The sequence below is a fragment of the Bacillus mexicanus genome (assembly GCF_050445615.1).
In the GTDB taxonomy this organism is placed as follows: Bacteria; Bacillota; Bacilli; order Bacillales; family Bacillaceae; genus Bacillus; species Bacillus mexicanus.
In genome coordinates this window covers 111,365-163,575 of record NZ_JBCEYV010000003.1, presented here as the reverse complement: position 1 = coordinate 163,575, position 52,211 = coordinate 111,365, and the positions used below count along the sequence as shown (strand labels likewise).

Sequence of the window (52,211 nt, the reverse complement as noted above, 5' to 3'; positions counted from 1 at the left end):
TTATAATTTGACATTACGTTAGGAGGAATGCGTATGAAAGAGTCAGAAAAACGTATCTGTACTTGCGATGACAAGAAAAATGCAAAAATTATTCATATTGATACACTAGTTGATGAAAACCAAGAACTTGGTTCATATAATGGGTACTATTGTATAGACTGCAATTCGTTCTGGAGAGAACCATAATTTTATTTAGACTTGGCCAACAAGCTGAGTCTTTTTCGATCCTTGTTTTATAGTAAGAGAAATGAGAAGTCCTGAACTATTTGGATTACATAAATGTAAATATTATTCTTGAAGGGTGATTGAATGGGGAAAATAGGAAAAAACGGCGGAATTAGCGTTGGAAAAAGAGAACAAAAAATTTTCGATAATATTAATTTACAAGAAAAGAAAAAAGAAATATTGATCCAAAAATTAAAAAAACAGAGAGAAGCTGAAGCACAAAAGGATAAAGAAGTTGTTAAGAAAAATTCATCGGAAAAAGAGGGGGACGGTGAACTTGTTAAGAGTTTGAAGAAAAAAATAAAAGAGTTAGAGAAACATAGCAAAAAACTTGAAGAACGAATTAAAGACAAAACGATTGAAAATGTCGAAATTCAAAAAAAAGTTACCAAACTAAAAAATGATTTATTTCAAAAGGACAAAGATTTAATATCATATAAAAATAGAGAGGATTCTCAAAACAAACAAAAAATTGAATTGACTAGAAAAACAAATATGTTAGAACAAAAATTGAATTTAGCTCAAGAAACCACACCAAATCAAAGAAAGTTAATAAAAATAATTGAAAGTTTGCGCAAGGATAACAAATCACTTTTAAAGAAAAACTTTAACTTAAAAAAGCATAATGACAACATATTAAGCAGAAATAAAAACATAGAATACATCAGAAGAGAAGAATACTTAAATACGAATCGCGGATTGAATAAACATTTAATGGCCAAAGAAAGAAAAATATCTGAATTGAAAAGTAAAATGTCTGAATTGGAAAGTAAAATCAATGAACTGAAGGATGGGGTATCTCTTAATAGTGCGATAGAGATAATTAAAAATCGTATGAATGAATTAAACATATTAAATGCAACAACTCTTGGCAATATTGTTGCAGAATTTTACACATCAAAAAATCGAAAAAAGAATTTGCAAGAAGATGGTGTGAAAATTCCCGAAGAAGTTTTTGAAAACACTGATTTTGGCTACCTAATTCAAAGGGACGATTCTTGGTGGTTTATTAATTTAGATAATGAGAAATATCCAATTAAGAATACAACAGAAACATTGGAAAACGATGCGCCGGTTAAGGTAATAATAGATGAGAACAACCAAGCGAATGTTTTTAACACCTATCCGATTGACCATCAGATCACTAATATTAGAGAATACCGATATAAAAAACGTTACTATCATAAAAAAAATAAAAAGACGAATCAAGATACTCGCGAAATAGCTCCAATGGTTAACTTCACTGTTTTATTGATTGGATCCAGAAATATGACAGATTATCGAGATCATCTTGCTAAAATTGGTTTGAAGGTGGATCTTTTTAATCCTTATGAGGAAAATCTAAAATTAATTGAGGGGAAATACTTAGCAGCTGATGTTGTTATTGTCTGTACAAGTCATACTTCTCATTCTGCGTTAGATCATATTGATAAAGATGATAAAAAAGTTGAGTTAATTGAAAGAGACAATAAAGAAACGATAGAAGCTAGAGCTCGTTTTGCAGCTATTAATTTAGGGATACAGAAACAAGAAAACTACGGGTAAAAGAACAAGATCATTTCTTGTTCTTTTTTTGTTTATAAAGAGGGGGAGGAAGATCATAAAACCGAATATATGTTTGTTTTTGGGGAAATAGTGTATGATAAAGGTGTTCGGCCTAATATTAAATTAGAAGTGTGATAGAGTAACTTTTTATTTGCAAAAGCAAAGGAGGAGGTAAAACTAAAGAAATTTTGAAAAAATAATATTTCATAAAACGCAGATAAATAAGTGTTCTTAGGGGGTTGGTTTAATGTTTAAAATATTAAAGAAAAAAACACAGAAAGAACGACATCTATCTTTGGAAGAACTAAAAAAAGCTATAGAAGAAGCTGGCCTTGCTATTGATTGGATAAGATATCAGCGATACGGAAAACACAAGGCTACTTACATAGGATTTAAGGATCAATATATTCGTCACATTACATTTGTGGAAGGTGTTAAGGATATGGTGGTGAACGCTTTTTGTGAGGATTTCATAAAGAAAAATATAAAGTTTATTTCATATGAGAAATTGGTTATAGACTTAAAAAAAGTAAATCAGCAAAATAAATAAATTTATAAAAATTTCAACATAAAATTTAAAAGAAGCGGATGATCTGAATGATCTCTGCTTCTTTTTGTGAAGAAACAGAACGGGTAAGTTTACCTGTTCTAAACTGTTACAATGATCCTTATTATTTGCCATTTTATGAACTTTTTTAGGAAATTGTCCCAAAACAGATTGCGTAAAAAAAGAACAAATGGTATGGTTTTATTAGAAGAAACTTGCTCTGTAAAGATCATCATTTGTTATACTTCGGTGTATCTCCTTCATAATACTCAATTACTGGCTCATTCGTTTTCAGGTTGTAATGATTGAATATGGATCCAACAGTAAAAAACACCACAGATGCAATAATTGAACAAATAAGCGTCAAAACAATAACTCTAATATCACTTTTATTCATTCTTCACCACTCCTTAATGGAATTTAACACATTATAACACGTTTTCAATTTCAATTTACATAGGAGGAAATATTTGTGAAAAAGAGTATTTTGGCACTTTCTTTATCTGTCAGTTTGTTGTTTGGATTAGGGACGAGTTTGTTTTCCTCTCCTGCGAAGGCGTTAGAAGTCGATGGCGAAGATAATCCGACACCTAAGAACGTAAAAATCGAATATTTAGATAAACCTATTCCGTTTATTAAGCCGGCAGGATCCGGAGAATGGGATTTCATTGGAGAGGAAAAGTGGACACGTAAAAGCAGTGTCGTATACTCTGGTGGGGGAGACCTGTACATTGAGTTTAAAGGCGGCAAAAACATTACTGGTAACTATAGCTTGTGGGAAGATGATCCTAACTTTGACGATGTTGTGAGCACGAATTTCAATATTCCTAAGCCAGGTATGGCTGTCATTTTTAGAGATATTGGCGGTTGGGTAGACGGAGATAACAAAAAAGCTGAATTTTATTTGAGAATGATGAGTGGTCCAACTGGATATGTGACTACTTTATGGCTAGATTAAAAAAATATCTTAGGGGGCTGACTTTCTTGGCTCCCTTTCTTATTGATATTTATAAATTTATCCTTACAAAAAAGACCTCTATTTGGAATAGAAGTCTTCGAAAAACATTAAGAATTAATGGTTTTGCTTCTTGTTTCTTTGTTTCATTTTAGAAATGAGATAGCCAACCCCGATTGCAATAACAGTAAGAGCGGCCGGAATTAAAAAATGAAAATCGTGCGGAAAAACTGAGTCTAATTTTGGTTCTGACACGATCATTTCTCCAGCTGTCCAAGCAAGGATTCCAGAACCAACATAAGAGATGATAGGGAACTTCTCCATCGCTTTCAAAATCAATTGGCTGCAAAAAACAATGATTGGAATGCTCACTAAAACGCCTACAATGATAGCAAATAAATTGCCGTGCGCAACTCCGGCTAATGCGACTACATTATCTATGCTCATAATAGCATCTGCGATTATAATTGTTTTAACAGCTGACCAAACAGTTATTCCGCCTTCTTTGTGATCTCCTTCGCCGTTTGTAAGGAGATTTATTGCAATCCAAACTAATAAAATTCCCCCGATAAAGTGAATGAAGGGTAAATCCAGTAATGTGACGATGAGAGCGGCAAATACTAAACGTAGAACAATTGCGCCTGATGTGCCCCAAAAGATTGCTTTCTTTTGAAGATCTTTCGGTACATTTCTTGAGGCCATTGCAATGACCACAGCATTATCACCACTTAATACAATATCCACTAATATCAATTTCAATAAAACTAATATAGATAAACCGAAAATCTCCAAACAGTATCACCTCTGTATTAAATAACTTAGATATTATAGATGATTTATCTTTTAAAAAAATAGAATCTAGATGATTTTTTGAGGTTTTATAAAAAAATCGACCTTGGAAAACCAAGGTCTTTAACGTATTACTAACTATTATTTTGTTTTGTTAAACATAACAAACTCAATTGATGGCTTAATTATCGATCTCTTTTATCTCATAATCTGTCGCACCATATAATTCTTTTCCTTTAATAGCAACATCTTCTGCTTCTCCGTATGTTGGTAATTCAACACTTTCTATTTCTTTCACTTTATTATTCGTGAATTTCAAAACAACTTTATAATTCACTTTTTCATCTCCTTTTGCATCATTTTTTTTGTCCTTCCCGAGTATTATATACGGATAAATTGTGAATTGTTTAAATATATTTTTTTCGAAACAGCCTTTTAAAAAAGAGTTTAGGTGTTTTCGAAGCTTTTAAAAGAGGCTAGGGAAGCCTCTTTTAAATATCCTTTGGTTTGTTTTTCATAACTACTGATAACACGATCGGATAATAAAAAGGAATAAGAACAGATAAGACGGTATGAAGTACAGGTTTTTCTGAATACTTTTTAAACAGCCAGTAAGTAATAACAATGCTAAAAATCGTAAAGATAAGAGCAAAAATACCGGCAATAATATCTGATTGGATAGATATAGCTACAATATACACGATAGTAGCTAAAACAACTTTCCATCCTGCATTCTTCCCTAGTTTTTGACTGATTAATTCCCCAAAAATCCACATATTGCCGATAGGGATCCAAGATAACCAAGCGTGCTTAACTCCCGCTTTTTGGGCCATAACCATAAAGGCGTAAGAAGATAAAACATAGGCAGCAAGAGATAAAATAAAAAGAAGAAAATAAATAAGTACTAAAGCTTCCAAAATAACACCTCCTTTATTATCTTGATTATGTTATAACTATTGTTAGCCTTTAAAAAAATATTTTTTTAAAAAAAGAGGTATAAAATCATAATTCTTTTACCAGAATGTTATTAAAAAAACGGAGGTAATGATTATGGGAGAAAAAAGATTAAGTGAAGCGGCGGAACTTTTTAAAAGAGTGAGATTGGAAAACAAACTTTCTCAAAAAGAGTTGGCCCAGCGTATTAACGCTAATGGAGCATATTTATCAATGATAGAGACTGGGCGAAAGGAACCTGGTAAAAATATTCTTAGACGATTCGCAGAAGAATTTTCTTTAGATCTAGATGAGGTTTTAAAAAGTAAGTCCCACAAAGTGAAAGTAAATGAAGTCATAAAAGAAAACAAAAAAGACAAGAATGTAATTGATTTAGAAGAGAGAAAAAGCAAACATAAAGAAAGGGAAGAAATCGATTTAGAGGGAATTTCAAATATATATGTATTATTTGCTTCAGCTCGGAAGGCGTATGGTTATACGCTAGCAAAAATGGCAAAAGAACTTGAAGTATCGGCTTCAACTTTATCTAACATAGAAAACGGAAAGAAGATCCCCAACAAATCATTGATTCTAAAGTTTTCAAATTTGTTTGAGTTGCCGATGAAAGATTGTTTTAAAATAGCGGGTTACAAAAATTCAGAAACAGAACAAAACAAAGAAGAGAATCCGGAAATTAAGATCATTGTTGATCCCCAAGTGCAAGAAAAAGGACGGGAATTAAATTCAAATGAAACATCAGATGAGGTAACTGCTGAAGATGATAAGTCTTTAAAGATTCAAAAACAAGAATCATCTATTTCCGACCGATTGAAAATGACATTCTTCAATAAAACAGTTGGTAAATCTAATGTAGATATGACCGATGGGAAGTCTCGTTTCTGTGATCTGAAACCACTTACTGAATGTATTGAGAATGAAAATGTAGAATTTGAGCTTTCTTTTATGATTGATAAAAAGGAAAATAAAAAAATGAATGTAACTTTTTCAGGTAATCGTGTTGTATTTGAACTGAATAAAGCTTGATTAATACAAAAGATCTTTCAGTAGAAAGGTCTTTTTATGTTTTGAACAGAAGGTAATAGTAAAGTAAGATATATGTTAATAATTATGTTTTGCTGTTTCCGTATGGATGCCTATTTGATTAAATGTTAAACACACTGGTATAATGCCGTTTATGTTAGAGGAGTGTTCGGGTATGTGTTGGCACGTAAGACAACAGCTTTTGTCCTGTCCTAACCAATTGTTCGACGATAGAAGCGGTTAGAACCATAGTAAAAAGTCGCCATTAAAAGCGACTTAGCTCTATAATAATGTGTTTATTCATTTCCAACGTGGTAAAGATTAACCGTTTCAGTGGTATCAGCAAATATTGCATCATTTATGATTACCTGGTGCCATATCAATAACTTTATAATTGCCTCTACCGTACTCAATGTGCTTATCAATAATCGTTTTTATCTTGTTTGCAGTCATAATATCCACTCCTAATTTTCTTTTTACACTATTTCTCATATAACATATTTTTTTTTAAGTCTTAAAAATGTTTTGATTAGCAAAATCTTTACGTAAACAATGTCATATTTAAAAACTTATGGGGAGATGTGAAACTTGAGCATTAATAATTTCAAAAAAATAATAGAAGACATTTCAGAGGGAACCAGCAAAAACTTCAGGAATATTGCTTTTGGAAAAGGAATAGTGAAGATTAGATACTTCAAATTAATTGAGATGAAAAACGAAGATGATAAGGAAAAATACTTTAAGTCAATAGAAGAAAAAACTCCATATCGAGAATGGGCATTTGAGATTCTCAAAAATAAGTTTAATTATAAAGATACCACTAGAATTGATTTAAACGATACCAAATTTTTAAATGATGCTTTGATGCAAGTGGAATATTCAACAGCTGTGAAAGTAGTTGAAGAGCGAGAATTTGATAATAAGAAAGAAGAAAACACTCTACAATATCTTAAAATCATTTCTAAAGAAGATCCACGAAAAGAATTTAAATATGAATTCAAGGATAATCCCTTCAGTTATTCAAATGGAAAACGATACTCATTAGATAAATTAGATGAGGTTCGACATATCGCATCTATTCATAATGGCGAAGTGGTGAAGGTAACAGAAACATTTGTAGACAGAAACGAGTTATATTGATTTTTTAACAAATGAAGAAATTATCTATGCTATAATCTAAAAAATTATTGAGCCCTATAGAGGATCGTGAACCTCCCCACCTAAATGGGTATGCACCCATTATAGATGGGGCATCTTCTCGGGTAATCGAACCTAATGGTTCGAAATGGACCGAGCTATAACCTGGGTTCCGACGGCTTATGATATATATATATATATATATATATATATAAAATTAGGCTGCTACAATGTTTTGTAGGAGTCTTTTTCCTTCTTCTTGTATATTGATTGCTGCATTATGATCTCGATCCATAATGTTGCCGCAGACGCATTCAAATAAACGTTCAGGAAGGGGGAGGCTTTCTTTAACCTCGCCGCATTTAGAACATTTTTTAGATGATGGAAACCATTTATCGATTTTGATAAGCAGTTTTCCTTGGTCCTCGAGCTTGTATGTTAAGAATGTAGTAAACATACCCCAACCGTTGTCGGAAACACTTTTGCCGAAGTTGAGGGCTTTAGACATTGATTGCATATTAAGATCTTCGATCACAATGCAATCGAATGTATTGGCCAGCTCTCTAGATTTTTTATGTAAATAATCTCGTCTTTGGTTCGCGATCTTTTCTTGAAGTTTGCTTACTTTAAGGCGTTGTTTCTCCCAACGGGAGCTATCTTTTTTGCGACGAGATAATTTACGTTGTTCTTTTTTTAGTTTTTCTAGCGATTTTCGATAAAAGCGAGGGTAATTGGCTTTTTCACCTTCGCTTGTTACGAATAGGTTTGTCATTGAGAAATCTAAACCAAGAACATTTTGAATAGACACCTCCGGTGTCTCTGTAACGTATTCCGTCAAAATAGAAATATAAAATTTACCTGCGGCTGTTTTTGAAACAGTCACAGACTTAATGGTATGATCTTTCGGAATTTGTCTGTGCTGTCTTAATTTAATCATTGTTTTGATTTTAGGTAACTTGATATGGCCGTTTTCTAAGAAAATATTTCCGTTCACAACGTTAGTTGTAAATGTTTGCTTATGTTTTTTAGATTTGAACTTGGGAAACTTAGCATTACCTTTAAAAAAAGCTTGATAAGCTTTTTTTAAGTTCATTTGCGCGTTTGCTAAAGTGAGACTATCCACTTCTTTTAGGAAAGGGAAGTCGGGTTTATACTTCGCCGGTGTAGGTTCTTTTATTTTTTTAAGCGTTTCTTTATCGTTTTTATAAGTTTTATATGTATCTTTTCGTTCGGCTAACATTTTGTTATAGACAAATCGAACACAACCGAAGGTTTTAGCGAACATTGAAGCTTGTTCTTCCGTTGGAACCAATCTAAATTTATAAGCTTTATTTTTCTTAACTTGGGCCATATCCGTCACCTCCTCGAAACAAATGTTCTGTTTTATTTTATAAAAGGTTACTAAAACATTGCAACAAGACAGCTTGAAACAAATAAAAAAAAGCGATTCATCCCCTCCTAAATCAAAGATTATAGAAGGGGAATTCTCGCCGATAATTGTTAAAAGAGGATGGATACAAGTTTTTGTACACTGATAAAGATGACATTGACATCTATAGAGACTATGACGGAAGTAGAGCTCACGTTGATTTAGAAAACAAAACAATCGACTATAAAGGTTTTCGAGAAGAGTGGGTGTAAACACTCTGGAAGAAAACATATCCGACAGGGGTAAAATTGAGTAAGCGAAACAATACAAATAGTTATTTAACATTTCTTTACCAAAGATTGCTATGGTATACTAATTAAATTGAGAAGGGAGAGGTAACTATTGTCGATGCTAGCAAAAATAAAGGAAGAATTTTGGAATGAGGTTAATGAAGAAGTATTATTCATTTCTGAAAGCGGAAATAAAAAAATAGAATTAATTAATGGAAAAGACTTTAATCAGTTTGAATCGATATGCAATTTATATGCTAACGACTTAGCTGAAAAGTGGAACTCAAGGGTCTTTTGGATGTTGGTAACCGATGCAGTAAATTAAAAGCTGAAGTATAAAAACACACAGGTGATTGAAAAGTATTTTGGGGGAAGAAAAATGAAAAAAGCGCTTTTGATAGCTACAGGATTAATGATGTTTACTGCGGCAGGGTGTGGTAATCAAGAATCTAATGAAAAAATAAATTCAACATCTGCAAAAAAAGAAACGGTATCGCAGAAGAAAGCCAATGAAGAAAACCAAGAAATTTCTCCAAAAGTAATGGTTCATTTTCAAAACAAAGAACAGTACCAAAGTTTTGAAGCGGCTGCGAAAGATAATAATTATAAATTCAAATTATTGAAAAAAGAAGAAGGAAGCAATCAATATACGTACTCAACTATTACATATTACCCGAATGAAAATTTCGAATATGATTCTGTCACTAAATATATTCAACAAAACGGTTTATTAATGGCTGTAGACGGTTACTCCAATTACACTTTCCTAGATAAAAATGAATCATTTAATAAGGAAAATTATTTTGAAGTAACAGCGCAAGAACAAAAGTTCATTGAGCAATTAATATCTCAAGAAACTACCGGTAATATCCCTGGTGGTTTAAGACCTGTTGACGAGCAATTGGATTTGTACAAGCCTACTGAGAAGAATTTCAAATCTCACGAAGAGGTACAAAAGATTTATAACTCTGTAATAGCAGGGTTTCATTCTGTGTATGAGGCTCGAAACGAGTATTTCAATACGTTGTTAAGAAATCATACAGAAGGTAGTAGTGGATTCATAAAAGAATCGGATGTTGAAAATAATATAAAATTAGCTGACTCCGTATATAAAGATAAAAAGGACCTCGAGTGGCTAAAGGTCAAAGCAGGTAATGATCAGCCTTTATATAACGAATACAATGCATTGGAGTATATTATTAATCTGAAAAAAACTATAAAAGACACGAAAGAACAAATCGACGATATAAATAACTTAAAAGAAACTTTGCGACCAATGGTTAATTTTTATGAGAAATTTAAAGATTATAAAAAAGAGGAATCGGATGGTCCACTTGTCGATGAAAATAGTCTGAACGAACTTGAAAAAGGGTATGAAACATTCCTTAAAGAATTAAACGAAGAGCTAAGCAAAAAAGAAAAAATACAAAATAAAATTGAAGAAAGCAATTTTGGTTTCCTGGTTCAAAAATAAGTACACACTAAAAAAAGACACTATTTAAAAGAAATAGTGTCTTTTTCATATGTATTAGTTTAAAACTCGAACGGCTTTAACAAGTAGTGGTTTCCAATAAGTATTATCTAAGGAAGCGTAAGAAACGCCGTGAGAGGTTGATGCATTGATCATTTGGCCGTTGCCAGTATAAATACCAACGTGGTTGATTACTCCGTCCTTATCTGTATCAAAGAATAATAAATCGCCTTTTTGAAGTAAATTTAAAGACACAGTCGTTCCAGCTGACGCTTGGGCTCTTGAGGTACGTGGAAGAGAAATTCCCGCTCCCTCTTGGAATGCTCTTAAAGTGAAAGAAGAACAATCAAACTTGCTGGTTGTATTAATGCTCGCTCCATATGAATAAGGTGCTCCTAAATATTTTGCTCCAGCAGCGATGACTTTATCAGCAAGATTGGATTGACTTTGGTTAGTCTCGGTTGTTTGCTTAGTGGCAGTTGTTTTTGTTTCAGTTGATGACGTTTTTGTAATTTCGTTTGCTGAACTTTGTACAGTTTTAGCTTCTTCTTTTGTAATAGTATTGCTTGAAGAAGGGGTGCTTTGTGTATTCTTTTTCACTTGTTTGTTTGTTTTGTTAGTAGTGGAAGTTGTAGAAGATGGTTTGTTCTTTGATGTGTTCACAACAGCACCAGATACTTTCACAACTTGTCCAACTTGAATTTTGTTTTCGTCTTTGATGTGAGGGTTTAAAGATAATAAAACATCAACAGTAGTATTTTGAGCCCGAGCAATTCTATACAAAGTATCACCCAACTTAACAGTATAGGATCCGTGCGATACTGATTGTTTTGAACTGCTAGAAGACGTTGATACTGTAGTATTAGATTTGCTTGTACCCGCTAAATGAATGTTTTGACCAACTACTATAAGATTTGGATTGGAGATGTCCGGATTGAGTTGAACTAATTTATTTACTGTTGTCTTGTGTGTTTTTGCAATTTTGCTTAAAGAGTCACCGGGCTTTACTGTATATGTTTTATCATCTTCTTTTTCAATCTTGATAACTTGTCCAGGGACAATTAGGTTTGAAGTTAGATGATTTATTGTCTTTAACTCTTCAACGCTTGTATTATATTTCTTTGAAATCCTATATAAAGTATCTCCTTCGTGAACTTTGTGTGGCGTTGCTGCCATCGCAGATGTACTCACAAACAGTGAACTTAAAATAGTACCGGTAATAACAAAAGTTTTTTTCATTTATGTATGCCTCCAGTTGTATATGCTTTTATGTTGTTATTATTAATTACGATAATTATATTCTACAAAAAATATAAAAACCCACGAAAAAATCAATAAGAAACGGTTACGAGTATTACAAGTATGTTACGAATGATGCATTTTTTATGGGGAATGAAATATAAAACAAAAAATAACAGGCCCAACGACCTGTTATTTTTTGAATTATTTAATTTTATTAACAACCTCGATAACATTTTGAAATTTTTCTTTTAATTCTTGGTGTTCCGCTAGCAATGTATCGTATTTTTCATCAAGATTTCTTTTTTCTTCAATAAAAGCAATCACATCATCATAACTCAAAGTTACTTTATTTTGTTGCTTTCCTTTAGGTAATCTAAGCTTTTTTGAAGATGAATTTGTAAAAACGCCGACTTCTTTTTTATCTAAAGCATTCGAACCAGAGAGCTTGCGTAGTTCTTTCGCTTTCTTAAACTCATCTTTATATAATTTGCGTAATTTGCTGTTCCATCGAAACGCAATCGAACTAGGGGAGCGGTCTAATTTTTCGCCTAATTCCTCAAAAGCAATTAATTGTGTTTCTCCATTTTTCACTTTTTCAAAAACAACGTCTTTAACAATTGAATCTTCTTCGTCGGTCCAGCTACGATATTTATGTCGTTCCTTCTCCATATATAAAACCTCCTTTGATCTTCTATTAGATATTATTCTTTAAGAATGGGATATATTCGCTGTAAAAAAAATAATATAAGAATAGGTTGCTTTTCGTGTTACATAATTACTCATTGAATTTTTAATGTATTTTTATTTTTAATTTATTTTTTTGAAAAAAATATAATTCTTGAAAAACATATAAATTCATAGTACAATTACATTGTATTAATAGTTACGCCAAAATTTTCCCTCCTTTTCTTATTTACTTACTAAAAAAACGACCCATTCAGGTCGTTTTTTTGTTTTTATTGTTCATTTAGATTTAATCAAAGCTACTTGCCCCCGAGTCATAGCTGCTCGAACTGTTATGATTGTTATCAGAAACACTATTTGTATAGTTAGATGAATGGTAACTGTTATCTCCGGAATAATCATCTTCGTTGTGGATGGGGTGAGAATGAGTATATGTTTGGTTATGGGAATAGTTTTTATGTATTGAATGGTCAGGAGAAGGGGATCTTCGGCAATGATCATTAGTCATTTCGTTTTCGAAAATATATAAAGAAGTTAACGAACTTTGCAAGTCCGCTGAATTTTGAGAAGAAGCTGTTGCAGACGCATTTTTGTTTTCACGTCTCTTTAAATTTTTATAACGATCCTTGTTTGCTGTTTTAATGAGTGTGGGAGTTGAAGGCTGTTCAAACTTATCACTTAAGGTTGTTTCTCTACTTGGGTGGTTTATTTTAAGATCCTTTTTGAATCCTCGCCGTATTCGTAACACTTCAATACCTGCAATAAGAAGAAGCATTGAGGCAATAAATGACATAAGAATATACACTTCGTAGTAACACTCCTTTTTAATATCGGTTAATTATATTGACAAAAGTGGAAGAATTAAAGAACCTGACTATTTATTTTTTGTGATTGGTTTTGATTTTTCCACTGTGTAAATGTTTCCTCCAGCCTTTCAAATCCAGTAGCAAGATCTTTATTATCTACATATGAAAAGCACAAGCGGAACTTGGTGTTTTCAGAATCATTTAATGAGAAAGCATTCCCCGGAATAAAAATAACTCCATTTTCGGCTGCTAATGTTAAATAATCCTGCACATTTTTGGTGTTTGTATCTACCCAATAGAATAAGCCACCTTTGGGTTCGTTACCGGTCCAATTATAATTGTGAGACATTCGATTAATGAATTTTTTCGTTATATTTTTTCTTGATTCATAAAATGATCTTTGCTTTTCTAATGAAATTTCCCATTCATCTGATTGAAGAAATTTATAAACAATCATTTGGTTTAAAGGGGAGGTACAAGAATCAGTCGATTGCTTAAATTGCTTTAACTTTTCAATATAAGAAGGGTGAGCGAGAATAAATCCTGTTCTAAGTGTTGGAGCTATTGTTTTTGAAAAGCTGTGCATATAAATGACTTTTTCTTTTTGTGTATCTAATTCAAATAGTGAAGGAAGGCGTTCGTCAAATATCAAATCGCGGTAAGGATCGTCCTCTAAAATCATAAAGTTATAACGATAAGCCAATTCAATTAATTTTTTTCTTTTTTCCAAGGACGTTGTAATACCTGTGGGGTTCTGCGCATTGGGTATTATGTAGAGGGCTTTGATGGTATGAGATGAAAGGGTATTTTCTAAGTATTCAATATCTAGGCCATCATTATAGAGCGGTATTTCAAATGCGTTTAATTGGTATTGTTGAGAAATGGAATGAGCTTGAGAATATGTATATTGCTCAAAAGCAAAAGAATCTTTAGGATTTAATAATAACCTAGAACTCAATTCAACTCCTTGCGTATTGCCGGTGGTAATCATTATATGATCTTCGGCAATGTTTTCTCTTTTAGAGATAGTTGATATTAAAGGTTCAAGACCTTTCGCGCCTCCATAGTTAAAAAATGAGTCAGTTCCCATATCAAACAATGACTGTATATGTTTAAGGAATTGTTCTTTTTGCAATAATTGTTTATTTGGTAATCCAATGCTCAACGGTATGACATTGGTATTTGAAATGTATCCTTTAATTCCTTCCATATAAGAGTCAATTGCGTTTTGTTGTGTTTGTAAACTGAATAATGATAATAGATCTTTCATAAGATTGCCTCTCTTTCTATTGCTATATTAGAAAAAACTATGTCATTTCCTATAATGGTTTAGAAAAGAAATATCAGTTTACATACAATCTTCATTGAATTTTTGTTCATTTTCACATAATATATTGTGTTGTATAACAATGTTGAAGCAAAAGAGGTTAGGTCTTATGGAAGTAAAGATTGAGGAAGTGTATGGAGAGATTGTTGCATACATAAAGAAAAAGTATATCGTGGGGAGAGTGGATGAAAGTAGAGCAAAAATAGTACCCAAACTAAATCTGTATTTTAACGAACTAAAAAATATGATAGAAGCAGACAAAAAATGGGGTGAATCTGAAAGAATAAATAGTTATTATAAGTCTTCCTTAACATCTTGTGATCTAAGTATCAGGGTAAGGAAAGAAGATATAATAAAGATGTTTAAGACGATTTGGAAACTTAATGAAAATGAAATTAATATTGAAGGATGGGGGGATTTGCACATTAATTGTTATAGAGCAGGAAAGTATGTGGCGGACCATTTTGATTATCGGTATGAATTAGAAATCATTGTGGATGAAACAGAAGAAGAGAATTTGTTCAAAAAACTTTTTTTGATGCTGCCTCTTGAAACTGAAAAAAGTGAAAGGTACGAGAATATTTTTGGAACGGTTTCATATAAATATAAAATGGTTGTATTGAATATCATCAGTGAATATTTCAAAGAAGAATTAATTAAACTTAAAATTGGTTTAGACAATTCAATGGATAAACTAACATTAATAACAATAGAAAAATTAGGATTGTAAGATTTTACATAAAATTTTCAGAATCTTTCCTATAAATAACAGCAGCAATAGAATTTCAGTATGTTATAATGAGTTATCCTCGTTTGGGGATCACCTCTGGTAATCAAGAATTTGACCTCTTGGTTCAAAAGCAAAAAAACCTGTCTGTTTTTATAGGCAGGTTTTTTTGCTTTTGAAAGATTAAATAGATTTTGTTTATTTAGAAGAACGTTCTTTTACGTTTACATATGCGTCTAATATAAGAAAAGTTGCTGTAATAAGATGCATTATCATACCAAGAACGGGAATCCATCCAATTAAAGAAGTGAAAATCCCTAAAATGCTTCCACTTACTTTCTTTCGATCTTTGAGTGAGAAAAAAAGTGTTATTAAATGGACAACAAACATTACAAATAGCGGTGTCCACCCATTCGCTATAATATATAATCCCCCTAAGAAGGGTATTCCTAATATAGCCTCTCCAATGCCAGATATCCATTTAAATATAGTAGATAAAAGCAAAATAAATCACCCCCGAAATTAAATCCATTTAATCATTCTATATATTGCCTTGTTTTTCTTTTTTCCAAAGAAAAAAGAAACTATAGTACAATGTCTTGAAGTGAAGGGGGGAGAAGTCTGATGATTGTCCTTACTTGGATAATTGCGCTGACATTGTCTTTTGGGATGTTGGTTATACAAATATCTAAAATTGTGATTAAACACGCAGATAAATTCGAATTACCAGATAATATTAAAGATCAAGCAAATTTAATTTTAGATTTGTTTGGAACGATGAATTTAGGTGCAAAGATTGGCTTTTTATTTTTAGTAAGTGGATCTATGTTGGCCGATGTTGCGTCAGCAGTCATTAATTTCCCTTTTGAATATAAAAGGGGTAGCAAAAAATACGAGACCCATTAATATTAATTGAAGATAAAAGCCCTTTTCTTTAGAAGGGCTTTTTACTATTTAGAATTTATATTATGTATTATTTTATTTTAACCAATTAAGTATTATCGTTATCTCTTTTTATCCGGTTCTTCCAAGTATAGAGAGGGTGATGAGGCATATTATGATGTTTCTTATCGTAGGCGTTTTCAGAGTCATAGGGGTGAACGCAACAGGTCCTGAACTCGTTTAAATAGATTCGTTTCGTATATGAATTATTCCATTTCCACCAGGCCTGTTTTTTAGGGTTATAAATAGTAACGATCGTTGGAATTTTTTCATATTCATTAAATAGGACCACAATATGTAAAGGTATTTTATCAAAATTGCCTCCCTTGAAAATAATTTTGCATTCATTTCGATAAGGTATGCTCTGGTGCTCAATGGGGTGTCCTGAAAATAAGATTTTTTTTATTTCTTCTTCGGTCAAATTATTGTTGATTATAAAATCTTTTGATTTTGCGTGTTCAGAAAACTTTACTTCTCTTCGTTTTTTTAGATTAGAAAAATGCTGTTTCATTTCTTTTTTTAATTTTCTCTGCCGATCATAAAAAGCTTCCAATCGGTTCAAGCAACGAAAACAAAGAGAGAATTTTAGTTTCTTTCTTCGCTCTTCCAACTTTATCCCTCCTCGTCTAAGAAAAATATGGATAAGTTTGGTATGTATAACTAATGATTGAAATTTAACTGAATTCCTTTTGTTCAAATAAAAAAACCAACAGGAATGTTGGTTTAAGTTGTAAAATTAGCCGAGAATGACGCGAGGGTTTCTCTGTAGTTAATTAGATTTAGGCTTTTCATAATCTATAGTTTGTTGTTTTAGTCTAGTCTCTTCCTGCGATTTTCTTTAACAAAGTCAAAATGCAGAATAAAGCTATGATCAAAAGAAATAATGGGGACCAAAATAAACTCAGATGGAAATAAATTTTGAATACACAAATGAAAACCAGACCTATGATGATAATCGCAGGAATTTTAAAAAACAGAGAGTGCGTAAGGAATTCATATAATTTGTTCATTAGTAGTAGGCTCCTTCAATTTAGAACATATTTTCATTTTAACCCTTCAAAAGAAAAAAGGTGATTTTTCTTTTGAATTTAAAACTCAATAATATTATTTTTTTTTAAAAGGTAGAAAATATTTAAATTGAAAATATAATATAGGAACTAGAGGAGGGATAATTATGTTAGGAGCATTATCAACACAAAATAGATCAATGTTTCAAAAGGTTTTATATACCTTTGTTGTGACATTACTTATTGCCACGGTTGGATTATATATCGGCCAGTTTGTACCGGCAGCGCTTATGATACCGCTTGCCATTGCAGAATTGATTATGATTATTGCTGCTTTTTGGTTAAGACGTAGAAAAGCTGTTGGTTATACATTTACTTTTTTATTCTCAGTTATCTCGGGTGTTACAACATACCCAATAGTGAGTCATTACGCATCAATGGCAGGGGCTCAAGTTGTTTTGTTAGCATTTGGAGCAACGTTTGGAATCTTTGCTGTTATGGCTTTGATCGGTTCTAAAACGAAGAAAGACTTATCTTTCTTATCAACATTCTTATTGGTTGCAGTTTTGGCAATGATTTTTGTAGGGATCTTTGGAATCTTTGTTCCATTAACTTCAGCAGCAATGTTAGCTTATTCTTTTATCGGAGCAGTGGTTTTTTCTCTGTATATTGTGTATGATTTCAATCAAATGAAAAGAATGCATATTACTGAAGAAGATGTGCCGCTTCTTGCTTTATCACTGTATTTAGATTTTATTAACTTGTTTATCAATCTTCTCCGCATATTAGGAATCTTAAGTAGCGATGATTGATTGAACAATTGAGAGGTGGATACATTAGTCCATCTCTTTATTTTTTTAAAAAGCAATAAGGGAGATCATATGAAACTTGATGCAAGAGAAACATTTACCCGAGAGAAGGGCATAAGTTAGAAAAAGTATGAATAGCAAACAAAAAGGGGAGCCGATCGGCTTCCCTTTAACGCATATATTAGTATATTATTTATCCTTTTCTATGCCAAAATGGATTTCAGCAGTATTTTTAATTACCTTGTCGCTGTAACCACAATTTTTTAAATGATTTTTAAAATCCGAAAAAATGCAATCGATCTCTGAAGCTTCTTCTAAGACGTCATTTTTATAAGTTTTTCTTGTTTCTGTTTCGTTTATTTGTTTAAAAATGTTTGTTTTATCAATAATTCTTTTTCTTCATATCTTCTAAGACACTTATTAAACCCCCAAATTGATAATCTTTCAATGCATTTTTATTTAAGGATAAGTTTCTAAGTACGGTATGAAAATCTGACAGCATTTCATCAATTTTGTTTAATTCCTCATCATTTAACTCAACAGACGATAATTTAGCTCTTTTTAATGCTAAACGGTTTTGTAACTGTCTAATCTCTCCTAAATTACCCAATGTGTTTTGGTTCATTTAAATGGCTCCATTCTGTTTAGATATTCATTAAGATCTATATTTCCCGCTCCAGGATCAATATTATCTTTTGAAAATATGTTTCCCGAAATGGTAATTTTGATTATATATCATTTTAATGACTATAACAATTAATGGGTTTCAAATAAATTGAGTAGATGATTCCTCTCCCAAAAAATCCGAAATAGAAATGCCGAAAATAGGTGAAGGAGACTTTTCACTAAATGATAAATTTCATCGCTGGTTATTATTTTAAGGCCTGAAAAAACGCCGAATTATATGAGGAGGTTCTAAAAATGGACGATATCATTTCAAAAGCCGAAGAAAAGGTAGAACGCATTAAACAAGATCCTGAATTAATAAAGATGTACGATGCTCGTTTCAAACAAATAACAGATGAAGCAAATCGAATAAAAGCTGCCGAAGATCAAAAAGAATACAGCGAAAGGAAAACAACAGTCAGCAAATTAATGGACCAAGGTTGGTCATTAGAAAAAATCGAGGAAGTATTTGGATACGATCCAAAAAAGTATCTATAAATAACAAAAGCATATCAGTTTTGATATGCTTTTTTAAAATTGCTTACGGCATAAAGAGAAATCTCTCTATTTTATTGTTTTAGTTGACTATGTCCTGAAAATATAGAGAATCAAATGCTTCAAGACCGTCAACATCATATAAGCGATCGTGCGACCTAATTAGACTTTCTTTTTTTATTTTTGAAAAGCTGAGAGATTAAAGTTTTTCCACTCATTTTATCGATAAAGATATTTTCTTCAGGAACTCCGGCTGAAATTAATGATTCAAGTTGTCATATTTCAGATTGTTCCTCTGTAAAAATTCGTATGTATCTCCATTTCTTAAACTAAGTTTTTCATTTTGAGTTTTCATCAATTTTCCGTTTTAAATTTGTTTTAGAGATAACATCTTGATAGTGCCAGTGTATCAATTTAACATTATTATCCCTGCATTTTTCGCATTTTTGCTTGTCTAACTTTTGTCTATAGGCTAAAGCTTCTTTTCCTCCGAAAAACTCAATTGGCTCATAATGCTGTTGTCCTTGATATTCTATGCCTATCCTTAAACTAGGGATGTAAATATCTAAAGATTGATTGTTTAGCCAATCAGTTCTGTATTGATATACTGCATCTGGATAATGTCGAGATACTAATTTAAATAATTCTAATTCATTCTTCCATTTTACTTTCGCTTGGCCGCTTAGCAGTAGACCTTGATGTATTTCTTCTCTTTTAGCCTTAAATTCATATGGATTAAGAGTAATATTGATTTGCTCAAGGTAACGTTTTCTCTTGTCTATATAAGTATTCATCGGTTCTAAATAATTTAAATATAGATAAGCTGCCAAATACAATTCTGAGTCGAACTGTGTCTCTTTCATTAAATGATTAATGACGTAGCGGATCGAATCTTTATGATAAGAATCTGATTTATATATACCTGTGCGAAGATCCATTGGATAATCTCCACATCTGTTTATGCTCGCCTCATTTATTTTTTTAAGAGGTACATCTTTGTATTGGCAGTGTGAAATAATCAATTGAATTGGAATACCCAGAATTTTTATTATTTCTAAAGTTCCCTTTAAGAATGGTTGATACAACAAACTCTCCATAAAAGCAGCATCGTCAAGGTTTGAGAAAGTGATAAAATAATTTTCATTTTCATCATCAAGATCTATCATAAGGCGTGTTGATTTATTAGATCTCTTAAGAAATTCATTTAATACCTCGCCATCTTTCCCTATTTGAGAGGTTACGAAAAAGCCGATGTTATTTTTATAAAACCTTGTTTTTGAGAAGAAGGTTTTGCTGCGTTCAAATTCGTCCAGGATTATTGGTGAAATCTCGTTAAGTTTTTTTCTCACCTCGATGTCCAAATTTCTCAGTAGGGGGGCTTCTTTTTTGCTGTTTCTAAGTCTTTCTTTTTCTTGAAAAACTAAATCGTCTACTTCTTTAAGAATATCCTCGATGTTAATCGAGCTAAACAGATCTTTGATGTTGTTTACTTGCTCCTTAGTTAAAGCATACATAAATGGTGTATCCAACACTAGTTCCTTTAATTTCTTTCTAACTTCAATGGTTGTCGATGTCTTTGTCTTAGTGACATAATGACAAAAGTCTTCGTATTGTGGGATAATGTCAGAACCATTGTGTTTATGTTCCAGCAATAGAGCAATAAGATCGATTTCTTTTTTCGATACGCCTGACTCGATATACTCGATGAATTCTTGTGGAATATCACCCTGGAGTGCATAGGGAACTTTCCTTTTGTTAATAGATTTTAAAACTTTAGAAACAAATTTGTGTAAGTCAGTCCCTGTCAAAAAACGTATACGAAAGTATATAAACCTATATAGATCAGGCATTTCTTCATAATCGTGAATAAGATTCAATGTAATCATTCCTTTTTATTTACTTCTTTTATTTTATCAGTTTTTTAGGAAAGTTGGATGAAATTTCATATTCTCCAATGTTATATTCTAGGGAATTTGGTATAATTTCATCAAGGAGTTGAAAATGATGTATTTAGAGAATTATTTAAAAAACCTGACTGATAAAGAACTAGAGGAGATCTTTTTCGAAATATTGCATTACAATAAGACAGGAACTTTAAAGAAGAACGGTCTTACTAGAAGAGTTGTTAATAGCTACAAAAAAGAAATAGGGGTACCATTAACTGAAACGCCAGAGAGTTTAATTAGTTTCTTTCTCTTTGAGATGGCCAGGAGAAAATATTATACAGGTGAAGACTCATTGTGAAATTTGGCGAATACACAGAAGGAATACTTATCGTGTGGTTTAGTAAAGATGCAATATACATAAACAACTTGTATATTTTCTGTGTTCACTAAAATAAAATAAATTCTTTTTTAAATAAAAGAGAGATTTTTATGTATATAATGTTCAAAACAAGATGATTTACGGAGGAGAATGTTAAATGGAATTCAAAGAAATTAAAGCTAAGGTTTGTTCAAATCCAAAGTGTAAGAATGTCATCCCTGAATATCACAATTCTTCTTTTGGTATAGAGTGGTGTCCCAATTGTGGTAATGGAATTGAGAAACTGCCAAAAACACAAGATGAAAAACCTAATAATCTGACCAAATCAAATACAGGCGAAATGGAATTTAAAGAAATTAAGGCAAAAGTTTGTCCGAATGTAGAGTGTAAGAATGTTATTCCTGACTATTATGGATTTTGTTTCAAAGACAATTGGTGCCCAGAATGCAAGTATGGAGTGACAGAAGAGAAGATGAACAAAGCCGCAAAAGAATTAGAGGAGATTGAGAAAAGCAAAAGTTTATCATAATAGAACGATTAAAATATTCTAAGGTATCAATTAAAAAGTGCAAAATTGGAAATGAAAACAACAAATTTACGGAAGAGAATATGTAATTGGATTTAAAGAAATTAAAGCAAAAGTTATCCCTGAGCACCACCCTGTATTTGTAATTCTTGTTTCAAAAACAACTTGTGTCCGAAATGCAGGTATGGAGTGGGCAATGAAACGACGAAGAAAGCCTTAATAAAATACATTGAGGATGCTGAAGAAAAACTCCGGAATGTGTCAGAAGAAAATTTCTAATAAACGAATTAATCCTATTCTTTATGAATAGGATTTTTATTTTTTTTCTAACTAGAATAAAACATACGATAAAATAACAAAGATAAATATTTTAAGGAGATGTTAAAAAAAGAAAATCAACACTTAGCAAAATGTAAATGAAATGTGAAATCTCCAGTGGAAAAAACAAATTGAAAGGAAGATGAAATATGGGTGTTCATAAAAATGTTGATTTTGATAAATTTCCAAAACAGGGTGATTTATTAGGAGAAGAAGTTAAAGTTAGCTTCAACTACGATGCAAATAATGCTCTTACAGGAAAAGTTATTCGCGATGATATGGAAGAACCTTTCTTAATGTTAATTCAGTTACCTGACGGTAGAGTGATAAGATCTACTGAATGCCAATATAGCTAATTTTGTGTTGTACGTTGATTACTTGCACTCAAGAGTGCATAGGAGGATATAATTTGAAAAAAACAGAGGAAGAGATGACATCCAGTGTGTCGGTGTAATTAGCCAAGATTAAAGATGGTTAAGGAGTTTTTTGCTTCAAATGATAAAGATGATAATTGTTGATCCCAACTGGCTAGGGGGGAAATGAGTCGTGAATGAATCAACTTTAGAAGTCAGATATGCATTGTTTACTGTAGTGCGTTCTGATCCATTTACTGAGGAAAAGCAATTCATTGTAGATTTTGATGAGGAAATAAATGACGATGAAGTGGAAGAATTGATTAGACTTTTCGCTGGGAGTAATCATAAGTATGATTATGCGATTGTAGAAAAACAATATCGTCGAATCGAGTGAATAGTATTACATAGTTAATCGATCTTCACTTAAATTACTTAATCATAATAAACTGCAAATATAACTCAGTAAAACAAACATAAGAAACGGTGATTATATGACATATATTTGGTTAGATAAAAAATTTCAACAAAAACTCGATTTGGTAAAAGGACTGATAAGTGTGGAAGGAAACATTGTTTTTGGAAACACAGGTTTTGAAAAAAACTCAGTAACTTTATATGGATTGTATTACGGTGATACAGAACCAAAAGTCGTTAAATATATTTTAACTAAAGATCATATTGAAATGCTTGATAGTGCCCAAAGCATAGATGAAGTAATTGAGGTTTATAGAAAGATAGGTTACTTCAAAGAGGTTGGATAATTAGCAATGGAAGTGATGGAAGTATAAGATGTCCGAAAATAAGGAGAGTGTTTAGTGTGTCTGCTAAAGGGAGAGGTAAAGCGATTTATCTAACCAGAGAAGAAATGGAACTTATTGAATTGTGTTTGGATAACCTAGAGCCAATTGATTTCATTGAACCCTACAAGAATGCCAATGACTTCGAACCCGATCATAAAGCATACAAAGCATATCATTCGGTATCAGACAAGATTTCTAAAGCATTAAGGGAGGGCGCGGAGTGATGGGAAAATAGGAGATCTTTTTTAGAGTGTGGTTTTGTTTTTCCACGTTGGGACAAGGAAACTATGCTGTAGAAGGCGCTTGTCCTGCTTGTGGTGAGGATTGTGATTATGCTTCTGAAGGTCCAAGAAATAGGTTCGTTAAAGATGTGAAAGATGAATTAGAAGTGTTTGAGGAAGAGTCGGAGAAAGAGTAGTTCGTGCTTGCTTGCATAGTTATGCTTCATAAACAAATATTTATATTAAATCCTGAAGAGCGAGTGAGAAGGTGAACAACTATGACAGGATTTACTGTCATCTGTAATTCTTGCAATAACAAAATCAATTTTGAAAATGAAATAAATAAACGACACGATTTAAATAAAAAGTTTTCAATAATTATACATTCTTATACCGAGTGTGCATTAATGTGTTGGTCTTGTAAACAAAAAGTAATTTTAAATGATATAGACAGCATTGTTTTAGAAGAATAAACTTTCTTTAGCCGAATTACATATAAACAAAAGGATTAATAACAGTCCTTAAGTTTACAATATAAGAAAAAGACGGAATGGTATCTAATTTTGAATGTTCCAATTTAAAATGCGAATACACTACTGGTAGAAGCGATAGCTTGAAAATGAGAGATTTAAATGAAGTAGTTGCTAAAGATGGGGGAATTGTTAAAGGGAGATACACAAGTTGCCCTAAGTGCAAAGGAAATACGCTTGTATATGTATCTCAAACAACATAATATAGTTGAATTATAAAACAAAAATCTTGATGGGGGAAGGTAAAGAGTACATATGAAAACATATACTAGAATAACCAATGTGCAAGCTTTTCAATTCATAGAAAAAGAATATCGTGAAAACCCTGATCAATTTCCTGATGTTAGTGATAAAGCAATGTTCAGTGAACTATGGTTTGGAAAAACTGCAAAGGATGGTCGTTATTACATCGGCGGGTTATTAAGACCCCCAGCTGAATACGTGGATTTAAAAGAAGGTGATTATATCATAAGGGAACAATCTGGATTTATATACAAGGTGCCAAAAGATGAATTTGAAAGAAACTATTCAATTTTGGAAAAGTAAAACAAAAAAGAACAAGCTGTCTCCAGCCTGTTCTTTTATTTATAACAGAAAGAACAAAAGAGAAATAAATTCGTATTATAGACTGGTTACATAAGATGATTTTAAGTTATTTACTGAACGGTATTGGACAGCTAATAGCAAGTAAATCTACTGAAAGTACATTACTTCTGAGGTTCTGAGGGTAAAGAGTGACTTTTTTGACGGTGATATGGTTTGTAATTCTTTGCTAAAAAAACCACAGTTTCTCTTAACTATGGTTTTTATTTATATATCGTTATCAAATTGTTATTTTCATTTCTAGGAATTCTATGTCTGGGTATTGTTCCAAAAGTTCTTCTTTACGTGTTTTCCCAGTACCTTCAATTAACACATCAAAATATTCTTCTCTGTAGATTTCGGCTTGTTCGAATTTGTCGAATTGAAAGGATGGTACAACTCCTGCTGTCCAGTAAATCGATTTAATAAATTTGTCCCCTTGTTTTAGAATGAATCGGTTCATATTGATAACTCCTTTTTGATGTTAGTTGTGTTGTTATTCTTGTTCATATGATAATAGCATATACAATTTTTGGGGGGAATAAAACATATTATTGTTTAATGAGATATTTTTTCCATTAATTTCTAAAAGTGGATTATCATATAAAAGCATAAAAAAGATACAAGGAGATGCGGGGAATGAAAATTATTTCTGAACACGTAAAAAACTATTCAATTTCGGAAAAGTAAAACGAAAAAGGATAAGCTGTGTCAGCAGCCTGTTCTTTCATTTGTTTTTTTCTGTCGAAGTGAACTTCGTTTTAATAGAGAAGGGATGATAATTTTTGAACCGGATTGAAAAAGAAAAATTCATATGTAAAGCGTGGACACATTTTAAAACCGATAGCGACAACATTGAAACGCCTAATTTAACAAAAATGAACGATAACCAAATTGATGCTATGTTTTATTATTTCAAATTTTGTTATCAAGAGGAAAAATCAGATTTGTAAATCAATTTTAATAATCGGCGTTTTTTAGATATTGAACTAAATAGGTATTTTTTTCTCTACATTTCTAAAAGTGGATTATCATATAAAAACATAAAAAAGATATGTTTAGTAATATTTTTTTCAAATTCATAAAATTAATAAGGAAGGAGCATAGGAAACTTGAGATATGAATGTCCTAATTGTAAATCTCAACTGAAATTTTGGAAACAATATGGATTCAACAAAGAAAGGTTGGTAAACAAAAAAACTGGCTCTTTAAACAAGATAGAAAAAAGATCTAAAGAGGAATTTGAATTATACACACAAGGATTAGCTTGCACTAAGTGTGATTTTGTTTATTTCAACGTTGCTAATAATGAAATTGAATATGAAAATTTAAATCATATATTCGATAAAATATAGTTTATTGAAAAAGACTTTGGATACCAAGGTCTTTTTTATTGTGAAACCACAGTTTTTTGCTAAGAACTGTCCCTGAAATTAAATTAAATGTAAATTAAGGAGCATTTTTTGTGTGGATGAAGTTGTTGCATAAAGTTTTGGAAGCCGTTCGACTTTTTTTGTTATTTTCCTATATAATAAACTAATAAATTAATAGGGTTTGGAGGGGACGATGTGGAGGCTATATTTATTCTTACAATTGAAGATTATCTCGATCGCGATATAGTATTGGCTACAACTAATGTAGAGAAAGTGGCAAAAGCTTATGTTGATGCAAGAAGAGTTGATGATCCGATGATCGAAATTTATACAGAAGAAGAAGGTTGGATTGCGACCTATCAGGAGATCCAAAAATCTCCTAAAAAAGTTGAAGAGTCGATAATTAACATTCTAAACAAAAATGAGATAAAGACTAAGACTAAGAAAAAAGAGAATAAAGGTGACCTATAAAGAGGAACTAGTTGCGGTTCCTTTTTTTAAGCAATTTTTAAAAATTTTGTTATATAGTAACAGAAAAGAATACACAAAAAGGAGAGAGTATTTTGGAAAGAATCAAAGCAAGATTATAAGATAAAAAAGTCACTTTGCCATTAAACAAATGTGTTGAAGTGAAACATAAACAATTTGTAGAGTTTGGATATGATTCGTTGACTTTGGATGAGGTAAGAAGCGAGTTAGAAGTAGTTGTTAGCGGACTTAAAGACAAGCAGTTTGGTAAAGATTATACCATTATTGGAAAGATGTTAGAAAAAGATAATCCTGTTAAGATTGAGGGAAAGAATTGAGTATTAACTCTTCTTATACTGATGATATACATATTATAGACTAAGGACTTTCCTGTTGAGGAAAGTCTTTTTTAATAATCCTGGGGGGAATTTGTTTGAGAATCATAAGGCTTTTTTTGTTTTTTGGCCCAGGGAGATAAAGTTCGTTTATCATTAAGGAAGAAAATTAAAGGAAAGGTCTATAATTAGCGTAGATAACAATAAAATCAAAGTGAGGGGATCTATTTTGTCCAAGTTAGAACTAGCTGAGAAATATTTCGAAAAATGCCAATCAAAAAAGTTAGATTATAAAAGTGCTCCGCGTTTTTTGGAAGAAGAGTTCAAAAATGAAGCAGAAGATGTTCAGTACGCAATAGAGATTTATGTTAGATACAACTTGGGAGATAGAACTGTAAAAGGCAGTGAACTTGATTATGCAAAGGAATTTCTTAAGCAAGAACACTCTGTTTGCCATAGAAAAAAGGGAGAGATACCTATGGATAAAAATATCACACCAGATTACACAACGCTTATAGATAAGACCGAAGATGAACTAAGAGACATTCTATCCGAACTTAATAATGATTCTCTTAGAAAATTAACAAGGGAATTGGTAGGAGCTGTTGTGGAATATCGTGATGCTGCCAAATATGAAAGAGAATTGGCTAGTAAAATTCAAAAACGCTATGATGACGTAGTGAATTTAGTGAACAAAAAATTAGATTAACGGAGGAAGCTGATAATGAAATAACTAAGCAACAGTACGATGGGATTGTAGGGTTGCGGAATAGAAAGGAGATAATAGATAGTATATTGCGGGACGTTGAAATTAAGGCTATGCTTGACGCACTATACAATAATGAACTTGAGATTATCGAAGATGATAGTGTTCCTAATGAAGAAAAGGGCGAAAAGTTAAGTAAGAAGGGAGTAATTCGGATCGTAGCACAACGCTTAAAAGATGATACTAGCAGTAGTAGAAAGTATCTTACTAACTTATCTAATGAATCATTAAGAGAAACCGCGTTGTACCAAAACTATAAAGTATCCGTAGATGCCAATGAAGAAATACTCAAACTTTTAACTGGGGTTTTCGATATTGAACTAAAATAATACAAACACAAAAAGCAGCAAGGGATTGCTGCTTTTTAATTTATTTTCCAGCATTGAAAATATGTGAGTTATCATTTAAACAACCTTGGATTAGGATTAAAGGAGTGGGAATATGCTTAATAAAGAAAATGGTACATTGCTCAACATTGATGAAAATTTAGAAATTACCGGATGGTGGAATATCTATGTGTGCAAGAACGTGATTAAACACAAAGAAGATGTTATGTTTTCAATTAATGCAGATTGTGATATAGACGAGACGCCCTCTTGTCCAATTTGCAAAAAGAATTGTAATGTAATCCATCCCAATTCAGATTTCGTTGAAAGAAACTAAAGGAGATGAAGAATTAATATGATAACTGATCGAAATGGACGGGTGGTAAAGGAAGGAGACACTATTAAATTCTCCGCTTCGAAAAAAGAATATGGTGTTGTTCTCAAAGATGGTTTGTTAGGTTCATATGAAGATGGGGTGTTCATTTCTCTTTCAGAAGTGTTAAAGAACTTTGAAATAATCGAAACTAAAGAGAATGATGGGAATCAGATTAAGTAGCCGTTTGAAAAGAAAGCATTAAAAATTAACAGTTGAAATTAGAGATATAGCGAAATAGCAAAAAAAGTTATGTGATATAATTGCCTAACAGAGGTGTTTAATTAATGGACATTATAACAAATTTATCGAAAAATACTGGTTCTATCAGGATGGTTTTAAATGATCTTGAGTTTAAAATTCTATGTTTCGCTAAAGAAAATCAACTTATCCAATTCGGCAATTACCCGTATAACACTGGCGATTTGGTATTAGATGATTCTGGTCAGTTTACAATTGATGATTGTAAAGAATTGCTCGAACAAGGATTTCTAATTGAACGCGAAGATGATTGGATGCGTTATGGTTATTTTCTCGGTGACCTAGGGGAATATTTGATGGATACAGTTGTAAAAGAAACGAAACGGAGGTAGTTAGACGATGGAGGTTATTCCTGTCATAGAAGAAACAGTTTCTGTGCAATTAAAACTAGTGAAAAAGAACTGGAAGTCTTAAGATTTGTTGAGAAAAATGGTAATATCAATTTCCGTGGAGAAACATCGGGTTACAAAATCCTGGTAGATGATTACGGGAAGTATACCAATTACGAGTGTGAAGATCTTATAGAGTTTAACTTATTAGTCAAAGATCCTTATATGGATACCGCTTATGTGCTAGGTGATTTGGGAAAAAAATTATTGCAGAATGGATTAGCATAGGGTTTCAAAAAGAGAATTAAATAATAATAAGTAGTTTAATGTTGACAACAGTAAACAATATTCTTGATGTAAGGTGATGGCTTTCTGATGAAAAAAAGTGAAATAGTCGGAAGGAATATTGCAAAATTAAGAAAGCAAAAAAAGATGACCCTTCGTCAACTAGCGGAAGCAACTGGTGTAACACAAGGTTACCTCTCTAAAATTGAATCGGGAGATAAAATTAAAAAGCCCTCATATGAAAAACTGAATGCAATTGCAAAGCATTTCAATGTAGATGTTTCTGACTTGGCCACAAACAAAGATGATCTAAAAAAATTGAATCAGGATGAAAGCGATTTGATGTTTTCGAGAATAACAATCGAAACAATTAAGAAAGCAGTCATAATAGATGATAGGGGCGAAATAATAACTGAAGATGAAAAAGAATTTATGCTAAACGCTCTAAAACTGTTTCGCGAGTCCAAAGGTAGGTTCAATGATTTAAAAGAAGATTAAGACCGAACCGTTTATTAATTAATTTTATAAGATTGCTTCGTAGGTTACTTACATTGTTTGAATAAAATGAAAAAGCCGCTTCTTTTTTTGAAGTGGCTTTTTAGTATGTATAAAATTTATTCTTTTTCATCTTCGGCATCTTTTATGGCATCCTGGATGCAAATCATAATAATTGCCTGTAATCGAGGAATGTTTTTATCGTCATTGACTGTAACTGTGTATTTATCAACAAATCCTGGTTCCTGTTTTACTTTATAAGCAATATTTCCTTTTGAATCTTTGAAATCGTATTTTTTCAAAAAAGAAAAAACAATCTCGTCGGAAACACCGATCTCTTCTTTGTTCTTATCATAGAAATGAAAGTAGTGACCAAGGTTGGTTAACTTAGTAATTGTTTTTTCGCCTAAATAACCTATCTCGTTATCGTTTTCATCTAGGAATACGCCGCTTCTTGTAAACTTGAAACCCCATCGTTTGATCTGTTTTTCCTTAATCAATAACTTGTCGTTAGGGTCCGTCATTGTTAGAACATCTCCAGTAACTTTAATTACTTCGCCTTTCACAGTTGCAACCAGGGTGTCATCAACATATACATTATATGCTTTGCCTAGACTAAATGTTGCTTCTTTGATCCTAAATTCATTAGTGTTACTTAAAAGTTCCTCATATTTTTCGCTACTTAAATTATTTGCTTCACCATTAGCAGCTGTCGTATTGCAAGCAGTCAAAAACAATAAAAAGAACAATGATACAAATCCTAGTTTTTTTAGCAAAATAATGCCTCCGTTCAAATTTGAGTTCTTAAAAATTATAAGATGAAAATTAAAAAAAACGAAAAAATAAAATATTATAGTTATTTTTTTTCTCAAATGCTGGATGTTGTATTCTATTATATAAGTACACAAAAGAAGGGAATGAACGTACATATGGAAAAACAAGTTTGGAATACACTTGCTTTTAATAACATTGGAACACATAAAATGAGATTCAAAAACAAATTAACATTAAATGAAGCGATCGAGTTAGGAAGAAGATACTGCAAGAATAATAATATGACCTATGTGAATACGTATGAGGATTATGAAATCGATGAACAAGAGAAAGACTTGCGGACAAAGCTAAATAAAAAAGACTGAACGTATAAAGGAGAATATAGATGGAAGCTAATGTGAATGCAAGATTATATGATTTCCTTAAGGAAAATGAAACAGGTATGTATATTGAAGGAAAAAGCGTAAAAGCATATGTACACGTTCGTTTTTTTAATATGGAAGAATTTGTTGAGATAGTGGGTACTCATATCTTTGAAGAAGGTGGTATTCAGGTAGATATGTTTGATAACGCGGTCTCTATAGAATTAAATGATATTATAGAAAACGAGGGCCAAAGCATCTTAAGCTACAAAAACTGTTTTGAAAAAAACACTATTGAGCGATATCGAGCTGAATTAGAAGGAATGGAAGTTCCATCATAGAGAATAGAAGAAACCAAAAAAGCATCGTCGGAAATTAAACTTATTTGAATAAGCAAAAGGATGATGAAAGGAAGGATCAGAATGGAATTTCAAAGAGGCGATAGAGTGGTTCCTGTAAACAAAACTTCTAGAAAAAGAGAACTTGACAATTGTGCTACATATTATTTGCGCGTGGAGAGGGATCAGAAATTTTTATTTATTAATGGCATAGATGATGTAGCAACCAAGAAGTTGGGTGAGACTTGTTACTGGTGTAACGTTGTTCTAGGAAGTGGTGGAGATAGTTACAGACATTCAGATCTTGTTCCGTACACAGAAAAATAAACATCAAAAAAGGCGGTTACTTATAAAGTAGCTGCCTTTTTTAAAGCTTTGTTTATTCAATGTTTTTTTGGTCTATATTTTTAGAAATTTGATTTTGAAAATGCCCTCCCATTAATATGAGAAGGCATCTTTTTCTGTTAAAGAAACAATAAAAATAGCAATAGCAACAAATAAATTAGAGAATATAGAAACTATATCATATATGTTTTCTTGCGTAAATAATTTTTTAGGAAAAACATTTATTTTTTAAAAACAAATGTTTAAAAAAATAATGATATTTTAAAAAATATATATTTTTAATGATTTTCCACCATTTTTTCTTTTATATATTAATATATTCAAAATTATTAAAGGAGCGAATGAAATGGATGATAGAACAATTGAGTTAATGGCAAAAGATACTCTTAGTATTTACAATGAAGAGACACTTAGCGAAGAAATAATTTTCAAAAAGGGTGATAAATATTTTGGAGACAAAATTGATCAAAATATAACAGTTTTAGGTTTAAACAATCAACAAATCGAATATAGTCTAGATCAAAATGATAAAAATTATGAGTATCTTGGAAATGACTTTGATTTCAATTTAACAAAAAGAATGAAATGAAAAAGAAAGTGAATCGAGAGGATATTTTTAAACCAATGTGTAGGCCATCCTGATTTTATAAAGAAAAACATAAGAAAGGTGGTCGTTATGAGAAAGGAAAGCAGAACTTGCTTAATGGCGGTTATGAAATTATAGAAAATCAATCTAAATAAGTTTAAAATAAAAATTTAATTTTAGTCCTCGTGTTTTATTAGAGGGTTTAATATGATCTAAGAGATTATAAGGAGAGAAGAATATAATGTATTCAATTACAACTATATCTAGGTTTGTAAGCAAAGGAAATAAAGAAGAACACTTTTTTGGAATGATAAGCAAAGATGAAAATGGCGTTGGTACTCTGGAAGCAGAAAATAAAAATATTCAAGTTCGTCTTTATGAAGAACTTTCTCAACAAAACACTAATGATTTAAAAGCATTTATACGTAATTTCAATACGGAATATAGCCAATTTAAAATTAATATCGATTATGCAGTTTAATATTGTACAGCAAAACCGATTAAATCAGTATAGTGTTATAATGTGCATTTAAGGACAGTAAGTAGCGCCTTAAAAGAATTAAAAGGAGAGAAAATAAAATGAATAAAAAAGAAGAAATTTTGTTAATGGATGCACTTCTGAAGGATATTAGTGGGAATTGGGCAGATGAAATTATATCAAGATTAACAGAAATTATTCGTATTGCAACTAAGTATAATTTCGAAGAAATAGCAAAAAAAGCAAGTAGTGTTTTGGAAGCTGAAAAATCCCAAAATAATAGAAACTTTGAAGGTAGAGTATTTGAAACAAGATATGAATCAGGGGGATATGAAGGATTGAGTAAATTCTATGAGGATTTTGATTTTAAATTAATAGGAAGATCTAAAGAATTTCTAGAAAAAATAGATAAACTAATGACTAATGAGTGGCTTATCTTCCCTGATTTTAAAGAATTCATAAGACTTCAAGACTGAGACAGTGTTTCAAAAATTATCATAAAACAAATAAAGAAACAAGGCATCACTTTTAAACTGATGCCTTTTTTATTTTTTTGTCCAAAACTCATCATAAAGAGTTATTTTATTAACAGTTAATACGAAATCAAGACGAAAAGGAGAGAGATATATGCAATCAGAAACAATTTACAAAACGGAAAAAGACATTATAGAAGAACAAATGTGGAAAATTATTTTAAGGGAAACAAAAGTAAATGATGATGCAGGATGTGACTGGTTTACAATTGGAAACAAAACTTTTATCGGAGATTTAGATTGGCAGGTATCTTCAAAAAAAGAAGTCGCAGACTTAGTTAATGCTGCTAACGCTTTGAATGGACTAACAAGTTTGATTAATGCGAAAAGAGAATAGGTTTTTCTAGACTCATTTCATTAATGAAAACATTTTCGGAATAAGAAGACTACCAAATAGAGGAGAAGAAGGATGTCAAAAAAACAAGGTAAGATCATTCGTGTGCGATTTAGCGCTGATTGGACAATGATGTTTGGTGATAGTTATAAACCCTGGGAAATACAACTTGAAGAATATCTTTCGCTTATTAAAACAAAAAGGTAAACTTAATGGCTAACTAGATGTGTCCGTATAATCCTCATCCAAGGAAGTATAAATAATATGTCTTTTTACAAGGATATTTTTGAAATTTTTGTTGTTTTTCACCTTTTTAGTAATATTTATTTATAATACATTTAGTAGTGAATAAAATACAATATATTGTGAAGGAGCGGTTTTGTTGGAAATCGAATTAAAGAAAGCACAAAATGAATTAGAGCAAGCACAAGAATTGCTTAAAAAATTTTATGAGGACTTTGGCAAACATCCTAATTCAGATTTTTTTCTTTGGGTAAACGTGGAAGAGTACCTCAAAGAAAAAAAGTTGATTAATACAAACAGAAATTATGAACCGAGAGAAGGAAACGAACGATTAGAGAAAGTTGTGGAATCCAAAAAATACATAAATAAAAATGATCAAAAAATATATCAGGTTAAGCAATTAGCGACACGCTTCGATTCATTGGAAACAATGGTTTGCTGTTGTCCAATTGAAGATGAAGATAAGATTTGGGTTATATCTCTTAGATGGTTTGAAGAAGAATTTGAGGAAACAGACCAAAATTGCAATAAATTAGATGATTCAAAGTAAGTCGTAATACGAATTAAATATCCAATAAAAAATCAAAAGACTTGGTTTAATTCAAGTCTTTTTTTCATAGTTGAAATCAACAATATATACGAAAAGAGCCATTTGCAAATATGGAACAGTGACACGCAAGGTGAACAAACTGTTTGAGAAATGGAGAAAAAATCTCTACTGAATGCTTTAGACTGAAAGCAAAAAGGCGGAACCTCAATGAATTACGCCTTTTTTATGTCAGTTGCTTTTTTGGACTATAATTAAAAAAATAGAAAAGGAGCTGGGAATATGATTATGTGGCAGGTTAGTTTTGTAAATATGTTTCTATGGCTAATAAAATGAGAAGCATTAACTAATTAAAATAGATACATAATATAGTCTTTTCTTATACCTATTCTTTTTAAGGAGATGCAAAAAATGAGTTATACAGAAATTTATGGCGTGAAAACTAATGGAGAAGTTGTCTTTGTAGGAGAAACAAAGAATGCTTGGCGTGGTGCTATGCACGTATGGACAAAACTATGTCAAAAATACAATATCGAAGCTGGTTTTGGTGGTTTTCAAGAATTATGGAAGTTAACAGATACAGGGGCTTTAGATGATTTCGAGAATATAACTCTAAAATCGACTTTCGATAATGTTGTTGTGAAGAAAGAAGATATACCTATGCTTCTAGAAGCGTTTAGATTGTATGAAAGTCGTTTTCCTAATAGTTCGTTGCTAGAACAAGCTGAAATCATTAAAAAAGATATTTTAGAGGATAAGGAAATGATTGCAGTCTGTTGGAACCAAACATCTGTGAATGCAAACCCTTGGACAGATGGTTATGATGAAGATAACGAAGAGAAAATCCCTTATAACGTATTAACAGGAGAAAGACATTGATTTTTAACTGCTTAGAAGATCAGAATTTAAATAATATAAGAATCTCTTTAGTTTGTGAACTTGTAAAGTTATAAATAGCTTAATTAATAGGGCACCGGTTTTATTACCGGATGCCTTCTTTATTTTTTTCTCCAATATTTCGTTTTTCTGAATATAATCTTTTTAAATAAAAGAGAGATAAAGGAGAGAAAAAAGATGATTAAATGGGCAAGAGTTGGGATGTCAATCGACGTAAACGAGGAATTATGGGAAAAAGACAAAGAAGAAGCTGTTATGGATGCTTTTAGAAAAGGGAAAGTAGAGATGGATGGGGAAACTTATTTCCCGGATGAAGTAGATGAAAATGATGATACAGAGGTAAACTTGGATCTTACTGGGGTTGTAAAGTTAATGGAAACTGAACAACAACCCCTGAAAAAACAGACTGATCTAGAAAAAGTAATTGGAAAAGAACTATCAAAGACATTATCTAATAATACTGAACTCAAAATTAAAGTATTGAATGAAAAAGAAGTTCAGTACCGATTTATCGAGGGAAATGGGGATACAAAAAATGAACCGATAACAACTATATTAGAAGTAGCTGAAGATGATGTTGAGGGTCTAATTGACTTTAGCTTTATGGATGAGTTGACTTCAACTAGATTCTTTCTGTTTCAATTCTCATTAGTTAAGTGACAAATACCTTAATTAATAATATCATTATAGAAACAATAGTGAATAAGGAGAATATGCGATGATCACAATTGATAACAATTTAGAAGACAGTCTTATTTCGAAAGGGCTAATTTATAAGAATAGTGAGCATATTGGAAGCTTCCGTATTGATAAAGAGGGTAAAACAATTAGCGTTATCAATAAAGGAAATATTACTTTAAATGATACGATAGAATTTCTAAAATTAATCAATGGAAAGAGAATGGATTATTTTCAATTCCAACTTGAAATTTCGCAATAATCATAAATTCTATAAGGCGTCAGTTTATTAACTGATTGCCTTTTTATTTTCCAATAAGACATATTAAGGTTGTAATATGAATAAGTAACTAAAACGAAACAATGAGGAAGTATTAATATATAAAGTTCTTATTCAGCTTGTAGATCCTTATAAGAGGAAAATAAACTAGGAGGCTCAAAATGGACGAAAATAAAATTATTAGAAGAAAAGCAAAAAGAATTCAACGAGCTCGAGGATTAATGTTTATGCTAAAAACGGATATTGAATCATTCACAAATATTGGACAAAAAGAAAGAGAATACCTATTAAAAATGGTTGAAAAGATTCTTCCTTATTTAGAGAATGATGATAAAGAAGAAAATAAGTACAATTACGACAATCGAAATGATTAAGGATGGCGTAGAACGAGAGTTAGAAATTAAATCTTTCGAGTTTGTTGTTGAGCAATTGTTACTCCAAAAAGCACTCAGGATGAACTATTCTGGTATGTAAAATAATAAAATTCCCTTAGTGATTTTTCTTGGGAAAGAAACAATTTTTTATTGAAACTGACATAAATTAAAGAGAATAGGAACGTGAAACCAATGGAATATGAGAAATATGAGACCGGAAGTTATAAGTTTATTAGTTCAAAAAATAAAGTTGTCGTTTATGTTGATGACAAGGTATGGGGAGTCCCTCAAGGTGATAGGTTTTTAGCAGCTTTGCTCAACGATATTAAAAAATATAAAGAGAAAATCAAGCGTCTGGAAACGGAGCTCTATAACAAAAGTAAAAGTGATTAATGAAAAATATCAAATGTTCTTTTAAAAAGAAAAAAACGTTTAGAAATGAAAGAGGGAGCTTAATGAATTATAAGGATTACCAAAACAACAAAGACATTGAATTCGCAATTTTATTATTGGAGCAAGAACTGGTGCGAAGAAAAAAAACTTTAAAAGAAGCTCATCTACTATCTCCTCAAAAAGAAGGGCTGATTGAGGATCTTAGCTGCATAGAATCTTCAATTCGCAAAATTAGAGATAATTGGGGAATTGACTAATTCATCGTAACTTATTAATAAAAATAGTAATTAATGGTTGAGTAAAAACAGCATACATATTTAAGGCACCAGTTTTTTCTGGGCCTTTTTTTACTTTTTATCTGATGATCCTTTTTTAGATGGTAATATATATTAAAAGGAAAGAAGTAATATGAACTTTTGAGGGTAGAAATGTTTGAAAACAAATACTCAAACAAAGTTTTCGAACCGGTGACAAATATGAAATAGGGAGATATAAAAATGGAATACAAGAAGATTATTGATGATGTGCACGAGCTAATGAAGTTGTCTAATGAGGAATTGGACGAAGTGCTAATTGATCAAAAGTACAACAAAGCTTTATTACGAGAACTAGTCAGACGTTCATTAAAAGTAGCTAAAGACTATAAGAAAGCGTTCGATTATGAGAAATATGAAAGAAAAGATACGGAAGAATTACTTCGACTTTATAACAATTAATTGAACGCAAAAAATCATAAATTACAAGTTGCAAACTGAGAGAGATAAAACCGAAATTGGACAAGGAGGAAATAAACAAATGGAAAGCAAAACATTCGAAAATGGCTTAGTGGTAAAACACCGGAAGTCTGCAATTATTTTTGAAAATGCTGGTGGTAAAAAAGAAAAAGAAGAACGTTTTTCATACGAATTCACAGAAGAGGGATTCAAGCATTTTGCTACCTATATTGAAGAAATAGCTAATAAGGCGTGGAGAAATCTGACCCCAAAAGAAGAAGACAGTTTTAGTTCTGATTATGGTGAATACTATGATCGGAAATATGATGATAATGGAAGTTTATCAATTAATGGAACTAGCCTTTTAATTACCGCACCTTACTGGTCAGTCGATACATTGTATCAATTCAACAAACCAAAAATTCAATCATTTATTTATGATATGCGAAAAAAAGTGATTGACGGATCTTAATACATAAAACCTTCGGTTCTTGTCGTTTTCTCTTTAACCATTTTCTGCACGAGTGGAATCAAACGTATGAGAAAACCGGAAAAGGACTTTCTTATAATGCTTGTGCGAATCAATTGCCTCAGTTGAAAAATACATACATTTGGTTAAAGGAAATTGATTCTACCGCGCTTCAGAGCTCTGTTCGTTTTTTAAGTGATAGTTTTACTCGCTTCTTTAAGAAGCAGAACCGAGCACCACGATTCAAGCGAAAAGGTGATGACGTTCAATCTTATAAAACGGTGATTCAAGGTAAAGCGCAGAACGCCAATGTCACGATTCAAGACAATAACATTAAGTTACCGAAGCTGGGTTGGATGAAATTTGCAAAAAGTCGCAATGTGAACGGCCGGATTCTATCTGTCACCGTCAGAAAAAATGTAGCTGGCAAGTTCTTCATCTCTGTTGTGTGCGAAGAAATGATCGGTGCAAAACCAAAGACCAACAATACCGTAGGTATTGATTTGGGTATTACTGACTTCGCAATTCTTTCAACTGGCAAAAAGGTAAATAACCATCGCTTTACAAAAAGAATGGAGAAGAAACTTAAACGCGAACAGCGTAAGCTATCTCGTCGAGCCCTATTAGCTAAGAAGAATAACATCAAGTTAATCGATGCTAAGAATTATCAGAAGCAAAAGATAAAAGTAGCTCGTCTTCACGAGAAAGTGAAAAACCAACGCCAAGACTTCTTACATAAATTATCTACTGATCTCGTCAAAAACCACGACGTGATCGTGATCGAAGATTTACATACCGAAGGTATGTTAAAGAACCGAAAGTTGTCTAAAGCTATTTCTGATGTCTCTTGGAGCGAGTTTGACTCAATGCTGACATACAAAGCTGAATGGTACGGGAAAAGCCTCGTCAAAATTGATAGATGGTTTCCTTCTAGTCAGATTTGCAGCAACTGTGGCCAACAAGACGGACCGAAACCGCTTCACATTAGATTCTGGACTTGTAATAATTGTGGCTGTGCTCACGATCGTGATATCAACGCTGCAATGAATATAGAAAACGAAGGTTTAAGACTTATTGCCGGCGGAATCAACGGTGTAGCCTGATAAAATAACTAAGACCTATGGCCAAAGGAAAACCGATTGGCTAAGTCTGGTGTTCTCAGGAATCTCGGTACTTTAGTGTCGAGTAGTTCAAATCGATAGGAAAAGATGAAAGTGAAGCTGAGATAAATTTCGCTACAGATTTCCATCTGAAAAAATTCGCCAAATAAAAGAATTAGAGGAAAAGGCATTAGAAATTTAAACGCTATGAACTATGATGTTTTAAAAAATTGAAATGTTAAAGATAAAAGGTGAGAAATGAAAGAGAAAATAACAGCAGACCTCGTAGAAGCTTTAGGTATCGTCAAAGATTTCCTTGTGGTTTCAGGAGTATTATTTTGGGCCTGGGTAATAATTTGGATTTTTCAAAACTAGATTGTATGTTATCTCGAATAAACTTATGGCACCTGTATTTATGCTGAGTGCCTTTTTTTATTTTTTTCTCCAATTTCTGTTTCTATAACATAAGATAATGAAGATATAAATGCTATGAAAAAGGAGTATACGAAATGAAAAAAGAACAACTGGTGGAAAAAATACAAGGACTTTACATATCCTCTGATTTCAACGAATTTTCTCAATGGTCACAAGAAAAATTTTTAGAACTGATTCCTTTTTTGCCGGTGAAAAAACTAAAAGAACTAAAGGAAGAATTAGAGGAAATTCAAGGAGAATTCTGGGAGTAATAATTATGAAAAAACACGAATTTTATGTTGGAGTTTGTTTTGCTGCTGGTGTTAGTATTAAAGAAATCGTGGAATTACCTGAGAATTTAACTGATGAAGAAGTTGAAGAACAATTTAAAGAGTGGGTTTGGGATCAACTGGACGCACACAGAGAAGAGATTGAATAAACCATATTTATGACTAGGGAAATTTCGCAATTTGACTGTTCACGAAATGGGCAATACTAAGAAAGAAAGTAAAGCTTTTAGAAGTTTCAACACTTAGCGTAGTAAATGCAACATTCTAAAAAATGATAATTGAAAAGGAGATACAAATGGTTATTTTCGAAAAGGGCATAGAAATCTTTTCTGATTTTGAAGGCGAGTATATTCAAGGAATTATAGAGGATGTATGTGAAATTGCTGGATTATTTGTTAAATTCGAAAAGCCAGTGCCTACAAATACAGGGGCAAAACTAGAAAAATGTTGGATAAAGGTACCTAATACTGAATATAGAGAAGTCGAAGGTATAGGAATATTACCTGAAAAACAATTTATTCAAAAGGAAAACTTCTAATGGGTTACACAAAACCTATTTGCGACTGCGGAAGCGAACTTATCTTTACTATTCATCAAATCGACAGTATGGATTATCGAATAAGTGATAGAGGAAAAATATTAAAATCATCAGTAATACACAATAAAGAAATTATTGATTCGCATTTTTCTTGCAATGTCTGTGGTAACCATTACAGATTTAATTATGACGAAAACGACAAAATAATAAGGGGAGAAATAAGAAGAAAAGGTTTTGATGAATAATTAATGCTAACTTATTTTTATAAATTACAAAAGGGCAACAGTTTACAACTGTCTGCCTTTTTCTTTTTTGCTTTTTTAAAAGTTTGTTGTTTTTGAGGAAAAAATTATTTTTCATTGTACTACTAAAGGTTGAACAACAAATAAATAAGGGGGTATCAATCTTGGCATTGACAGTAGCTTGTATTGTTTCAGCTGTAATACTCGGGGTAATAGTGTGGGGGGTTTGGTATGCATTTCAGAACGGAGCTCCTACAGATACAAATTATTAACCACTGAACTAAAAATCATTTGTTAGAAATATTAGAACTTAGACCTTTCGCTGTAAGAGAGGTCTTTTTACATCTCTCTAAACATTTCAACGGTTGTAATTTTCGGCACGGCGTGATAAGCAGCATATGCTATATCTGTTTTTCGATATTAACACGATAATTCTGGTCAAGAAAGCAAATATCAATACCAAAATAGCGTTTTTCTTAAAAAGAGCGGACTTTGAATTATTTTTTTCCATTTTACTATAAGTAATGTTTTAAAATTAATGTAGAACAAACAAAGGATGCGATTAATTGATGGAAGGAATAGTCCTAGAAAATTATGACTCGGTCATAAATGATTATGTTTATAGAGAAGGACAGATAATCGAAATAATTGAGTTAGAAACGTTCCAAGATACATACGCAATCTATTATGAAGAAACATTAGATTTCATACCTAAAGATATCATTCGAGTTCTTATTGATGAGGATTTAAGAAAAATGGATACTGGTTGGCTTATTAGATATAAGAGCGGGAGAAGCGTTATTGTATCAGAAGAGAAACATAAATCACAAAACGGGCACAAAAAGAATAAAGATGTATTTTTAGAAGAACATTGGTCAGATATTAACTGGATTATAGACAAGCACCCTGAGTTCAAAGTGTATAAGTAAATTTAGGAGCGATTTTTTTGGATAATAGAGAAACTGAAATTATACAACAAGCAGAAAAATTCATTAGAAAAACAGCATCGATGATTGGCCATAAGAATGCAAATAATCTTTTAGAAGTAGTAAAGCTTGCTAAAAAACAAAGTATAGAACTTTCCTTATATAGTGATGAATACAGAGAGAGTGCTAATGAACGTTCTGATCTCATTTGTGAAAATGAAGAATTGAAAAAGTTCAAAGATGCTACTGAAGAAGTAGTAGGTGACATCATATTAGACCTAATTGAAGATAGGATAGCTGATAAGTAAATGTTCCGAATCATATCACAAGAAACAAAAAACTGAATTTATGATATAGGAGTGGGTGAAACAATGGAAGCTATTAAAGCTGTTGAGAGTTTGATTTGGAAGAAAAGCCAACTTGAAAAATTCGAAGATTGGTTAGAAGATATAGAAGTATATAATCAACCAGTGAATGGTGTATATTGGAGAAATCTAAAGAAACTTTTACAAAACTATTCAGAAGAAATGAAAAATGAAATCGAAGAGATCGAACAAAAAATCAATAAAGCTATCGGTGAGACTAATATAGACATTTAATATTTAGGGAAGTGATTCTTTTGTGGGTTTGTTGATAAAAAGGAAGAGAATAATTTAAAGACAAATATTGAATGTATTTAAAGAGCTGCATTCGATGAAAAAAGTAAACTGAATTCAAGGAGGACTTTTAGTGGGAATTACGATAAGATCTAAAAACTTTAGTGCAGATATGGGTTATGGAGGCTTTGGTCGATTTAGAAATAAAGTAGCAACACTTTATAGCTTAGAGTTTGGGAAACATTATGAAGAATTAAATAGAGGGATGTTTCTTATGAAGGATGAAAGAGAATCTTTTTTCAAAGAATATAATAAAAAGACAGAGGAACTGGTTAAATCTAATAAAATAACTGATGAAATTGCAAACTTTTGTTATCAGCCTGATTGCGACGGATCGGTTGACCAAAATCAAGCAAAACAGATTTATGAAAAGATAAAAGATTATGATGATGATATTTGCTATGGGTATGCCGGTAGGTCGGATTGTGCAATGTTTTCGGACTTGAAAGACATCTTTAAAGATTGTGCGGAAAATGGAGAAAAAATTGATTGGTCTTAGTTCGTATATCGAAAATTCTTTTAAATATAATTAAGGACTGGCCATAGTAAAAATATCTGCAACAAATACAAATATATTTTACGTAAAGAACGGACCAAAAATTTGAGGTGTAGGGGAGTGAAAAAAATGAAGGTATACAGCATATACTGACCAGATTAATTACATTAATGGCGAACAATTGCGGGTAAGTAGAGAGCTTATATATAATAAGGCTAAGACGAATTGCTGCCAATAGGGGGGGCTGACTTTGAAAAAGCGTCAGAGAAGAAAAAATCACAAACAACATATCATTTCTCTTGCAAATGATGGAAGACTTTTTAAGTCTGAAGATGCGAAACAAAAGTGGATCAAAGATACATATAATGTTTAGGTACAACTTTCACTAAATACTACTTAGTAGGTTTTCCAAAATCTCCGTTTGAGAATGTAATATCAAACAAATAAATTAAAAAAGATGAAATAGAAGTTGATTCTTATATTAGAAAAATACACACATAATAGGGCACCAGATTTGTTTTCTGGGCCTTTTTTAGTTTTTCCCATTCTTGCGTTTTAATGATGTAAGATATATGAAATACAAGGAAAGGAAGGAAGAAGAGTGGGGTATTATATACGTTCTTTGGATAGTGTAAGAAAGTGGAGAAATATGCCTTGGTTGAAATACGGAATGACTGTTGAAGTGAATGGGAAGATGGGGAAAGTCACCGGATCTACTTCGAGCAACAACATTTTCGTAAAGTTTACTGATCCTGAAAACAAGAGATACAACGGAAATTGCCACCCCTGGTGGGAAACGAGATATTTTGATAAAGACGGAGAGGTAATTGCTGATTATAGAGATACGAAAAAATAAAAGGGAGGGTAAAGCGATGTCACCATATAGTGCTGTAGGTTGGTTAAGTATACTTAAGGAAACATTGAGTGAAAAAACAGACGGGGACAAGTTGATGGCTATTAATTTTGCAATTAATTCTATCAAAGAAAATGTGAAACTAAAAGCAGATTTAGAAGAATGGGTAGAGCTTTTTACTTTGATAAAAAAAGATAAAAGATTATCGGAAAATAAGCAAACGAATGAATGGATGAACAAAGCAAGAGAAATGGGATTAGACATATAACAATGAAGTAAACGACGTCATTTTAAGGAAAGGCGATGGAGAAATGAAAACAATCGAATCGTTGTTAATAGAAAAAGAACGATTAACAAATCACTTAGAGTGTGGAAAAGACGTTTTGTGTTTCAAAGAACTTAATTGGGTAAGAGGAAAAATCAAAGATATAAATATAAAAATTAAGCGCTGCCTTAATTAAGGTTAACTTACATATAAGCATATAAGGTGCCGGTTTATTCTGGGTACCTTTTTTGTTTTTTCTCAATAAATAATATATCTGATATAAAATCTATTATGAAACAAACAATAATTCTACGAGGTGAAAGTAAATGGAAGGTAACATTGGACAAATGGCATATGTCGGAGATGTTTGGTATCAAATAATGGATAAGCGTACTGGTGTCAACAAACTAACAGGATACGAAGGAAATGAATATTGGCTTTACACCAAAGATTATTGGGTGCCTGAAACTTGGATCAAAGATGTAAAAAACAAGACTAGATGAATATTAGCAGAAGTAGATTTGTAATCGGTAAAGGGGTGCTTTTATGAATTTAGAAGATATTAGAAAAACAGATGATACAGAATGGCTTCGGTATCTCGAAGAAAATACGAAGTTTGACACAGTAAAAATCAAAAACCAAAAAGATTGGCTCATAAAAAGGGTAGATACTCTGAGTAAAAAGCTTAAGTCTTCTAGGGAATCAGTTGTGCCTCTTTCAGATGAACGTGATGAATATGGATATCAGAATCGTGAATTAAAGGATTTTATTACTTGGACAATCGAATATTCAACGGATGAATTTCTGGTGGAGAAAGCAAAGGAAACGTTAAAATTTTAAAGTGTTAATTTAGAAGATCTAATATTGCTTGGGATTGGTGTGGAGATTGATTTGTTCTAAAAGAAGATGTAATACTTAAGGATCGATTTTCTGAAAAATGAAGTAAGGAGCTAAAAGATGAAATTTGAAGTTATTGATAAGAAAGACAAAGTATTTTGTGGTGATCTTGCTGATTGTATACGGCATATGAAAGGATTAGGATCTCCATTGGCTTTGGATGTTGAAAATACTGGTTTAGATTTTTCTTTGATGAAACTGATTAAGGGGAAAATGTTAACGTTGGAAGACAAGGATGAGATAGAAATTAGGGTAACAAGGATCCTATGAATTGCAAAGACAAATTTAAAATAGTTTATTCTATAAAGCATAGGTAGTTGTTTTTGAACATCTGCCTTTTATTTTTTTTACAAACATCATTTTTTGTAACTTATTATGAAAAGGGCGTAGCCTAAAAATGCACAAAAAACACGGAAGGAAGATTTGTATGTTTAAATGCAAAAACTGTCACTACTGGGTCGAAGCAAAAGGTTATGAAAGAAATGAGAATGTTGGTGGCTGCACGTTCACTCTTGATCTACCTAGGTACTATCCTATGTTTTTGGATGAAAAATGTAGACTTAAGGAACCCTACAAAAACCAAGTTATCTCAGAACACAATGAAGGACAATACAATTTATAATTTTGAATATGTTTTATTTTTGGGGTGTGTTATGAAAGCTTTAAAATCTCCGTTTAATTTTTTGTTAATATTGCTGTTTGCTATGAAAAATAAGAAAAAATACAAAGCATTTCGTCAAATTGCATATGGAAAACACATTTACGTTTGGCAGTGGAAACTTTTAGATAAAATGTTTCTTTAAATAAATTTTTACGAAAATTATCGAAAGACAAAAATAAACAGTTAATTAAAGATAAAAAAATCCTCGATTAACAAGGATTTAAAATTCACTAATGTGCATTACCACAATATGGACAGTATTTAACTTTTGATTGTGGGTAAGATACATTGTCAACATCGAATTCTGTACAATCATTCACTGTAATTAGAACGAACTTTTGATTGCAAGAACTGCATTTATTGACAGGTAAATTAACTGATAAGTCAATGTTTCGATTTTCAATACTCATATGGTTATCCCCTTTACTTAGGTTAATTCAAAATATACCTATTATTATATCATTAACAAAATTCTTAGCGAAAACTGAGATCCAATTACCTAAAAATAGATGCTAGAAGACCTGAATGAAAATCAGGTCTTTTTTTCGTGTTTGCTGTGAATTTTAAAGATGGGTTCAAAAAGTTTTTTTATATCTTTAGAAGGGTTGTTTTCTTTTTTCTATAAAGAATATAATACTAAAGCTTGAAGCGAAAGAACAGTTACTTCATCTAAAAACTTATATTAAAAATTTTTATTTTGATTTGTATTTTTGGTTTAACCTGCCTTACTGTTCTTGGTTTACTCAAGCCCTTATTGAAAAATTAAAACAATCTTTCTCGAAGCGGAATAGCAGTTACTTCAAAAAAATAGCGAGTTACAACTAAATGTCTTACGAATGTAAGGCAGACTACTTATACTGCTCTTATTATTCTCGGGAAAGATGTATGAATTATTCCATTTATTATATGCGAAGCGGGTAAACAGTTACTTCTATATTGTTGATGGGACAAAACAAGCAATAAGCGTTGGCTTATTTTCGTTACTGTTTATAAGATTCTCGCATATGTTTTTATTTCAATAATAGTAGAAGATATGAAGCAGCTGAGCAATGTAAGTATAGTTGAACAGTGGAATAGGGTAAAAGCCTATGGATAAATGTTTTTTCTAGTAATGGTCTTGATCCTAGTCTGGTTGGGTATTTTCAGCATATTATTACTAGAATTTTCACAGAGATGTAAATCAAAAACAGAACATTTTCACATCTAATTTCATCGTCTATAGAATAAGCGTGAGTGTTTTGTTTTTGGAATTGCATCTTTTTTTGTGTCTTAATTTATCTTTCGAGGGGGAACTTTACTATGAAAATGTCTAAAGTTGTGAAAGAAAAACGTCAACAAAAACAATTAGGATCTACCACTAACTATATGGGTGGTACCAGTTTTAAAGTAGATCCGTTAACAACTCTTAAAATGGTGACAACGAGTTCTATTTTTGGAGAGCCCCAATATTATAGACACGGAGAGTTCCAACAAAGAAATGCGAGAGACGGCAGATACTATCTCCATTCTTTAGTAGAGAAAGATTTTGTCCTTCTAGATGAATCCTATAAAGGGATGAAAACAAGCGAAGTAATGGAAAAGGTAATTGATGAAGCATTATCGTTTGATTTTGAAGAAACACTTAAATGGGCAGCTGAACTTCGAACATCCTTCTGGATGAGATTAAATCCTCAAATTATTATGGTTCGAGCAGCTATGCATCCGGAAAGGGCATCGTTTACTGAAAAGAACCCAGGGAAATTTAATGAAATCAATCAACGGGTAATGAGACGTGCTGATGAACCATCTGCTCAAGCGACTTACTGGTTATATAATAAAGGATCTAAAAAGGGATTACCTTCACTTTTGAAACGTTCTTGGAAAGATCGTTTAGAAAAATCCACTGCTTATGAAATTGCGAAATATAAGAATACGAATATCGGTATGATTGATACGGTACGTATTTCTCACGCTAACAGTAAATTAATCAATGAATTAATGTCACAAGGAAATGTGGAAATAGAAGATGAGGATATGACGTGGAATCGTCTTCGTTCGGAAGGAAAGTCTTGGAGAGAAATTCTAGCAACAACAAAACTTCCTCATATGGCATTGCTACGCAATCTAAGAGGTATCTTTGAGGAAATTGATGATATCAACTTATGCAAAGAGCTTCTGGAAGAGTTGAAAGCCGGCGTAAGCAAGGGAAAACAATTTCCATTCCGATACTTCAGCGCTTTTAAAGCAGTAGAGGCGGAAATGGGAGGGCCCCGTAGTTATTTGAACGGTATGAAGATTTCCGGGAACATCAACCACGGACGTATGATTTTGGATGCTCTCGAAGAATGTATAGACCTAGCGAGAGAGCATTTGCCAAAATTAGAAGGGAAAACAATTAGCCTTTCTGATAACTCAGGTAGTGCTTGGGGAACATTCAATAGCGAATATGGTAAAATGACAGTTGCTGAAATTAACAACCTGTCTGCTATAATGACTGCCCAAAATGCTGATGAAGGTTATGTTGGAATATTCGGAGACAATCTGGAGGTTTATGATATCTCTAAGCGAGAAGGGGCCCTGAAAAAATCGGCCGAACTCACCAAACGTAGAGATAGTATTGGATTTTCAACGGAGAATGGAGTTTGGTTGTTCTTAGATAACGCGATTAAAAACAAAGAGCATTGGGATAACATCTTCATTTATTCTGATATGCAAGCTGGCCACGGTGGATTATATGGAAAAGACGTTAGACAATATAGTGATTACGTATACAAAGATTATTATATAGACGTTCTTAAGTTGGTTAAGGAGTACCGAAGTAAAGTGAATCCGAAAGTAAATGTATTTACTGTTCAAACTGCTGGTTATGATAACGTGGTTATCCCACAAAACATATATAGAGGTGCTGTGCTATATGGATGGACCGGTAGGGAAACTCAATACGCTAGCGAGATGATTAAACTTTGGAATGAAGTTGATGAAAAAAAGAAACAGGCATAAGCTTGTTTCTTTTTTGTTTAAATAGTTTTAACAATTATCGGCGAGAATTCCCCTTCTATAATCTATGATTTTAGGGGGATGAATCGCTAGTTTAGATCTTAAAAAGCAAAAAATCAACCCACGCGTAGTGGTTTCTTTTCAGTGCTTATTTTTTATTATTAGAATTTTTATTTTGTCTTATAGAAGATGAATGTCTTCCGGCTACTTTGTTTACGCGCTTGTTAAAAAGGTTTCCCGCAAATTTACCTAACTTTCGAGCAAAAGTAATTTTTTCTTTTTTGTAATTAACCATAATAATCCCTCCGATTTCTCCATTTAGTCTCAGGAATGAGTATTCTAACTTTTTTGATTATAATCCGGATATGCACTAGAAGTGATGATTAATTCTTTTTTTCTCACTAATTAAGATTTAAATGTAGAATATATAAGTAAAATGAATTTCTGAGGAGGATACCTACGTGATTAGATGGGAGTGCGAGGATTGCAATTGTAATTGGAATGGTGATGAAACAGATTTTGAATGTCCGAATTGCAATGAAATCAATATCAAAGGAATAGAAAGAATCACTCGTTGGGAATGTGGAGATTGCAATTATTTATGGAATGGTGATGATTCAGATGATCAATGCCCTCTTTGCAACGGAGTAAACATTGAAGAAAAAATCTGATCTTAAAAAGGAATGGTGGATACAATGAAAAGCTATAGATATTATGTGCGATTTAAAAATGCTGGGTATAACACCTGGGTGACTGTTGAAGACGCAGAAAATAATAATGATGGGTTTTTTAAAGCCTCGAGATCATTTCCAGATGCAATTTCAATTAGTTATCCGGAAGAACAAGAAAATAAATAGGGTTTTGGTGTAAACAACGAAAATAATTACGTTTGGCGAGGGGAAAAATGAAAAAATTTGATAACGTGTATGAGGCTTTAAAAGAAGTAAAGAGATTATCTAAAATAATGATTTTAGATAACTTAACTGTAACTGAAATTTATTTTGTATATAACGAATTTTATGAAGATTATTTAGTTTCTACTGATGAAAATAAAATTTCTGAAGCTATACACCAAATTTGGGCTGATAGTGGATATGATAATAAGCCAGAAGATGAAGCGAGAGAATATAAGATTTGGGTCTATTCTCCAGCTGAAAACAAAAGAAATTATCCAAATACATATAGAAATGCAAAGAGGGCTTTATTTTCTTCTGATATTCCTTTGGTACGCACAAAAAAAGAAATTAAATGTGAATATTGTGTTGATTTTTTGATAAGTGATTAAAAAGGAGGGTTGAAAGTGATCGAATGGAAAAAATACAATCCCGATATTCCTCCAAAACTAAACAAGGATTATCTAGTTTCAGACGGTAAACAAGTGGAAGTAGCTTATATCTTGGATGATACTGGTGTGGCGAAATGGTATCCGCCAGAAATGAGCAATCTAGAATTTATAGAATATTATGCAGAAATTAATATTCCCTATAAAAACCAAAGAAGAAGTTGAGGAAAAAATAAGTTTTACAACAACATTCGATCTAATGATGACTGATGAAGTTAAGGAGCATATGGAAAAAGAAAAACTTGGAGTCCAACAAGTGATGTTTGAAGGTGAATTAGCAATTAAGCAATATATTAAGGAACTGGATGAGTTTGAAAATATTGTAGTGATAGCAAAACATATCAAATGAAATAATAGAAATTGCAGAAGAAGAAAAAACATCAAACAAAAGATAGAGCAGCTACTTTCAAAAGAATATGAGAAATATGTTATCGCTGGTTCTTGTCAGTTCAGACTTATGAAGAATAATGACGACCGTTGAATTGATGAAAGTTGAACGGTTAGGAAATGAAGATAGAGGTGGGAACGAGGTAATTAAAACAACTTGAATTCTAATGACGTAAAGAAATAACAGATTTTTCAGGAGGAAAATTAATTGATCGTATACACTACACTAGGTTATTTCCCTATATTGAGAAGAAAATTATCCAAAGAATTTAAACGATTAGGTTTTAATAACCTGAAAGAAAAACGTTGGTTTTTAGCTAAGGTCTTAGGATATGCACCAAATTTCAATGAAATGTCTATTGCTGAAATGGAAACAGTAATTGGCGAGCTTGCTAAATACGAAAACTTAAATGAAATTACATAACTAAATATAAATAAAAACTATTTGCTACATTTTAATACAAAAGCTACTCTAACTGAGAAGATGAAAGAAGATAGTTTCACCAAGTCTAAAAGCAGTTTAAGGGTTTAATCATTTCATAATATAAAAAAGTAAAGCATCTAGATAAATCTAGCTGCTTTTTTATTTTTTCTCCATTAATTCTACATCTTGTACTAACATATTAGGGAGAACTTGAAAATGGAGGGAAGACAATGAATCAATATCAAGAAGAAGGATATAAAGAAGAAGCATTAGCAATAGAAGAAAAATTAAAAGATCAAGGATACTTGCCACCTGATATTGTTGCGGTTGCTTATATGATATTGAAAAACAACATTGATAGCGCTGAGAAATTTGAAAGAAAGGCATCTGAACTTACCAACTTAATAGATAAGACCGAGAGTTTATTAAAAGATTTATAAGCACAATGAAAAAGAGTGAAATAATGAAGGAGAGGATAAGGATGATTCAAGGCGTAACTGAAATTGAAACTCGTACTTTAAAAAGCTTTAACGTTAAATTGGATAAAGTGTTTACTAACGGTCACGATTTTTGTGAATTGTTAGTTGATGAGAAAAATAATAGTTTTATTGCGCGTCTCTATGGCGGCGAAACTTATACTTTTAGATGGAATTCTCCTGGTGATGATTTCATCCAATATCTAATTAACACTTTTAGTAAGAACTCTGATTATTTATATGACAAATTAGAAGATGTTAAGTACAGAGAGTACATTGATACTGAAAAAACAGCTATCAATATGAAAAAAGTGCTTCTATCAGCAAGGCTAAATAGAGAATTAGATAAAGAAGATGCTCGGGAATTGTGGGATGAAATTGAGTCATTTTCTTGTGAAGCTTTGACGATTAGGAACTTTTATGATATTTATCACAATCAATTCAAAACAGGGATTAAAAGTGGCGTCTTTTCTGATGAACCTTGGTACGAGGAATTTGTGGTAAATCAAGAAGATTATCAATGCAGAGTATTTTGTGAAAAAGTGGCTCCAATTTTAGCCCAAGTTTTAAAACAAGAGCAACTAAAAAATTAATTGGTTATTTGAATGGAAAATATTTGAGAGAGATTTGTTTGTGGATCATTTATATTTAAACGTGCCTTAGAGTAAATCAGAAATGATTAGTGAGGAGAATAATTAATGGAATTAACTGATATAGCTTTTCTAAAAGAAGGAACTGTTTTACAAAAAGGAAAGAGAAAACGAATTTTTCTTAGACAAGAAGGTTTTATGGTTTTTTATAAAACGCCATCCTCTAACAAAATAACAGGCGAGTTTATTGGCAGCTTCAAAAAATGGTTAAAAAATGCTGAAGTGATTAACAACGATAAATAAAAAACGGAGGTACCAATGATGAACGATAAAATCCACGCGTTGTTGAAATTTATAATGCTAAATACAACGAATTAGATTCCTTGAAAAAACATATTACAGATGAGAACTCGCTTAAAATTATCGAAGCGAAACAAGATACTTTAACTGATATGGAAATAGTATTGAAAAACGAAATAACCTCAAATATATTGGATAATAAATAGTAAGAATACAACGTTTAACGACAAAAAGAAGTAAGGTGTTTCTTACTTAGACCCCCAAAAAATCATAGATGAATCAATTAATTTTTTGTTGAAAGATGGAGGAGAGGTAACGATATCTATTTAGGCATCATAAATTATAAAGGCGTCGGTTAAGATAATCGAACGCCTTTTTTTATTTTTTGTCCCAATGAACCTTATGATGAATTAGTATA

89 protein-coding genes are annotated in these 52,211 nt (G+C 31.8%); 73 read left to right on the top strand and 16 right to left on the bottom strand.

Annotated elements, in window-relative coordinates:
* Window positions 1-33 precede the first annotated feature (33 nt).
* The 3 genes from AAGG74_RS15580 to AAGG74_RS15570 all read left to right on the top strand — a co-directional run bounded on the left by AAGG74_RS15580 (window position 34) and on the right by AAGG74_RS15570 (window position 2,320).
* Window positions 34-186, top strand: a complete 153-nt coding sequence (locus AAGG74_RS15580) for a hypothetical protein (RefSeq protein WP_429676136.1) — start codon at window positions 34-36, stop codon at window positions 184-186.
* A gap of 123 nt (window positions 187-309) precedes the next feature.
* Window positions 310-1,770, top strand: a complete 1,461-nt coding sequence (locus AAGG74_RS15575) for a hypothetical protein (protein WP_429676135.1) — start codon at window positions 310-312, stop codon at window positions 1,768-1,770.
* A gap of 247 nt (window positions 1,771-2,017) precedes the next feature.
* Window positions 2,018-2,320, top strand: a complete 303-nt coding sequence (locus AAGG74_RS15570) for a hypothetical protein (RefSeq protein ID WP_429676134.1) — start codon at window positions 2,018-2,020, stop codon at window positions 2,318-2,320.
* A 229-nt stretch (window positions 2,321-2,549) separates the two neighbouring features.
* Here the strand turns inward: AAGG74_RS15570 and AAGG74_RS15565 are convergent, their stop codons facing one another.
* Entirely contained in the window at window positions 2,550-2,714 is a 165-nt protein-coding gene (locus AAGG74_RS15565) for a hypothetical protein (protein WP_429676133.1), read from the bottom strand.
* 75 nt (window positions 2,715-2,789) lie between these two features.
* On the opposite strand from AAGG74_RS15565, the gene AAGG74_RS15560 reads away from it, so the two are divergent.
* Entirely contained in the window at window positions 2,790-3,275 is a 486-nt protein-coding gene (locus AAGG74_RS15560; protein WP_429676132.1) for a hypothetical protein, read from the top strand.
* 114 nt (window positions 3,276-3,389) lie between these two features.
* On the opposite strand, the gene AAGG74_RS15555 is transcribed toward AAGG74_RS15560, so the two are convergent.
* The 3 genes from AAGG74_RS15555 to AAGG74_RS15545 all read right to left on the bottom strand — a co-directional run bounded on the left by AAGG74_RS15555 (window position 3,390) and on the right by AAGG74_RS15545 (window position 4,978).
* A complete protein-coding gene (locus AAGG74_RS15555; protein ID WP_429676131.1) occupies window positions 3,390-4,064 on the bottom strand; it encodes a TerC family protein in 675 nt (224 codons plus the stop codon).
* A 178-nt stretch (window positions 4,065-4,242) separates the two neighbouring features.
* Window positions 4,243-4,398 carry a hypothetical protein gene (locus tag AAGG74_RS15550; protein ID WP_429676130.1) on the bottom strand — a complete coding sequence of 52 codons (156 nt, stop codon included), beginning with the start codon at window positions 4,396-4,398 and terminating at the stop codon, window positions 4,243-4,245.
* 154 nt (window positions 4,399-4,552) lie between these two features.
* Window positions 4,553-4,978, bottom strand: a complete 426-nt coding sequence (locus AAGG74_RS15545; protein WP_429676129.1) for a hypothetical protein — start codon at window positions 4,976-4,978, stop codon at window positions 4,553-4,555.
* Between the two features lie 133 nt (window positions 4,979-5,111).
* Between AAGG74_RS15545 and AAGG74_RS15540 the strand changes: the two genes are divergently transcribed.
* On the top strand, window positions 5,112-6,038 hold the full coding sequence (locus tag AAGG74_RS15540) for a helix-turn-helix domain-containing protein (protein ID WP_429676128.1): 927 nt from the start codon (window positions 5,112-5,114) through the stop codon (window positions 6,036-6,038).
* A 585-nt stretch (window positions 6,039-6,623) separates the two neighbouring features.
* A complete protein-coding gene (locus AAGG74_RS15535) occupies window positions 6,624-7,175 on the top strand; it encodes a hypothetical protein (protein ID WP_429676127.1) in 552 nt (183 codons plus the stop codon).
* Window positions 7,176-7,389: 214 nt separating this feature from the next.
* Here AAGG74_RS15535 and AAGG74_RS15530 read toward each other — a convergent pair whose 3' ends face one another.
* A complete protein-coding gene (locus AAGG74_RS15530; RefSeq protein ID WP_429676126.1) occupies window positions 7,390-8,523 on the bottom strand; it encodes an RNA-guided endonuclease InsQ/TnpB family protein in 1,134 nt (377 codons plus the stop codon).
* Window positions 8,524-8,669: 146 nt separating this feature from the next.
* Here AAGG74_RS15530 and AAGG74_RS15525 point away from each other — a divergent pair, with 146 nt between their 5' ends.
* The 3 genes from AAGG74_RS15525 (at window position 8,670) to AAGG74_RS15515 (ending at window position 10,305) form a co-directional block, all read left to right on the top strand.
* Window positions 8,670-8,813 carry a hypothetical protein gene (locus AAGG74_RS15525; protein ID WP_429676125.1) on the top strand — a complete coding sequence of 48 codons (144 nt, stop codon included), beginning with the start codon at window positions 8,670-8,672 and terminating at the stop codon, window positions 8,811-8,813.
* A 130-nt stretch (window positions 8,814-8,943) separates the two neighbouring features.
* Window positions 8,944-9,156: a hypothetical protein gene (locus AAGG74_RS15520; RefSeq protein ID WP_429676124.1), complete on the top strand. Its 213-nt coding sequence runs from the start codon at window positions 8,944-8,946 to the stop codon at window positions 9,154-9,156.
* Between the two features lie 54 nt (window positions 9,157-9,210).
* On the top strand, window positions 9,211-10,305 hold the full coding sequence (locus AAGG74_RS15515; protein ID WP_429676123.1) for a hypothetical protein: 1,095 nt from the start codon (window positions 9,211-9,213) through the stop codon (window positions 10,303-10,305).
* 54 nt (window positions 10,306-10,359) lie between these two features.
* Here the strand turns inward: AAGG74_RS15515 and AAGG74_RS15510 are convergent, their stop codons facing one another.
* From AAGG74_RS15510 to AAGG74_RS15495, 4 genes are all read right to left on the bottom strand, one after another.
* Window positions 10,360-11,541, bottom strand: a complete 1,182-nt coding sequence (locus AAGG74_RS15510; protein ID WP_429676122.1) for a C40 family peptidase — start codon at window positions 11,539-11,541, stop codon at window positions 10,360-10,362.
* Between the two features lie 204 nt (window positions 11,542-11,745).
* Window positions 11,746-12,213, bottom strand: coding sequence for a hypothetical protein (locus AAGG74_RS15505; RefSeq protein ID WP_429676121.1), 468 nt, complete (start codon window positions 12,211-12,213; stop codon window positions 11,746-11,748).
* A gap of 304 nt (window positions 12,214-12,517) precedes the next feature.
* A complete protein-coding gene (locus tag AAGG74_RS15500) occupies window positions 12,518-13,021 on the bottom strand; it encodes a hypothetical protein (protein ID WP_429676120.1) in 504 nt (167 codons plus the stop codon).
* A 68-nt stretch (window positions 13,022-13,089) separates the two neighbouring features.
* Window positions 13,090-14,304: an aminotransferase-like domain-containing protein gene (locus AAGG74_RS15495; RefSeq protein WP_429676119.1), complete on the bottom strand. Its 1,215-nt coding sequence runs from the start codon at window positions 14,302-14,304 to the stop codon at window positions 13,090-13,092.
* Window positions 14,305-14,470: 166 nt separating this feature from the next.
* Between AAGG74_RS15495 and AAGG74_RS15490 the strand changes: the two genes are divergently transcribed.
* Window positions 14,471-15,091, top strand: coding sequence for a hypothetical protein (locus AAGG74_RS15490; RefSeq protein WP_429676118.1), 621 nt, complete (start codon window positions 14,471-14,473; stop codon window positions 15,089-15,091).
* 195 nt (window positions 15,092-15,286) lie between these two features.
* On the opposite strand, the gene AAGG74_RS15485 is transcribed toward AAGG74_RS15490, so the two are convergent.
* Window positions 15,287-15,592 carry a hypothetical protein gene (locus AAGG74_RS15485; RefSeq protein WP_429676117.1) on the bottom strand — a complete coding sequence of 102 codons (306 nt, stop codon included), beginning with the start codon at window positions 15,590-15,592 and terminating at the stop codon, window positions 15,287-15,289.
* Between the two features lie 120 nt (window positions 15,593-15,712).
* On the opposite strand from AAGG74_RS15485, the gene AAGG74_RS15480 reads away from it, so the two are divergent.
* Entirely contained in the window at window positions 15,713-15,994 is a 282-nt protein-coding gene (locus tag AAGG74_RS15480; protein ID WP_429676116.1) for a hypothetical protein, read from the top strand.
* An 85-nt stretch (window positions 15,995-16,079) separates the two neighbouring features.
* Here AAGG74_RS15480 and AAGG74_RS15475 read toward each other — a convergent pair whose 3' ends face one another.
* Complete coding sequence (locus tag AAGG74_RS15475; RefSeq protein ID WP_429676115.1) at window positions 16,080-16,640, bottom strand: hypothetical protein; 561 nt, start codon at window positions 16,638-16,640, stop codon at window positions 16,080-16,082.
* 564 nt (window positions 16,641-17,204) lie between these two features.
* On the opposite strand from AAGG74_RS15475, the gene AAGG74_RS15470 reads away from it, so the two are divergent.
* Window positions 17,205-17,849 carry a Bax inhibitor-1/YccA family protein gene (locus tag AAGG74_RS15470; RefSeq protein WP_429676114.1) on the top strand — a complete coding sequence of 215 codons (645 nt, stop codon included), beginning with the start codon at window positions 17,205-17,207 and terminating at the stop codon, window positions 17,847-17,849.
* 379 nt (window positions 17,850-18,228) lie between these two features.
* Here AAGG74_RS15470 and AAGG74_RS15465 read toward each other — a convergent pair whose 3' ends face one another.
* Window positions 18,229-18,471, bottom strand: a complete 243-nt coding sequence (locus AAGG74_RS15465) for a hypothetical protein (RefSeq protein ID WP_429676113.1) — start codon at window positions 18,469-18,471, stop codon at window positions 18,229-18,231.
* Between the two features lie 296 nt (window positions 18,472-18,767).
* On the opposite strand from AAGG74_RS15465, the gene AAGG74_RS15460 reads away from it, so the two are divergent.
* A complete protein-coding gene (locus AAGG74_RS15460) occupies window positions 18,768-19,010 on the top strand; it encodes a hypothetical protein (protein WP_429676112.1) in 243 nt (80 codons plus the stop codon).
* A gap of 335 nt (window positions 19,011-19,345) precedes the next feature.
* On the opposite strand, the gene AAGG74_RS15455 is transcribed toward AAGG74_RS15460, so the two are convergent.
* On the bottom strand, window positions 19,346-20,884 hold the full coding sequence (locus AAGG74_RS15455; RefSeq protein ID WP_429676111.1) for a hypothetical protein: 1,539 nt from the start codon (window positions 20,882-20,884) through the stop codon (window positions 19,346-19,348).
* Window positions 20,885-21,008: 124 nt separating this feature from the next.
* Here AAGG74_RS15455 and AAGG74_RS15450 point away from each other — a divergent pair, with 124 nt between their 5' ends.
* The 7 genes from AAGG74_RS15450 (at window position 21,009) to AAGG74_RS15420 (ending at window position 24,569) form a co-directional block, all read left to right on the top strand.
* The gene (locus AAGG74_RS15450; RefSeq protein ID WP_429676110.1) at window positions 21,009-21,251 is read left to right on the top strand and encodes a hypothetical protein; all 243 of its coding nucleotides are present in this window, start codon (window positions 21,009-21,011) and stop codon (window positions 21,249-21,251) included.
* A gap of 178 nt (window positions 21,252-21,429) precedes the next feature.
* Complete coding sequence (locus AAGG74_RS15445; protein ID WP_429676109.1) at window positions 21,430-21,801, top strand: hypothetical protein; 372 nt, start codon at window positions 21,430-21,432, stop codon at window positions 21,799-21,801.
* 464 nt (window positions 21,802-22,265) lie between these two features.
* Window positions 22,266-22,472: a hypothetical protein gene (locus AAGG74_RS15440; protein WP_429676108.1), complete on the top strand. Its 207-nt coding sequence runs from the start codon at window positions 22,266-22,268 to the stop codon at window positions 22,470-22,472.
* 190 nt (window positions 22,473-22,662) lie between these two features.
* Window positions 22,663-22,866 carry a hypothetical protein gene (locus AAGG74_RS15435; protein ID WP_429676107.1) on the top strand — a complete coding sequence of 68 codons (204 nt, stop codon included), beginning with the start codon at window positions 22,663-22,665 and terminating at the stop codon, window positions 22,864-22,866.
* 97 nt (window positions 22,867-22,963) lie between these two features.
* Window positions 22,964-23,233, top strand: a complete 270-nt coding sequence (locus tag AAGG74_RS15430) for a hypothetical protein (protein WP_429676106.1) — start codon at window positions 22,964-22,966, stop codon at window positions 23,231-23,233.
* A 56-nt stretch (window positions 23,234-23,289) separates the two neighbouring features.
* Window positions 23,290-23,496, top strand: a complete 207-nt coding sequence (locus AAGG74_RS15425; protein WP_429676105.1) for a hypothetical protein — start codon at window positions 23,290-23,292, stop codon at window positions 23,494-23,496.
* Between the two features lie 782 nt (window positions 23,497-24,278).
* Window positions 24,279-24,569, top strand: a complete 291-nt coding sequence (locus AAGG74_RS15420) for a hypothetical protein (protein ID WP_429676104.1) — start codon at window positions 24,279-24,281, stop codon at window positions 24,567-24,569.
* A 277-nt stretch (window positions 24,570-24,846) separates the two neighbouring features.
* Here the strand turns inward: AAGG74_RS15420 and AAGG74_RS15415 are convergent, their stop codons facing one another.
* Entirely contained in the window at window positions 24,847-25,068 is a 222-nt protein-coding gene (locus tag AAGG74_RS15415; protein WP_429676103.1) for a hypothetical protein, read from the bottom strand.
* A gap of 322 nt (window positions 25,069-25,390) precedes the next feature.
* On the opposite strand from AAGG74_RS15415, the gene AAGG74_RS15410 reads away from it, so the two are divergent.
* The 9 genes from AAGG74_RS15410 (at window position 25,391) to AAGG74_RS15370 (ending at window position 29,619) form a co-directional block, all read left to right on the top strand.
* Window positions 25,391-25,558, top strand: a complete 168-nt coding sequence (locus AAGG74_RS15410; protein ID WP_429676102.1) for a hypothetical protein — start codon at window positions 25,391-25,393, stop codon at window positions 25,556-25,558.
* Between the two features lie 615 nt (window positions 25,559-26,173).
* Window positions 26,174-26,449, top strand: coding sequence for a hypothetical protein (locus AAGG74_RS15405; RefSeq protein ID WP_429676101.1), 276 nt, complete (start codon window positions 26,174-26,176; stop codon window positions 26,447-26,449).
* A gap of 158 nt (window positions 26,450-26,607) precedes the next feature.
* The gene (locus AAGG74_RS15400) at window positions 26,608-26,784 is read left to right on the top strand and encodes a hypothetical protein (protein ID WP_429676100.1); all 177 of its coding nucleotides are present in this window, start codon (window positions 26,608-26,610) and stop codon (window positions 26,782-26,784) included.
* 226 nt (window positions 26,785-27,010) lie between these two features.
* Window positions 27,011-27,490 carry a hypothetical protein gene (locus tag AAGG74_RS15395; protein ID WP_429676099.1) on the top strand — a complete coding sequence of 160 codons (480 nt, stop codon included), beginning with the start codon at window positions 27,011-27,013 and terminating at the stop codon, window positions 27,488-27,490.
* Between the two features lie 86 nt (window positions 27,491-27,576).
* A complete protein-coding gene (locus AAGG74_RS15390) occupies window positions 27,577-27,876 on the top strand; it encodes a hypothetical protein (protein WP_429676098.1) in 300 nt (99 codons plus the stop codon).
* Window positions 27,877-27,988: 112 nt separating this feature from the next.
* The gene (locus AAGG74_RS15385; protein WP_429676097.1) at window positions 27,989-28,210 is read left to right on the top strand and encodes a hypothetical protein; all 222 of its coding nucleotides are present in this window, start codon (window positions 27,989-27,991) and stop codon (window positions 28,208-28,210) included.
* Window positions 28,211-28,228: 18 nt separating this feature from the next.
* Entirely contained in the window at window positions 28,229-28,429 is a 201-nt protein-coding gene (locus tag AAGG74_RS15380; protein ID WP_429676096.1) for a hypothetical protein, read from the top strand.
* A gap of 104 nt (window positions 28,430-28,533) precedes the next feature.
* Window positions 28,534-28,839 carry a hypothetical protein gene (locus tag AAGG74_RS15375; RefSeq protein WP_429676095.1) on the top strand — a complete coding sequence of 102 codons (306 nt, stop codon included), beginning with the start codon at window positions 28,534-28,536 and terminating at the stop codon, window positions 28,837-28,839.
* A 372-nt stretch (window positions 28,840-29,211) separates the two neighbouring features.
* Window positions 29,212-29,619 carry a helix-turn-helix domain-containing protein gene (locus tag AAGG74_RS15370; RefSeq protein ID WP_429676094.1) on the top strand — a complete coding sequence of 136 codons (408 nt, stop codon included), beginning with the start codon at window positions 29,212-29,214 and terminating at the stop codon, window positions 29,617-29,619.
* A gap of 116 nt (window positions 29,620-29,735) precedes the next feature.
* Here AAGG74_RS15370 and AAGG74_RS15365 read toward each other — a convergent pair whose 3' ends face one another.
* A complete protein-coding gene (locus AAGG74_RS15365) occupies window positions 29,736-30,392 on the bottom strand; it encodes an LURP-one-related/scramblase family protein (RefSeq protein ID WP_429676093.1) in 657 nt (218 codons plus the stop codon).
* A 153-nt stretch (window positions 30,393-30,545) separates the two neighbouring features.
* Here AAGG74_RS15365 and AAGG74_RS15360 point away from each other — a divergent pair, with 153 nt between their 5' ends.
* The 35 genes from AAGG74_RS15360 (at window position 30,546) to AAGG74_RS15190 (ending at window position 48,277) form a co-directional block, all read left to right on the top strand.
* Entirely contained in the window at window positions 30,546-30,755 is a 210-nt protein-coding gene (locus AAGG74_RS15360) for a hypothetical protein (RefSeq protein ID WP_429676092.1), read from the top strand.
* 20 nt (window positions 30,756-30,775) lie between these two features.
* Complete coding sequence (locus AAGG74_RS15355; RefSeq protein ID WP_429676091.1) at window positions 30,776-31,093, top strand: hypothetical protein; 318 nt, start codon at window positions 30,776-30,778, stop codon at window positions 31,091-31,093.
* 81 nt (window positions 31,094-31,174) lie between these two features.
* Window positions 31,175-31,417 carry a hypothetical protein gene (locus AAGG74_RS15350; RefSeq protein WP_429676090.1) on the top strand — a complete coding sequence of 81 codons (243 nt, stop codon included), beginning with the start codon at window positions 31,175-31,177 and terminating at the stop codon, window positions 31,415-31,417.
* Window positions 31,418-31,781: 364 nt separating this feature from the next.
* Window positions 31,782-32,024 carry a hypothetical protein gene (locus AAGG74_RS15345; RefSeq protein WP_429676089.1) on the top strand — a complete coding sequence of 81 codons (243 nt, stop codon included), beginning with the start codon at window positions 31,782-31,784 and terminating at the stop codon, window positions 32,022-32,024.
* Between the two features lie 238 nt (window positions 32,025-32,262).
* Complete coding sequence (locus tag AAGG74_RS15340; protein ID WP_429676088.1) at window positions 32,263-32,502, top strand: hypothetical protein; 240 nt, start codon at window positions 32,263-32,265, stop codon at window positions 32,500-32,502.
* A gap of 98 nt (window positions 32,503-32,600) precedes the next feature.
* Window positions 32,601-32,975, top strand: a complete 375-nt coding sequence (locus AAGG74_RS15335) for a hypothetical protein (protein ID WP_429676087.1) — start codon at window positions 32,601-32,603, stop codon at window positions 32,973-32,975.
* Window positions 32,976-33,126: 151 nt separating this feature from the next.
* Window positions 33,127-33,369 carry a hypothetical protein gene (locus AAGG74_RS15330; protein ID WP_429676086.1) on the top strand — a complete coding sequence of 81 codons (243 nt, stop codon included), beginning with the start codon at window positions 33,127-33,129 and terminating at the stop codon, window positions 33,367-33,369.
* Between the two features lie 72 nt (window positions 33,370-33,441).
* A complete protein-coding gene (locus AAGG74_RS15325) occupies window positions 33,442-33,573 on the top strand; it encodes a hypothetical protein (protein WP_429676085.1) in 132 nt (43 codons plus the stop codon).
* 175 nt (window positions 33,574-33,748) lie between these two features.
* Window positions 33,749-34,159: a hypothetical protein gene (locus AAGG74_RS15320; RefSeq protein WP_429676084.1), complete on the top strand. Its 411-nt coding sequence runs from the start codon at window positions 33,749-33,751 to the stop codon at window positions 34,157-34,159.
* A 408-nt stretch (window positions 34,160-34,567) separates the two neighbouring features.
* Window positions 34,568-35,035, top strand: a complete 468-nt coding sequence (locus AAGG74_RS15315; RefSeq protein ID WP_429676083.1) for a hypothetical protein — start codon at window positions 34,568-34,570, stop codon at window positions 35,033-35,035.
* 195 nt (window positions 35,036-35,230) lie between these two features.
* The gene (locus AAGG74_RS15310; protein WP_429676082.1) at window positions 35,231-35,713 is read left to right on the top strand and encodes a hypothetical protein; all 483 of its coding nucleotides are present in this window, start codon (window positions 35,231-35,233) and stop codon (window positions 35,711-35,713) included.
* Window positions 35,714-35,771: 58 nt separating this feature from the next.
* Window positions 35,772-35,993 (top strand): hypothetical protein, encoded by a 222-nt coding sequence (locus tag AAGG74_RS15305; protein WP_429676081.1) that lies wholly within the window; start codon window positions 35,772-35,774, stop codon window positions 35,991-35,993.
* Window positions 35,994-36,172: 179 nt separating this feature from the next.
* Window positions 36,173-36,385, top strand: a complete 213-nt coding sequence (locus AAGG74_RS15300) for a hypothetical protein (protein ID WP_429676080.1) — start codon at window positions 36,173-36,175, stop codon at window positions 36,383-36,385.
* Between the two features lie 183 nt (window positions 36,386-36,568).
* Window positions 36,569-36,778, top strand: a complete 210-nt coding sequence (locus AAGG74_RS15295; protein WP_429676079.1) for a hypothetical protein — start codon at window positions 36,569-36,571, stop codon at window positions 36,776-36,778.
* Between the two features lie 62 nt (window positions 36,779-36,840).
* Window positions 36,841-37,035, top strand: a complete 195-nt coding sequence (locus tag AAGG74_RS15290; protein ID WP_429676078.1) for a hypothetical protein — start codon at window positions 36,841-36,843, stop codon at window positions 37,033-37,035.
* Window positions 37,036-37,275: 240 nt separating this feature from the next.
* Window positions 37,276-37,494 (top strand): hypothetical protein, encoded by a 219-nt coding sequence (locus AAGG74_RS15285; protein WP_429676077.1) that lies wholly within the window; start codon window positions 37,276-37,278, stop codon window positions 37,492-37,494.
* A 79-nt stretch (window positions 37,495-37,573) separates the two neighbouring features.
* Window positions 37,574-37,963, top strand: a complete 390-nt coding sequence (locus tag AAGG74_RS15280) for a hypothetical protein (protein ID WP_429676076.1) — start codon at window positions 37,574-37,576, stop codon at window positions 37,961-37,963.
* Window positions 37,957-39,063, top strand: coding sequence for an IS200/IS605 family element RNA-guided endonuclease TnpB (gene tnpB, locus AAGG74_RS15275; protein WP_429676851.1), 1,107 nt, complete (start codon window positions 37,957-37,959; stop codon window positions 39,061-39,063). The genes AAGG74_RS15280 and tnpB overlap by 7 nt, the downstream gene beginning before the upstream one ends.
* Window positions 39,064-39,569: 506 nt before the next feature.
* A complete protein-coding gene (locus AAGG74_RS15270; protein ID WP_429676075.1) occupies window positions 39,570-39,746 on the top strand; it encodes a hypothetical protein in 177 nt (58 codons plus the stop codon).
* Window positions 39,747-39,751: 5 nt separating this feature from the next.
* Complete coding sequence (locus tag AAGG74_RS15265) at window positions 39,752-39,913, top strand: DUF7167 family protein (protein WP_429676074.1); 162 nt, start codon at window positions 39,752-39,754, stop codon at window positions 39,911-39,913.
* 146 nt (window positions 39,914-40,059) lie between these two features.
* The gene (locus AAGG74_RS15260) at window positions 40,060-40,302 is read left to right on the top strand and encodes a hypothetical protein (RefSeq protein WP_429676073.1); all 243 of its coding nucleotides are present in this window, start codon (window positions 40,060-40,062) and stop codon (window positions 40,300-40,302) included.
* On the top strand, window positions 40,302-40,547 hold the full coding sequence (locus tag AAGG74_RS15255) for a hypothetical protein (RefSeq protein ID WP_429676072.1): 246 nt from the start codon (window positions 40,302-40,304) through the stop codon (window positions 40,545-40,547). The genes AAGG74_RS15260 and AAGG74_RS15255 overlap by 1 nt, the downstream gene beginning before the upstream one ends.
* A gap of 566 nt (window positions 40,548-41,113) precedes the next feature.
* On the top strand, window positions 41,114-41,473 hold the full coding sequence (locus AAGG74_RS15250; RefSeq protein ID WP_429676071.1) for a hypothetical protein: 360 nt from the start codon (window positions 41,114-41,116) through the stop codon (window positions 41,471-41,473).
* 17 nt (window positions 41,474-41,490) lie between these two features.
* Window positions 41,491-41,778 carry a hypothetical protein gene (locus tag AAGG74_RS15245; protein ID WP_429676070.1) on the top strand — a complete coding sequence of 96 codons (288 nt, stop codon included), beginning with the start codon at window positions 41,491-41,493 and terminating at the stop codon, window positions 41,776-41,778.
* Between the two features lie 63 nt (window positions 41,779-41,841).
* Window positions 41,842-42,069 carry a hypothetical protein gene (locus AAGG74_RS15240; RefSeq protein ID WP_429676069.1) on the top strand — a complete coding sequence of 76 codons (228 nt, stop codon included), beginning with the start codon at window positions 41,842-41,844 and terminating at the stop codon, window positions 42,067-42,069.
* Between the two features lie 130 nt (window positions 42,070-42,199).
* Window positions 42,200-42,625: a hypothetical protein gene (locus tag AAGG74_RS15235; RefSeq protein WP_429676068.1), complete on the top strand. Its 426-nt coding sequence runs from the start codon at window positions 42,200-42,202 to the stop codon at window positions 42,623-42,625.
* Window positions 42,626-42,872: 247 nt separating this feature from the next.
* Window positions 42,873-42,995, top strand: a complete 123-nt coding sequence (locus AAGG74_RS15230; RefSeq protein ID WP_429676067.1) for a hypothetical protein — start codon at window positions 42,873-42,875, stop codon at window positions 42,993-42,995.
* A gap of 276 nt (window positions 42,996-43,271) precedes the next feature.
* Window positions 43,272-43,478, top strand: coding sequence for a hypothetical protein (locus AAGG74_RS15225; RefSeq protein ID WP_429676066.1), 207 nt, complete (start codon window positions 43,272-43,274; stop codon window positions 43,476-43,478).
* Between the two features lie 16 nt (window positions 43,479-43,494).
* The gene (locus AAGG74_RS15220) at window positions 43,495-43,743 is read left to right on the top strand and encodes a hypothetical protein (protein ID WP_429676065.1); all 249 of its coding nucleotides are present in this window, start codon (window positions 43,495-43,497) and stop codon (window positions 43,741-43,743) included.
* 43 nt (window positions 43,744-43,786) lie between these two features.
* Window positions 43,787-43,936, top strand: a complete 150-nt coding sequence (locus AAGG74_RS15215; protein ID WP_429676064.1) for a hypothetical protein — start codon at window positions 43,787-43,789, stop codon at window positions 43,934-43,936.
* Window positions 43,937-44,066: 130 nt separating this feature from the next.
* The gene (locus AAGG74_RS15210; protein WP_429676063.1) at window positions 44,067-44,243 is read left to right on the top strand and encodes a hypothetical protein; all 177 of its coding nucleotides are present in this window, start codon (window positions 44,067-44,069) and stop codon (window positions 44,241-44,243) included.
* Window positions 44,244-44,286: 43 nt separating this feature from the next.
* Complete coding sequence (locus AAGG74_RS15205; protein ID WP_429676062.1) at window positions 44,287-44,580, top strand: hypothetical protein; 294 nt, start codon at window positions 44,287-44,289, stop codon at window positions 44,578-44,580.
* Window positions 44,581-44,697: 117 nt separating this feature from the next.
* On the top strand, window positions 44,698-44,907 hold the full coding sequence (locus AAGG74_RS15200) for a hypothetical protein (protein WP_429676061.1): 210 nt from the start codon (window positions 44,698-44,700) through the stop codon (window positions 44,905-44,907).
* A 203-nt stretch (window positions 44,908-45,110) separates the two neighbouring features.
* Entirely contained in the window at window positions 45,111-45,440 is a 330-nt protein-coding gene (locus AAGG74_RS15195) for a hypothetical protein (protein WP_429676060.1), read from the top strand.
* Between the two features lie 1,157 nt (window positions 45,441-46,597).
* On the top strand, window positions 46,598-48,277 hold the full coding sequence (locus AAGG74_RS15190; protein ID WP_429676059.1) for a hypothetical protein: 1,680 nt from the start codon (window positions 46,598-46,600) through the stop codon (window positions 48,275-48,277).
* Window positions 48,278-48,422: 145 nt separating this feature from the next.
* Here the strand turns inward: AAGG74_RS15190 and AAGG74_RS15185 are convergent, their stop codons facing one another.
* Window positions 48,423-48,569, bottom strand: a complete 147-nt coding sequence (locus AAGG74_RS15185; protein ID WP_429676058.1) for a hypothetical protein — start codon at window positions 48,567-48,569, stop codon at window positions 48,423-48,425.
* Window positions 48,570-48,735: 166 nt separating this feature from the next.
* On the opposite strand from AAGG74_RS15185, the gene AAGG74_RS15180 reads away from it, so the two are divergent.
* From AAGG74_RS15180 to AAGG74_RS15140, 9 genes are all read left to right on the top strand, one after another.
* Window positions 48,736-48,945 carry a hypothetical protein gene (locus AAGG74_RS15180; protein ID WP_429676057.1) on the top strand — a complete coding sequence of 70 codons (210 nt, stop codon included), beginning with the start codon at window positions 48,736-48,738 and terminating at the stop codon, window positions 48,943-48,945.
* A 24-nt stretch (window positions 48,946-48,969) separates the two neighbouring features.
* Entirely contained in the window at window positions 48,970-49,131 is a 162-nt protein-coding gene (locus AAGG74_RS15175) for a hypothetical protein (RefSeq protein ID WP_429676056.1), read from the top strand.
* Between the two features lie 47 nt (window positions 49,132-49,178).
* Window positions 49,179-49,559 (top strand): hypothetical protein, encoded by a 381-nt coding sequence (locus tag AAGG74_RS15170; protein WP_429676055.1) that lies wholly within the window; start codon window positions 49,179-49,181, stop codon window positions 49,557-49,559.
* A 15-nt stretch (window positions 49,560-49,574) separates the two neighbouring features.
* Window positions 49,575-49,781 carry a hypothetical protein gene (locus AAGG74_RS15165; RefSeq protein WP_429676054.1) on the top strand — a complete coding sequence of 69 codons (207 nt, stop codon included), beginning with the start codon at window positions 49,575-49,577 and terminating at the stop codon, window positions 49,779-49,781.
* On the top strand, window positions 49,738-49,965 hold the full coding sequence (locus tag AAGG74_RS15160) for a hypothetical protein (RefSeq protein WP_429676053.1): 228 nt from the start codon (window positions 49,738-49,740) through the stop codon (window positions 49,963-49,965). The genes AAGG74_RS15165 and AAGG74_RS15160 overlap by 44 nt, the downstream gene beginning before the upstream one ends.
* Before the next feature lie 246 nt (window positions 49,966-50,211).
* Window positions 50,212-50,427, top strand: coding sequence for a hypothetical protein (locus AAGG74_RS15155; RefSeq protein WP_429676052.1), 216 nt, complete (start codon window positions 50,212-50,214; stop codon window positions 50,425-50,427).
* Between the two features lie 230 nt (window positions 50,428-50,657).
* Window positions 50,658-50,867, top strand: coding sequence for a hypothetical protein (locus AAGG74_RS15150; protein ID WP_429676051.1), 210 nt, complete (start codon window positions 50,658-50,660; stop codon window positions 50,865-50,867).
* Between the two features lie 41 nt (window positions 50,868-50,908).
* A complete protein-coding gene (locus tag AAGG74_RS15145; protein WP_429676050.1) occupies window positions 50,909-51,496 on the top strand; it encodes a phiTE_072 family protein in 588 nt (195 codons plus the stop codon).
* 105 nt (window positions 51,497-51,601) lie between these two features.
* On the top strand, window positions 51,602-51,796 hold the full coding sequence (locus AAGG74_RS15140; RefSeq protein ID WP_429676049.1) for a hypothetical protein: 195 nt from the start codon (window positions 51,602-51,604) through the stop codon (window positions 51,794-51,796).
* Window positions 51,797-52,211 lie beyond the last annotated feature (415 nt).

What these genes read in the sequence shown, in the direction of transcription:
- AAGG74_RS15445 (WP_429676109.1), top strand. Translation starts at nt 21,430, where the DNA reads ATGGAATTCAAAGAAATTAAAGCTAAGGTTTGTTCAAATCCAAAGTGT.
- AAGG74_RS15580 (WP_429676136.1), top strand. Translation starts at nt 34, where the DNA reads ATGAAAGAGTCAGAAAAACGTATCTGTACTTGCGATGACAAGAAAAAT.
- AAGG74_RS15480 (WP_429676116.1), top strand. Translation starts at nt 15,713, where the DNA reads ATGATTGTCCTTACTTGGATAATTGCGCTGACATTGTCTTTTGGGATG.
- AAGG74_RS15570 (WP_429676134.1), top strand. Translation starts at nt 2,018, where the DNA reads ATGTTTAAAATATTAAAGAAAAAAACACAGAAAGAACGACATCTATCT.
- AAGG74_RS15510 (WP_429676122.1), bottom strand. Translation starts at nt 11,541, where the DNA reads ATGAAAAAAACTTTTGTTATTACCGGTACTATTTTAAGTTCACTGTTT.
- AAGG74_RS15240 (WP_429676069.1), top strand. Translation starts at nt 41,842, where the DNA reads ATGGAAGCTATTAAAGCTGTTGAGAGTTTGATTTGGAAGAAAAGCCAA.
- AAGG74_RS15330 (WP_429676086.1), top strand. Translation starts at nt 33,127, where the DNA reads ATGCAATCAGAAACAATTTACAAAACGGAAAAAGACATTATAGAAGAA.
- AAGG74_RS15495 (WP_429676119.1), bottom strand. Translation starts at nt 14,304, where the DNA reads ATGAAAGATCTATTATCATTATTCAGTTTACAAACACAACAAAACGCA.
- AAGG74_RS15250 (WP_429676071.1), top strand. Translation starts at nt 41,114, where the DNA reads ATGGAAGGAATAGTCCTAGAAAATTATGACTCGGTCATAAATGATTAT.
- AAGG74_RS15215 (WP_429676064.1), top strand. Translation starts at nt 43,787, where the DNA reads ATGAAAACAATCGAATCGTTGTTAATAGAAAAAGAACGATTAACAAAT.
- AAGG74_RS15305 (WP_429676081.1), top strand. Translation starts at nt 35,772, where the DNA reads ATGATCACAATTGATAACAATTTAGAAGACAGTCTTATTTCGAAAGGG.
- AAGG74_RS15270 (WP_429676075.1), top strand. Translation starts at nt 39,570, where the DNA reads ATGAAAAAAGAACAACTGGTGGAAAAAATACAAGGACTTTACATATCC.
- AAGG74_RS15385 (WP_429676097.1), top strand. Translation starts at nt 27,989, where the DNA reads ATGCTTAATAAAGAAAATGGTACATTGCTCAACATTGATGAAAATTTA.
- AAGG74_RS15300 (WP_429676080.1), top strand. Translation starts at nt 36,173, where the DNA reads ATGGACGAAAATAAAATTATTAGAAGAAAAGCAAAAAGAATTCAACGA.
- AAGG74_RS15220 (WP_429676065.1), top strand. Translation starts at nt 43,495, where the DNA reads ATGTCACCATATAGTGCTGTAGGTTGGTTAAGTATACTTAAGGAAACA.
- AAGG74_RS15340 (WP_429676088.1), top strand. Translation starts at nt 32,263, where the DNA reads ATGTATTCAATTACAACTATATCTAGGTTTGTAAGCAAAGGAAATAAA.
- AAGG74_RS15440 (WP_429676108.1), top strand. Translation starts at nt 22,266, where the DNA reads ATGGGTGTTCATAAAAATGTTGATTTTGATAAATTTCCAAAACAGGGT.
- AAGG74_RS15350 (WP_429676090.1), top strand. Translation starts at nt 31,175, where the DNA reads ATGGAATTTCAAAGAGGCGATAGAGTGGTTCCTGTAAACAAAACTTCT.
- AAGG74_RS15140 (WP_429676049.1), top strand. Translation starts at nt 51,602, where the DNA reads ATGGAATTAACTGATATAGCTTTTCTAAAAGAAGGAACTGTTTTACAA.
- AAGG74_RS15540 (WP_429676128.1), top strand. Translation starts at nt 5,112, where the DNA reads ATGGGAGAAAAAAGATTAAGTGAAGCGGCGGAACTTTTTAAAAGAGTG.
- AAGG74_RS15160 (WP_429676053.1), top strand. Translation starts at nt 49,738, where the DNA reads ATGCAGAAATTAATATTCCCTATAAAAACCAAAGAAGAAGTTGAGGAA.
- AAGG74_RS15430 (WP_429676106.1), top strand. Translation starts at nt 22,964, where the DNA reads ATGACATATATTTGGTTAGATAAAAAATTTCAACAAAAACTCGATTTG.
- AAGG74_RS15460 (WP_429676112.1), top strand. Translation starts at nt 18,768, where the DNA reads ATGGACGATATCATTTCAAAAGCCGAAGAAAAGGTAGAACGCATTAAA.
- AAGG74_RS15505 (WP_429676121.1), bottom strand. Translation starts at nt 12,213, where the DNA reads ATGGAGAAGGAACGACATAAATATCGTAGCTGGACCGACGAAGAAGAT.
- AAGG74_RS15190 (WP_429676059.1), top strand. Translation starts at nt 46,598, where the DNA reads ATGAAAATGTCTAAAGTTGTGAAAGAAAAACGTCAACAAAAACAATTA.
- AAGG74_RS15380 (WP_429676096.1), top strand. Translation starts at nt 28,229, where the DNA reads ATGATAACTGATCGAAATGGACGGGTGGTAAAGGAAGGAGACACTATT.
- AAGG74_RS15335 (WP_429676087.1), top strand. Translation starts at nt 32,601, where the DNA reads ATGAATAAAAAAGAAGAAATTTTGTTAATGGATGCACTTCTGAAGGAT.
- AAGG74_RS15225 (WP_429676066.1), top strand. Translation starts at nt 43,272, where the DNA reads ATGCCTTGGTTGAAATACGGAATGACTGTTGAAGTGAATGGGAAGATG.
- AAGG74_RS15195 (WP_429676060.1), top strand. Translation starts at nt 45,111, where the DNA reads ATGAAAGAAATGAGAATGTTGGTGGCTGCACGTTCACTCTTGATCTAC.
- AAGG74_RS15360 (WP_429676092.1), top strand. Translation starts at nt 30,546, where the DNA reads ATGGAAAAACAAGTTTGGAATACACTTGCTTTTAATAACATTGGAACA.
- AAGG74_RS15150 (WP_429676051.1), top strand. Translation starts at nt 50,658, where the DNA reads ATGAATCAATATCAAGAAGAAGGATATAAAGAAGAAGCATTAGCAATA.
- AAGG74_RS15420 (WP_429676104.1), top strand. Translation starts at nt 24,279, where the DNA reads ATGAAAACATATACTAGAATAACCAATGTGCAAGCTTTTCAATTCATA.
- AAGG74_RS15490 (WP_429676118.1), top strand. Translation starts at nt 14,471, where the DNA reads ATGGAAGTAAAGATTGAGGAAGTGTATGGAGAGATTGTTGCATACATA.
- AAGG74_RS15415 (WP_429676103.1), bottom strand. Translation starts at nt 25,068, where the DNA reads ATGAACCGATTCATTCTAAAACAAGGGGACAAATTTATTAAATCGATT.
- AAGG74_RS15185 (WP_429676058.1), bottom strand. Translation starts at nt 48,569, where the DNA reads ATGGTTAATTACAAAAAAGAAAAAATTACTTTTGCTCGAAAGTTAGGT.
- AAGG74_RS15355 (WP_429676091.1), top strand. Translation starts at nt 30,776, where the DNA reads ATGGAAGCTAATGTGAATGCAAGATTATATGATTTCCTTAAGGAAAAT.
- AAGG74_RS15265 (WP_429676074.1), top strand. Translation starts at nt 39,752, where the DNA reads ATGAAAAAACACGAATTTTATGTTGGAGTTTGTTTTGCTGCTGGTGTT.
- AAGG74_RS15210 (WP_429676063.1), top strand. Translation starts at nt 44,067, where the DNA reads ATGGAAGGTAACATTGGACAAATGGCATATGTCGGAGATGTTTGGTAT.
- AAGG74_RS15290 (WP_429676078.1), top strand. Translation starts at nt 36,841, where the DNA reads ATGAATTATAAGGATTACCAAAACAACAAAGACATTGAATTCGCAATT.
- AAGG74_RS15345 (WP_429676089.1), top strand. Translation starts at nt 31,782, where the DNA reads ATGGATGATAGAACAATTGAGTTAATGGCAAAAGATACTCTTAGTATT.
- AAGG74_RS15565 (WP_429676133.1), bottom strand. Translation starts at nt 2,714, where the DNA reads ATGAATAAAAGTGATATTAGAGTTATTGTTTTGACGCTTATTTGTTCA.
- AAGG74_RS15145 (WP_429676050.1), top strand. Translation starts at nt 50,909, where the DNA reads ATGATTCAAGGCGTAACTGAAATTGAAACTCGTACTTTAAAAAGCTTT.
- AAGG74_RS15310 (WP_429676082.1), top strand. Translation starts at nt 35,231, where the DNA reads ATGATTAAATGGGCAAGAGTTGGGATGTCAATCGACGTAAACGAGGAA.
- AAGG74_RS15530 (WP_429676126.1), bottom strand. Translation starts at nt 8,523, where the DNA reads ATGGCCCAAGTTAAGAAAAATAAAGCTTATAAATTTAGATTGGTTCCA.
- AAGG74_RS15255 (WP_429676072.1), top strand. Translation starts at nt 40,302, where the DNA reads ATGGGTTACACAAAACCTATTTGCGACTGCGGAAGCGAACTTATCTTT.
- AAGG74_RS15375 (WP_429676095.1), top strand. Translation starts at nt 28,534, where the DNA reads ATGGACATTATAACAAATTTATCGAAAAATACTGGTTCTATCAGGATG.
- AAGG74_RS15170 (WP_429676055.1), top strand. Translation starts at nt 49,179, where the DNA reads ATGAAAAAATTTGATAACGTGTATGAGGCTTTAAAAGAAGTAAAGAGA.
- AAGG74_RS15200 (WP_429676061.1), top strand. Translation starts at nt 44,698, where the DNA reads ATGAAATTTGAAGTTATTGATAAGAAAGACAAAGTATTTTGTGGTGAT.
- AAGG74_RS15175 (WP_429676056.1), top strand. Translation starts at nt 48,970, where the DNA reads ATGAAAAGCTATAGATATTATGTGCGATTTAAAAATGCTGGGTATAAC.
- AAGG74_RS15515 (WP_429676123.1), top strand. Translation starts at nt 9,211, where the DNA reads ATGAAAAAAGCGCTTTTGATAGCTACAGGATTAATGATGTTTACTGCG.
- AAGG74_RS15370 (WP_429676094.1), top strand. Translation starts at nt 29,212, where the DNA reads ATGAAAAAAAGTGAAATAGTCGGAAGGAATATTGCAAAATTAAGAAAG.
- AAGG74_RS15500 (WP_429676120.1), bottom strand. Translation starts at nt 13,021, where the DNA reads ATGTCATTTATTGCCTCAATGCTTCTTCTTATTGCAGGTATTGAAGTG.
- AAGG74_RS15285 (WP_429676077.1), top strand. Translation starts at nt 37,276, where the DNA reads ATGGAATACAAGAAGATTATTGATGATGTGCACGAGCTAATGAAGTTG.
- AAGG74_RS15450 (WP_429676110.1), top strand. Translation starts at nt 21,009, where the DNA reads ATGATGTATTTAGAGAATTATTTAAAAAACCTGACTGATAAAGAACTA.
- AAGG74_RS15280 (WP_429676076.1), top strand. Translation starts at nt 37,574, where the DNA reads ATGGAAAGCAAAACATTCGAAAATGGCTTAGTGGTAAAACACCGGAAG.
- AAGG74_RS15260 (WP_429676073.1), top strand. Translation starts at nt 40,060, where the DNA reads ATGGTTATTTTCGAAAAGGGCATAGAAATCTTTTCTGATTTTGAAGGC.
- AAGG74_RS15325 (WP_429676085.1), top strand. Translation starts at nt 33,442, where the DNA reads ATGTCAAAAAAACAAGGTAAGATCATTCGTGTGCGATTTAGCGCTGAT.
- AAGG74_RS15465 (WP_429676113.1), bottom strand. Translation starts at nt 18,471, where the DNA reads ATGAACCAAAACACATTGGGTAATTTAGGAGAGATTAGACAGTTACAA.
- AAGG74_RS15205 (WP_429676062.1), top strand. Translation starts at nt 44,287, where the DNA reads ATGAATTTAGAAGATATTAGAAAAACAGATGATACAGAATGGCTTCGG.
- AAGG74_RS15575 (WP_429676135.1), top strand. Translation starts at nt 310, where the DNA reads ATGGGGAAAATAGGAAAAAACGGCGGAATTAGCGTTGGAAAAAGAGAA.
- AAGG74_RS15470 (WP_429676114.1), top strand. Translation starts at nt 17,205, where the DNA reads ATGTTAGGAGCATTATCAACACAAAATAGATCAATGTTTCAAAAGGTT.
- AAGG74_RS15315 (WP_429676083.1), top strand. Translation starts at nt 34,568, where the DNA reads ATGAGTTATACAGAAATTTATGGCGTGAAAACTAATGGAGAAGTTGTC.